General features: G+C 43.1%; 64 protein-coding genes and 1 tRNA gene (2 of these 65 cut by a window edge). 36 read left to right on the top strand and 29 right to left on the bottom strand.

The features are described 5' to 3' along the window. A protein-coding gene (locus NHB35_RS03370) for an HD domain-containing phosphohydrolase (protein WP_353432993.1) crosses the window boundary here: on the top strand, window positions 1-1,074 show its 3' portion. It extends 102 nt beyond the left edge of the window; the window shows 1,074 of its 1,176 coding nt (coding positions 103-1,176); the start codon falls outside the window, past its left edge; the stop codon is at window positions 1,072-1,074. Window positions 1,075-1,130: 56 nt separating this feature from the next. Here NHB35_RS03370 and NHB35_RS03375 read toward each other — a convergent pair whose 3' ends face one another. The 4 genes from NHB35_RS03375 to NHB35_RS03390 all read right to left on the bottom strand — a co-directional run bounded on the left by NHB35_RS03375 (window position 1,131) and on the right by NHB35_RS03390 (window position 4,496). Further along, window positions 1,131-1,520 carry a 4-oxalocrotonate tautomerase gene (locus tag NHB35_RS03375; protein WP_353432994.1) on the bottom strand — a complete coding sequence of 130 codons (390 nt, stop codon included), beginning with the start codon at window positions 1,518-1,520 and terminating at the stop codon, window positions 1,131-1,133. 67 nt (window positions 1,521-1,587) lie between these two features. After that, window positions 1,588-2,004, bottom strand: a complete 417-nt coding sequence (locus NHB35_RS03380; RefSeq protein WP_353432995.1) for a MarR family transcriptional regulator — start codon at window positions 2,002-2,004, stop codon at window positions 1,588-1,590. A 401-nt stretch (window positions 2,005-2,405) separates the two neighbouring features. Beyond that, window positions 2,406-3,053, bottom strand: a complete 648-nt coding sequence (locus tag NHB35_RS03385; RefSeq protein WP_353432996.1) for a response regulator — start codon at window positions 3,051-3,053, stop codon at window positions 2,406-2,408. Window positions 3,054-3,056: 3 nt separating this feature from the next. Further along, the gene (locus NHB35_RS03390; RefSeq protein WP_353432997.1) at window positions 3,057-4,496 is read right to left on the bottom strand and encodes a HAMP domain-containing sensor histidine kinase; all 1,440 of its coding nucleotides are present in this window, start codon (window positions 4,494-4,496) and stop codon (window positions 3,057-3,059) included. A 230-nt stretch (window positions 4,497-4,726) separates the two neighbouring features. Between NHB35_RS03390 and NHB35_RS03395 the strand changes: the two genes are divergently transcribed. From NHB35_RS03395 to NHB35_RS03405, 3 genes are all read left to right on the top strand, one after another. Further along, the gene (locus NHB35_RS03395; protein ID WP_353432998.1) at window positions 4,727-6,181 is read left to right on the top strand and encodes an autotransporter outer membrane beta-barrel domain-containing protein; all 1,455 of its coding nucleotides are present in this window, start codon (window positions 4,727-4,729) and stop codon (window positions 6,179-6,181) included. Window positions 6,182-6,716: 535 nt separating this feature from the next. Continuing rightward, window positions 6,717-7,265 carry a hypothetical protein gene (locus tag NHB35_RS03400; RefSeq protein ID WP_353432999.1) on the top strand — a complete coding sequence of 183 codons (549 nt, stop codon included), beginning with the start codon at window positions 6,717-6,719 and terminating at the stop codon, window positions 7,263-7,265. Beyond that, window positions 7,262-7,603, top strand: coding sequence for a hypothetical protein (locus NHB35_RS03405; protein ID WP_353433000.1), 342 nt, complete (start codon window positions 7,262-7,264; stop codon window positions 7,601-7,603). Before NHB35_RS03400 ends, NHB35_RS03405 begins: the two co-directional genes overlap by 4 nt. Window positions 7,604-7,654: 51 nt before the next feature. On the opposite strand, the gene NHB35_RS03410 is transcribed toward NHB35_RS03405, so the two are convergent. After that, window positions 7,655-7,921 carry a hypothetical protein gene (locus tag NHB35_RS03410; protein WP_353433001.1) on the bottom strand — a complete coding sequence of 89 codons (267 nt, stop codon included), beginning with the start codon at window positions 7,919-7,921 and terminating at the stop codon, window positions 7,655-7,657. Window positions 7,922-8,007: 86 nt separating this feature from the next. After that, window positions 8,008-8,205, bottom strand: coding sequence for a hypothetical protein (locus NHB35_RS03415; RefSeq protein ID WP_353433002.1), 198 nt, complete (start codon window positions 8,203-8,205; stop codon window positions 8,008-8,010). A gap of 176 nt (window positions 8,206-8,381) precedes the next feature. On the opposite strand from NHB35_RS03415, the gene NHB35_RS03420 reads away from it, so the two are divergent. Beyond that, a complete protein-coding gene (locus tag NHB35_RS03420) occupies window positions 8,382-9,203 on the top strand; it encodes a cation diffusion facilitator family transporter (RefSeq protein ID WP_353433003.1) in 822 nt (273 codons plus the stop codon). A 577-nt stretch (window positions 9,204-9,780) separates the two neighbouring features. Here NHB35_RS03420 and NHB35_RS03425 read toward each other — a convergent pair. The 4 genes from NHB35_RS03425 to NHB35_RS03440 all read right to left on the bottom strand — a co-directional run bounded on the left by NHB35_RS03425 (window position 9,781) and on the right by NHB35_RS03440 (window position 11,883). Continuing rightward, the gene (locus NHB35_RS03425; protein WP_353433004.1) at window positions 9,781-10,188 is read right to left on the bottom strand and encodes a GFA family protein; all 408 of its coding nucleotides are present in this window, start codon (window positions 10,186-10,188) and stop codon (window positions 9,781-9,783) included. 591 nt (window positions 10,189-10,779) lie between these two features. Next, a complete protein-coding gene (locus NHB35_RS03430; RefSeq protein ID WP_353433005.1) occupies window positions 10,780-11,031 on the bottom strand; it encodes a hypothetical protein in 252 nt (83 codons plus the stop codon). A gap of 175 nt (window positions 11,032-11,206) precedes the next feature. Further along, window positions 11,207-11,497, bottom strand: coding sequence for a hypothetical protein (locus NHB35_RS03435; RefSeq protein ID WP_353433006.1), 291 nt, complete (start codon window positions 11,495-11,497; stop codon window positions 11,207-11,209). Window positions 11,498-11,505: 8 nt separating this feature from the next. Then, on the bottom strand, window positions 11,506-11,883 hold the full coding sequence (locus tag NHB35_RS03440) for a Rap1a/Tai family immunity protein (protein ID WP_353433007.1): 378 nt from the start codon (window positions 11,881-11,883) through the stop codon (window positions 11,506-11,508). 234 nt (window positions 11,884-12,117) lie between these two features. Here NHB35_RS03440 and NHB35_RS03445 point away from each other — a divergent pair, with 234 nt between their 5' ends. Next, the gene (locus tag NHB35_RS03445; protein WP_353433009.1) at window positions 12,118-12,528 is read left to right on the top strand and encodes a carboxypeptidase regulatory-like domain-containing protein; all 411 of its coding nucleotides are present in this window, start codon (window positions 12,118-12,120) and stop codon (window positions 12,526-12,528) included. Between the two features lie 43 nt (window positions 12,529-12,571). Here NHB35_RS03445 and NHB35_RS03450 read toward each other — a convergent pair whose 3' ends face one another. Beyond that, on the bottom strand, window positions 12,572-13,168 hold the full coding sequence (locus tag NHB35_RS03450; RefSeq protein ID WP_353433010.1) for an AAA family ATPase: 597 nt from the start codon (window positions 13,166-13,168) through the stop codon (window positions 12,572-12,574). 134 nt (window positions 13,169-13,302) lie between these two features. On the opposite strand from NHB35_RS03450, the gene NHB35_RS03455 reads away from it, so the two are divergent. Beyond that, on the top strand, window positions 13,303-14,109 hold the full coding sequence (locus NHB35_RS03455; protein ID WP_353433011.1) for a Crp/Fnr family transcriptional regulator: 807 nt from the start codon (window positions 13,303-13,305) through the stop codon (window positions 14,107-14,109). A gap of 29 nt (window positions 14,110-14,138) precedes the next feature. On the opposite strand, the gene NHB35_RS03460 is transcribed toward NHB35_RS03455, so the two are convergent. After that, complete coding sequence (locus NHB35_RS03460; protein ID WP_353433012.1) at window positions 14,139-14,315, bottom strand: hypothetical protein; 177 nt, start codon at window positions 14,313-14,315, stop codon at window positions 14,139-14,141. 438 nt (window positions 14,316-14,753) lie between these two features. Here NHB35_RS03460 and NHB35_RS03465 point away from each other — a divergent pair, with 438 nt between their 5' ends. The 3 genes from NHB35_RS03465 to NHB35_RS03475 all read left to right on the top strand — a co-directional run bounded on the left by NHB35_RS03465 (window position 14,754) and on the right by NHB35_RS03475 (window position 16,064). Continuing rightward, window positions 14,754-15,206 (top strand): universal stress protein, encoded by a 453-nt coding sequence (locus tag NHB35_RS03465; RefSeq protein WP_353433013.1) that lies wholly within the window; start codon window positions 14,754-14,756, stop codon window positions 15,204-15,206. A 175-nt stretch (window positions 15,207-15,381) separates the two neighbouring features. Then, entirely contained in the window at window positions 15,382-15,609 is a 228-nt protein-coding gene (locus tag NHB35_RS03470) for a hypothetical protein (protein WP_353433014.1), read from the top strand. An 11-nt stretch (window positions 15,610-15,620) separates the two neighbouring features. Then, window positions 15,621-16,064: a hypothetical protein gene (locus NHB35_RS03475; protein WP_353433015.1), complete on the top strand. Its 444-nt coding sequence runs from the start codon at window positions 15,621-15,623 to the stop codon at window positions 16,062-16,064. Here NHB35_RS03475 and NHB35_RS03480 read toward each other — a convergent pair. The 7 genes from NHB35_RS03480 to NHB35_RS03510 form a co-directional block, all read right to left on the bottom strand. Continuing rightward, window positions 16,061-16,336, bottom strand: coding sequence for a SemiSWEET transporter (locus NHB35_RS03480; protein WP_353433016.1), 276 nt, complete (start codon window positions 16,334-16,336; stop codon window positions 16,061-16,063). The genes NHB35_RS03475 and NHB35_RS03480 overlap by 4 nt on opposite strands. 23 nt (window positions 16,337-16,359) lie before the next feature. Beyond that, complete coding sequence (gene trxC / locus NHB35_RS03485; RefSeq protein ID WP_353433017.1) at window positions 16,360-16,782, bottom strand: thioredoxin TrxC; 423 nt, start codon at window positions 16,780-16,782, stop codon at window positions 16,360-16,362. A 19-nt stretch (window positions 16,783-16,801) separates the two neighbouring features. Next, window positions 16,802-17,230, bottom strand: coding sequence for an organic hydroperoxide resistance protein (locus tag NHB35_RS03490; RefSeq protein WP_353433018.1), 429 nt, complete (start codon window positions 17,228-17,230; stop codon window positions 16,802-16,804). Between the two features lie 34 nt (window positions 17,231-17,264). Beyond that, window positions 17,265-17,495, bottom strand: a complete 231-nt coding sequence (locus NHB35_RS03495; protein ID WP_353433019.1) for a DUF2789 domain-containing protein — start codon at window positions 17,493-17,495, stop codon at window positions 17,265-17,267. 65 nt (window positions 17,496-17,560) lie between these two features. Then, window positions 17,561-17,767, bottom strand: a complete 207-nt coding sequence (locus NHB35_RS03500; protein ID WP_353433020.1) for a hypothetical protein — start codon at window positions 17,765-17,767, stop codon at window positions 17,561-17,563. 53 nt (window positions 17,768-17,820) lie between these two features. Further along, entirely contained in the window at window positions 17,821-18,342 is a 522-nt protein-coding gene (locus NHB35_RS03505) for a YceI family protein (RefSeq protein WP_353433021.1), read from the bottom strand. Window positions 18,343-18,370: 28 nt separating this feature from the next. Beyond that, the gene (locus NHB35_RS03510) at window positions 18,371-18,589 is read right to left on the bottom strand and encodes a hypothetical protein (protein WP_353433022.1); all 219 of its coding nucleotides are present in this window, start codon (window positions 18,587-18,589) and stop codon (window positions 18,371-18,373) included. A gap of 239 nt (window positions 18,590-18,828) precedes the next feature. Here NHB35_RS03510 and NHB35_RS03515 point away from each other — a divergent pair, with 239 nt between their 5' ends. From NHB35_RS03515 to NHB35_RS03560, 10 genes are all read left to right on the top strand, one after another. Next, window positions 18,829-19,185: a hypothetical protein gene (locus NHB35_RS03515; RefSeq protein ID WP_353433023.1), complete on the top strand. Its 357-nt coding sequence runs from the start codon at window positions 18,829-18,831 to the stop codon at window positions 19,183-19,185. A 4-nt stretch (window positions 19,186-19,189) separates the two neighbouring features. Continuing rightward, on the top strand, window positions 19,190-19,591 hold the full coding sequence (locus NHB35_RS03520; RefSeq protein WP_353433025.1) for a hypothetical protein: 402 nt from the start codon (window positions 19,190-19,192) through the stop codon (window positions 19,589-19,591). 52 nt (window positions 19,592-19,643) lie between these two features. Continuing rightward, window positions 19,644-20,222: a Fe-Mn family superoxide dismutase gene (locus NHB35_RS03525; RefSeq protein ID WP_353433026.1), complete on the top strand. Its 579-nt coding sequence runs from the start codon at window positions 19,644-19,646 to the stop codon at window positions 20,220-20,222. A gap of 26 nt (window positions 20,223-20,248) precedes the next feature. Next, complete coding sequence (locus NHB35_RS03530) at window positions 20,249-21,586, top strand: erythromycin esterase family protein (RefSeq protein ID WP_353433027.1); 1,338 nt, start codon at window positions 20,249-20,251, stop codon at window positions 21,584-21,586. A gap of 21 nt (window positions 21,587-21,607) precedes the next feature. Then, window positions 21,608-23,152, top strand: a complete 1,545-nt coding sequence (locus tag NHB35_RS03535) for a thymidine phosphorylase family protein (RefSeq protein ID WP_353433028.1) — start codon at window positions 21,608-21,610, stop codon at window positions 23,150-23,152. Beyond that, window positions 23,152-24,042 (top strand): ribose-phosphate diphosphokinase, encoded by an 891-nt coding sequence (locus NHB35_RS03540; protein ID WP_353433029.1) that lies wholly within the window; start codon window positions 23,152-23,154, stop codon window positions 24,040-24,042. Before NHB35_RS03535 ends, NHB35_RS03540 begins: the two co-directional genes overlap by 1 nt. 30 nt (window positions 24,043-24,072) lie before the next feature. After that, on the top strand, window positions 24,073-24,654 hold the full coding sequence (locus tag NHB35_RS03545) for a phosphoribosyltransferase family protein (protein WP_353433030.1): 582 nt from the start codon (window positions 24,073-24,075) through the stop codon (window positions 24,652-24,654). Further along, window positions 24,651-25,289: a phosphoribosyltransferase family protein gene (locus NHB35_RS03550; RefSeq protein WP_353433031.1), complete on the top strand. Its 639-nt coding sequence runs from the start codon at window positions 24,651-24,653 to the stop codon at window positions 25,287-25,289. The genes NHB35_RS03545 and NHB35_RS03550 overlap by 4 nt, the downstream gene beginning before the upstream one ends. A 95-nt stretch (window positions 25,290-25,384) precedes the next feature. Then, on the top strand, window positions 25,385-26,146 hold the full coding sequence (locus NHB35_RS03555) for a L,D-transpeptidase (RefSeq protein ID WP_353433032.1): 762 nt from the start codon (window positions 25,385-25,387) through the stop codon (window positions 26,144-26,146). 147 nt (window positions 26,147-26,293) lie between these two features. Then, a complete protein-coding gene (locus NHB35_RS03560) occupies window positions 26,294-26,548 on the top strand; it encodes a hypothetical protein (protein WP_353433033.1) in 255 nt (84 codons plus the stop codon). 5 nt (window positions 26,549-26,553) lie between these two features. Here NHB35_RS03560 and NHB35_RS03565 read toward each other — a convergent pair whose 3' ends face one another. Then, on the bottom strand, window positions 26,554-26,793 hold the full coding sequence (locus NHB35_RS03565) for a DUF2789 family protein (RefSeq protein ID WP_353433034.1): 240 nt from the start codon (window positions 26,791-26,793) through the stop codon (window positions 26,554-26,556). Between the two features lie 93 nt (window positions 26,794-26,886). Between NHB35_RS03565 and fumC the strand changes: the two genes are divergently transcribed. The 8 genes from fumC (at window position 26,887) to NHB35_RS03605 (ending at window position 35,460) form a co-directional block, all read left to right on the top strand. Beyond that, window positions 26,887-28,275 (top strand): class II fumarate hydratase, encoded by a 1,389-nt coding sequence (gene fumC / locus NHB35_RS03570; protein ID WP_353433381.1) that lies wholly within the window; start codon window positions 26,887-26,889, stop codon window positions 28,273-28,275. An 81-nt stretch (window positions 28,276-28,356) separates the two neighbouring features. Next, window positions 28,357-28,842, top strand: coding sequence for a ferritin-like domain-containing protein (locus NHB35_RS03575; RefSeq protein ID WP_353433035.1), 486 nt, complete (start codon window positions 28,357-28,359; stop codon window positions 28,840-28,842). Window positions 28,843-28,853: 11 nt separating this feature from the next. Continuing rightward, entirely contained in the window at window positions 28,854-29,408 is a 555-nt protein-coding gene (locus NHB35_RS03580; protein WP_353433036.1) for an NAD(P)H-dependent oxidoreductase, read from the top strand. A gap of 11 nt (window positions 29,409-29,419) precedes the next feature. Continuing rightward, a complete protein-coding gene (locus tag NHB35_RS03585) occupies window positions 29,420-30,907 on the top strand; it encodes an RNB domain-containing ribonuclease (protein ID WP_353433037.1) in 1,488 nt (495 codons plus the stop codon). A 5-nt stretch (window positions 30,908-30,912) separates the two neighbouring features. Beyond that, window positions 30,913-32,103, top strand: coding sequence for an MFS transporter (locus NHB35_RS03590; protein WP_353433038.1), 1,191 nt, complete (start codon window positions 30,913-30,915; stop codon window positions 32,101-32,103). A 27-nt stretch (window positions 32,104-32,130) separates the two neighbouring features. Then, the gene (locus tag NHB35_RS03595; protein WP_353433039.1) at window positions 32,131-32,571 is read left to right on the top strand and encodes a universal stress protein; all 441 of its coding nucleotides are present in this window, start codon (window positions 32,131-32,133) and stop codon (window positions 32,569-32,571) included. Between the two features lie 44 nt (window positions 32,572-32,615). Continuing rightward, complete coding sequence (locus tag NHB35_RS03600) at window positions 32,616-34,103, top strand: diguanylate cyclase (RefSeq protein ID WP_353433040.1); 1,488 nt, start codon at window positions 32,616-32,618, stop codon at window positions 34,101-34,103. Window positions 34,104-34,143: 40 nt separating this feature from the next. Further along, entirely contained in the window at window positions 34,144-35,460 is a 1,317-nt protein-coding gene (locus NHB35_RS03605) for an HD domain-containing phosphohydrolase (protein WP_353433041.1), read from the top strand. 380 nt (window positions 35,461-35,840) lie between these two features. Here NHB35_RS03605 and NHB35_RS03610 read toward each other — a convergent pair. The 3 genes from NHB35_RS03610 to tsaE all read right to left on the bottom strand — a co-directional run bounded on the left by NHB35_RS03610 (window position 35,841) and on the right by tsaE (window position 37,885). Beyond that, window positions 35,841-35,916: transfer RNA gene (locus tag NHB35_RS03610), tRNA-Lys, on the bottom strand. A gap of 87 nt (window positions 35,917-36,003) precedes the next feature. Beyond that, window positions 36,004-37,356, bottom strand: a complete 1,353-nt coding sequence (locus tag NHB35_RS03615) for an N-acetylmuramoyl-L-alanine amidase (protein WP_353433042.1) — start codon at window positions 37,354-37,356, stop codon at window positions 36,004-36,006. 7 nt (window positions 37,357-37,363) lie between these two features. Then, window positions 37,364-37,885 carry a tRNA (adenosine(37)-N6)-threonylcarbamoyltransferase complex ATPase subunit type 1 TsaE gene (tsaE, locus tag NHB35_RS03620; protein WP_353433043.1) on the bottom strand — a complete coding sequence of 174 codons (522 nt, stop codon included), beginning with the start codon at window positions 37,883-37,885 and terminating at the stop codon, window positions 37,364-37,366. 42 nt (window positions 37,886-37,927) lie between these two features. Between tsaE and queG the strand changes: the two genes are divergently transcribed. Genes queG through NHB35_RS03635 form a run of 3 tightly spaced genes read left to right on the top strand, consistent with a single transcriptional unit; the run spans window position 37,928 to window position 40,189 of the window. Next, window positions 37,928-39,058 carry a tRNA epoxyqueuosine(34) reductase QueG gene (gene queG / locus NHB35_RS03625; RefSeq protein ID WP_353433044.1) on the top strand — a complete coding sequence of 377 codons (1,131 nt, stop codon included), beginning with the start codon at window positions 37,928-37,930 and terminating at the stop codon, window positions 39,056-39,058. Between the two features lie 22 nt (window positions 39,059-39,080). Next, window positions 39,081-39,830: an AzlC family ABC transporter permease gene (locus NHB35_RS03630; protein ID WP_353433045.1), complete on the top strand. Its 750-nt coding sequence runs from the start codon at window positions 39,081-39,083 to the stop codon at window positions 39,828-39,830. Next, complete coding sequence (locus NHB35_RS03635) at window positions 39,830-40,189, top strand: AzlD domain-containing protein (protein WP_353433046.1); 360 nt, start codon at window positions 39,830-39,832, stop codon at window positions 40,187-40,189. The genes NHB35_RS03630 and NHB35_RS03635 overlap by 1 nt, the downstream gene beginning before the upstream one ends. A 15-nt stretch (window positions 40,190-40,204) precedes the next feature. Here NHB35_RS03635 and NHB35_RS03640 read toward each other — a convergent pair whose 3' ends face one another. Then, entirely contained in the window at window positions 40,205-43,270 is a 3,066-nt protein-coding gene (locus NHB35_RS03640; RefSeq protein WP_353433047.1) for an FAD-linked oxidase C-terminal domain-containing protein, read from the bottom strand. Beyond that, entirely contained in the window at window positions 43,267-43,968 is a 702-nt protein-coding gene (locus NHB35_RS03645; protein ID WP_353433048.1) for a GntR family transcriptional regulator, read from the bottom strand. Before NHB35_RS03645 ends, NHB35_RS03640 begins: the two co-directional genes overlap by 4 nt. 193 nt (window positions 43,969-44,161) lie before the next feature. Between NHB35_RS03645 and NHB35_RS03650 the strand changes: the two genes are divergently transcribed. The 3 genes from NHB35_RS03650 (at window position 44,162) to NHB35_RS03660 (ending at window position 47,308) form a co-directional block, all read left to right on the top strand. Beyond that, window positions 44,162-45,346, top strand: coding sequence for an aminotransferase class V-fold PLP-dependent enzyme (locus tag NHB35_RS03650; RefSeq protein ID WP_353433049.1), 1,185 nt, complete (start codon window positions 44,162-44,164; stop codon window positions 45,344-45,346). 147 nt (window positions 45,347-45,493) lie between these two features. After that, a complete protein-coding gene (locus NHB35_RS03655) occupies window positions 45,494-45,898 on the top strand; it encodes a heme-binding protein (protein ID WP_353433382.1) in 405 nt (134 codons plus the stop codon). Window positions 45,899-45,904: 6 nt separating this feature from the next. After that, window positions 45,905-47,308 carry a DEAD/DEAH box helicase gene (locus tag NHB35_RS03660; RefSeq protein WP_353433050.1) on the top strand — a complete coding sequence of 468 codons (1,404 nt, stop codon included), beginning with the start codon at window positions 45,905-45,907 and terminating at the stop codon, window positions 47,306-47,308. A 14-nt stretch (window positions 47,309-47,322) separates the two neighbouring features. Here the strand turns inward: NHB35_RS03660 and gluQRS are convergent, their stop codons facing one another. Continuing rightward, complete coding sequence (gluQRS, locus tag NHB35_RS03665; RefSeq protein ID WP_353433051.1) at window positions 47,323-48,285, bottom strand: tRNA glutamyl-Q(34) synthetase GluQRS; 963 nt, start codon at window positions 48,283-48,285, stop codon at window positions 47,323-47,325. A gap of 15 nt (window positions 48,286-48,300) precedes the next feature. On the opposite strand from gluQRS, the gene dnaE reads away from it, so the two are divergent. After that, a complete protein-coding gene (gene dnaE, locus NHB35_RS03670; protein ID WP_353433052.1) occupies window positions 48,301-51,918 on the top strand; it encodes a DNA polymerase III subunit alpha in 3,618 nt (1,205 codons plus the stop codon). Window positions 51,919-51,943: 25 nt separating this feature from the next. Here dnaE and NHB35_RS03675 read toward each other — a convergent pair whose 3' ends face one another. The 3 genes from NHB35_RS03675 to NHB35_RS03685 are packed head-to-tail and all read right to left on the bottom strand — an operon-like array spanning window position 51,944 to window position 54,638. Further along, entirely contained in the window at window positions 51,944-53,089 is a 1,146-nt protein-coding gene (locus tag NHB35_RS03675) for a glycosyltransferase family 9 protein (RefSeq protein WP_353433053.1), read from the bottom strand. An 11-nt stretch (window positions 53,090-53,100) separates the two neighbouring features. Next, complete coding sequence (locus NHB35_RS03680; RefSeq protein ID WP_353433054.1) at window positions 53,101-53,880, bottom strand: glycosyltransferase family 2 protein; 780 nt, start codon at window positions 53,878-53,880, stop codon at window positions 53,101-53,103. After that, a complete protein-coding gene (locus NHB35_RS03685; protein WP_353433055.1) occupies window positions 53,877-54,638 on the bottom strand; it encodes a glycosyltransferase family 2 protein in 762 nt (253 codons plus the stop codon). Before NHB35_RS03685 ends, NHB35_RS03680 begins: the two co-directional genes overlap by 4 nt. 10 nt (window positions 54,639-54,648) lie before the next feature. Here NHB35_RS03685 and msbA point away from each other — a divergent pair, with 10 nt between their 5' ends. Continuing rightward, window positions 54,649-55,953, top strand: partial view of a lipid A export permease/ATP-binding protein MsbA gene (msbA, locus tag NHB35_RS03690; RefSeq protein WP_353433056.1) — the 5' portion only. Its footprint extends 459 nt past the window's final position; 1,305 of the gene's 1,764 nt are visible here — the first part of the coding sequence; the start codon lies at window positions 54,649-54,651; its stop codon lies beyond the right edge, outside the window.

The raw sequence follows: 55,953 nt of genomic DNA on the forward strand, positions 1-55,953 counted from the left end.
GGTGTTTGTGAAGGAATTACGAATCAATTTCCTTACGTAGTTTCTTGGGTAGGATTGATTAAGGAAAATCACACTAAGGATCTACTAGTAGCAGGTGTATCGGGTTCTGCAAGCGCTTACTCTGATGGAATTATGGTGAGCTGGGATGAGAATATGCCCAGTGGTAGAGGTCCTTTGGGTGCCGCAATCCGAACTCAAAAACCGTCTATAGTTGATGATTGTGATATTGACCCAAATTTTTTGCCGTGGAGAGATCGAGCACAAAAATTTGGAATTAAAAGCTGTGTTGCTGTGCCGTTACATGGAGGGGAAAAGGTTATAGGTGGCTTAATAGTCTATGCAAGCATTGCTAATGCATTTTCGTTGCCTGAAATCCATTTATTTGAAGGTCTTGCTGATGAAATTGCTTTTGGTATAGAGGGTTTGCAAAATCAAGCAATCATAGAACAAGATAAGTTACGCCAAGAAGAGTCTCAAAAACTACTGATTAAATCATTAGAGTCAATGGTTAGTGCAATGTCTACAACTATGGAATTGCGCGACCCATATACTGCAGGACATCAATATCGTGTAGCCGTTATTTCAGAAGCTATTGCCAAGGAGATGGGTTGCAGTCCAGATCAAATTCATGGACTGAAATTAGCCGCTTTAGTTCATGACATCGGAAAAATATCTATTCCTGCAGAAATATTGATGAAGCCCGTTGCGCTGACTGACCATGAACATGCAATTTTAAGAGACCATGTCAATAATGGATATAAGGTGCTTAAGGAAGTTCCTTTTGTATGGCCAATCGCCGAGATAGTCAGGCAGCATCATGAGAGGATTGATGGCTCTGGTTACCCGCTGGGGCTAAAAGGCGATCAAATATTACTAGAGTCAAAGATACTGGCTGTTGCTGACACGCTAGAATCAATGTCGACATTTAGACCATATCGCCCTGCATTGGGTATTGATAAAGCAATGGAATTGGTACTAGGTGAGTCGGGCAATCAATTAGACCCATTACCAGTTCAGGCGGCAAAAAAGTTGTATGACCAAGGGGCTCTTAATATGCTTAATAGTCGCAAGTAGTTTGTCGGGTTACCCGACAAACTATGCGCCAAAGTGCCTCGAAACGCGACACTTGTTTAGTGGTGATAGCGATACTCCTGAGTCTTTCCGCCATAGCCATAGCTAGCAGCCCTAACATCTTGAACGTAGATATAGCTTTCCTCATGAAGGTTGCCTAAGATGCGCTCAAAACCCTCAAATGCTTCTTTAATGTACTGAGCTTTTTCATCTTTGGTGTTGGTTTCATCGGTAATCTTGATGTCAAAGTAAAAGCTATTCTTGCCTTGTTCGCTTAATAGCTTGCCGCCTACCATCCAGCACTCTGGATCAGCATAATCAATCGATATAGCAGTTACTTCCTTTTTCTTACCCAGAATACGATGGGTGAGGTCTAGCAATAGTTCATGAATAGCCTTGGTAGTGGCAATATTCTTTTGTCCGCTGACTTTGACGTTCAAGATTGGCATGTAATTCTCCTTAGTTAATTGATAAAATAAGTTAGCTATGCAACTATTTTTGAAATAAAAAAGATCCCTACTTCAGGGCAGAGCTAATAACTCGAAGTTGTCCGACAACATCCTCAAAGTGGTTGGTGCCAAGTACTTTTTTCAGACGCTTGGTTATGGCGCCGCTGGCTGCGTTAATGGCATCCTTCATATCAACAGCCCTCTTAGTGGGATGGATCTCCTGTTCGCGACCATCTTTCTCAGAAGTAAGGCGCTTAATTAGTCCCAATTTCTCTAACCCATCCAATCCTCTAGTAGCAGTAGGGCGACTGATATTCATCTCTAACGCCAGCTCACTTTGTAATAGTGGAGCTTTATCTAAAACTACTCTGAGCATGAAGGCTTGTGATGGGGTGAGGCCAAAAGGCTTAAATGCGTTAGTCCATTCACGCTCTAGCTGGCGAGCTAGGCTGGTGGTATTGAAATAGAGGCATTGTTCAAACATGGGGATAGTGTAATCGATATTAATTAGCTATGCAACTATATTGAAATGAAAAAGCCCCTAGATTTCTCAAGGGGCTTTGTATAACTGGTGGGTCTGGCGAGATTCGAACTCGCGACCAACGGATTAAAAGAAGTCGTGGCTCTTCAAAAACCTATACAGCATAGGGCTTTGAGCGACCAAATATGACCGTGCGATTGACTGTGCGATTGCATTTTGGTGCAAAGTTCGAATCTGCGGGGCGGATTTTGAACTTTTGAGGGTTACTTTAAGTAGCTCTGAGGCTTATTTGATCTCGCTCGGAGTAGTAATAGATCGTACTAATACTTGCCCCAAGTAATGCATGGGTCTATAGTGAATCTAAGTAAGTGTGTAACAGAGTGTCGTTTAAAACGACAAATAGCTTAATTTATATCCTTGGCTAACTTGGTGATTGCACTTTCATATTGCTGACAATACTTGATTAGTTCTCCAAGAGTATTAAGTTCTAGTTTATCTCTCAAATTTGCTCGATACATCTTTACCGTTCTCTGTGAAATGCCCAATACTTGTGCCACCTCAGACTGTTGCTGACCGCTTCCAAGAAGCAGCAGAACTTCAGCCTCACGTTTAGTAATGGGAATATGGATATGCTCCCTGGTATCTGAAAATGTTTGCTTTGAGATTGATTGAGAAAGAGTGTTAAATTGTTTTTCTAGTACATCCCTCACTTGATCTGGAGTGAAGGGCTTAAGGATAAAGTCAACAGCACCGCCTCGCCATGCATCAATAATGTCAGATTGCTGGGCATTACCACTCATAAAAACAATGGGAAATTGAGCATTCATTGATTTGAGATTTTTCTGTAGCTCAACACCATTCATTCCAGGCATCTGAAAATCAAGCAGAATGCAGGTTGGTACGCCATCCTCAAATTCGAATTGCTTGTAGGCCTCCAAGAATGATTGCGCAGAATCAAAAGCGATAATTTTGTAGTTACGTGACAACCAATTCTCCAGTCCAGCGCGAACAATGGGTTCATCATCAACAATAATTACCTTGGCGTTCATCATGAATTAATTATCCTCCTGCAATTCTTCTGCTAACGGAAGATGGATTTCGAATATTGCCCCGCCTGTTGGAAGATTTAAGGCGGTAATACTGCCATGATGTTTATCGATAATCGTTTTACAAAGCCACAATCCAATACCAAGACCTTCTGGTTTTGTGCTCTGATAAAGCTCGAACATGTTTGAGGCAATATTGTCAGATATGCCGCTGCCAGTATCTTTTATGGCAATGACTGCAGAGGATTCAGTTTGAAAAATGCTCAAATCAATTTCTTGGCGCTGCGTTTTGGCATTTTCAATAGCATCTATTGCGTTATTAAAAATATTAATAAGCACTTGTTGTATTTGAATTGGGTTGCCAACAATGATTGGGCTGCCTGTATAAGAAACCTTAAGAGTAATGTTTTTTGATTGAAGTGTTGGTTTGATTATCTCCAACACCTCATTGCAGGCGCCCTGAATGTTAAATCTTTTAAATTCAGGTTCTTTAGCGCCAAATAGCTTTCGTAGATTGGTAACTAGGCCAGATACCTTACCAAGTTGCTCCGTTACGGTGTTCAGAATTTGGACTGACTTTTCTTGATCACCTTGATCGATCAGATCACGTTTTACAGATTCAGTTTGCAAGAGGATCCCGGTGATGGGTTGACTTAATTGGTGCGCCAATGAATTTGCTAGGGCGCTGATTCCTAGAGCTCTATTTGAGGATATTAAGCCTTGCAAGAACTGCTCTTTTTCATTGGTCAATTTGACTAAATTCTGATTTAAAGGGTTGTCATTGCTAGTTCTAGGATCTACCCAACTGACTCTTAAAGCAAGATAGGAAAAGTATCGAACTAGGTTAATGGAGAACCAAATGGAGAAAAATATTATTGCCAATGGCACGGGATTAAATGGCGTCATCGGAGCGCCCGTGAAAAAACTGGAAAAGCGCAATACATGAACAACGGTTAGGCCTAATTCTGCATAGAGGATCCACTTGATAAAAAGATTGGATTCAAGCCCATTGCTATTGGTTCGTTTGCAGGCGATGTAGGTAATTGAGGTAACGCAGATTGAAAAAGATGAGAAAAAGAGCAATGGGAATCGAGGTCCGAAAGCTCCACGAAAATATTCAATAAACCCACAATAAGCGGTTACAAAAATAATCCAATAAATAAATTCCCGAATCTGAATCTTTTTAGTTAGGGCTTTGATGCTCAGTAATATCGCTATCTCGGAGAGGAGGGTGACGACCGACAGAACGAAGAAAGATGGATGACTTATAAGGTTGGGTAGAACATTGAGCACAATAACGATTAACAATGCCAGCAGCCAAAGAAATTCTGATAGCAAGAAATAGCGCCCTGATGTATCTACTCTGCCTTTAAATGAGAAATACAGCGTGCTTGCTGACACGATCGTGAGCATGGCAGGAATAACCAAGACTAAAACAAAAGTATTCATGAGTGATCGCTATTGCTGTTAGTGAATGCTTTTATTTTATGGTGATCTAGGCCCTAGATTGCGTTTTAACCATTCAAACAACGCAAATAATCTAGAATTGTCCAAAAGGACACTGTACTTTAGGGCATAGCCATTATGGGCAGTGTCTTACAGGGCGTATTTTTAACTTAACAAATTAGGGAGAATCCATGCATCACATTTAACCAGCAGTTTATGCAGAGAGTTATCAAATGAAAGTATTGAACATTAAAAAAATTGCATTTGCTTCGGCTTTAGTTGCGAGCAGTTTATTTTCCGTTAATGCTAATGCTCAAACAAACCTAATCAATGGCTTCACCATTATTTATACTGGATCCAATACTGGGCTAGATGTTAATTCAGGTACAAGTGGATCATTGCCACCAACCAATGAAATTAGCTTTAAAACAAATATTTTTTCTATTGCCTCAGGGCATGATTACTCTCTGAGCTTTACTTTAAGCAGTGCGATATCTACAGCCCCTCCAGCTGGTCAAAATATTTTGCTAAAGATAGGTGGGGGTACTACTTTAACGATTTTGAGTGGTGCTTCTACAAGTAGCCTTACATCAGGAAATCATGTGTACAGTCTGAGCGCATCGACATTGGCAAGTTATACTGGAAATCGATATATACAGATCGGTTTTAGCAATGATAGCGCCCCATTCATGCTGACTAATCTCTCGTTTGTGGATGGCAGCACTCCTACCCCAACACCAACCCCATCTGTGTCCACGGCCGATACTCAAGCATCCCTTCAAAACACTGCTGGCGCATTGCATGGTATTTACACCCTCCAAAATTCTGTATTAGCCAATAGCTTTACCTATGACTGCGCTGTATTTGATAAGAATGGTGTTTGCGTTTCTGCTGGTGGTCGTAATACGGCGGTATCAGCTGCTAATGGTTTAAATAACACCAGCGGTCTATTGATTGGTGGTTACCGAATTAATGGCAACTATCGTGTTGGCGCTTATGTTGACCAGAACTTATCTGTAAACAATGCGGGTTCAACGGTTAACCTTGGCAACAACACGCCTTTGATTGGTTTGTTTGGTGCTTGGAACGAGCGTCAAGACGGCGCAGGCACTGAAGTCAAAGTATCTGTCGCTTATGGTCAAAAGAACACCACGATTACTCGTGCTGTAGTAGGCACCAGTGAAGCTGGCTCGGGCGGTTCACAGTTAAACAGTCAAGGTGCACAAGCAGTAGCTAAGTATGGTTTTGGTGTAGCCAAAGATGTGATCGTGTCACCATATGCTGGTATTCGTTACACCCAAAACAATATGGGTGGCTATACAGAAGCTGCAACCGGTACTGTAACTGCACCATTAACTTATTCTGCTCTTAATACCAACGCTACTACAGTATTAGCTGGCGTTGGTGCTTCCTACAAGTTTGTGCCACAAGCTGCTGTATTTGCTAGCGCTGGCGTAGAGAGTGATACGAATACAAGTAATGGGGCATTAAGTGCTACTGGTGTTTCTAACTTAACCCCAGTGAACTTCAATAGCAATCCAGTGAAAACCAGAGCGACTGCTACTGTTGGAGCTTACTATGATGTTGAGAAAAATCAACGTATTGGTGTAACTGGAATCTACCGCCAAGAGCCATATCAAGCTGTTTCAACAGCGACTGTAATGGCGACATACACAGTTGGTTTGTAAATTATCTACGTATTAAACAATCAACCCGCTTCGGCGGGTTTTTTGTTGCCCATAATTACGTTTGTCGGGTTAACCGACAAACCATGTTCAAAGTGTCTCGAAACACGACACTTTCTAACCAAATCTTCCAATAGTCGCCTAGTCTCAATCAAGCGTAGCCCATCCCCACCTATTAACGTCTACAAGATCCCATATTGAGTCCACACAGTAACAACATATTCCATTTAAGTGAAAGAAAAGGGACCACATTACTGTGATCCCTTCGTATAACTGGTGGGTCGGGCGAGATTCGAACTCGCGACCAACGGATTAAAAGAAGTCGTGGGTCTTCAAAACCCTATATAGCATAAGGCTATGAGCGACCAAAAAGTCACTGTGCGATTGACTGTGCGATTGCATTTTGGTGCAAAGTTCGAATCTGTAGACCGGATTTTGAACTTTTCAGGCCCAAATATATCTAGGTCGATTCCACACCGGGCCCAATTGTTGGGCCAATTTAATTTCTATTGTTGATCCTTGGTGTTAAAAAGCGGTTATGAATACCGTTATCCAAAACTTCAAATTATTAATAGTACTTACTTTTGGGTATGGCATCTTTTACTTTGCCAATAACCTTTGTACTGATTTCTTGTATTTGACCCCCGGGGCACATTTAGTTCATCTGCCAAGCGGCATCAAAATACTGATGACCCTCATTGCTGGACCGATTGGAGCATTAGCCATCTTTATTGTTTCCAACGTTTGGGGTGTGATGTATCCCTTTCCAGGTCAATTTGGCTTGGTGTTTATTTTATCTATCGGAAGCGCTGGAGTGCCTTGGCTTGTTTGTAAGATCTGTTCGGACAAGCTTGAATTAGATGGTGAGTTATCAAACTTAACCTTATCCGCATTAGTGGCCATTTCTCTGAGCTATGCGACATTAAACAGCTTAGTCACGCAATCTATTCTTTACTTGGCTGGTAATTCTCAAGATTTGTGGAGTGGGGTTGGCGTGATGTTCTTGGGAGATATCACGGGGATTCTGTTAGTTGTTTCAATAGCAAGATGGATCGCTGGTATGCGCAGGATTAAACTAGAGGGATGAGTAATTTATATATTCGCTTTTTAAATACGATTGATGTTTTAGAAAGATCAAATCCTGGCAGGCTTTTAGATTCAACCGAAATCCAGTTGCTTGAATACATGCTCTTGGCAACAGATAAAGGTCAAACTTTATTAGTGGGCGATTTGATTCATTTGAGCCAATTTGGTTCTCAAGCTACTCTACATGGCAGAGTTAAAAACCTTGCTGTGCTCGGTTATGTCAAGTTGGTTGCTGATAAGGCAGACGGGCGTAAAAAGTCTGTAGTTCCCACAAAACTAGCCCACAAATATGTGCAATTCTTATCTGAATGTATTGAAGCAAGTCTGAAGAAGTCTTAGATTGAAGCAAGCAGCTCGTTTTTTAGTAGAGCAAATTTATTCAGCGTCTAGTTATTGGACGGTTAAAGATTTTTCAATAATTTCTAAAGCTTGAGCTGCTGTCTTGGCAGGCTTCCCGTTTCCAGACTTTCCAATTACAAAATGCTTATCTTTATGCACATAGATATGAAGATATTGCTCATTTTTATGAGTGCCAATCACCACTTGTAACACGGGTTCATGACTTGCTCTATCAAAAGATTCAGTAAAGCTGGTGTAATCGAGCTCGTTTGGATGGCTTTGAGCTATTTCACGAATAAGATTGCTAATACTTTCCACAAGTTTGCAGTATTCCCAGTGAAATTTGGATCAGAATGCCTAAGCTCTTCAATCGCAATCGCGTGTAGCGCGCTATTAGCCATCGTCTATTTCAAGATCTCTATATGAACATGGGCATCTAAATCCTCAAGGGCGCCACGACCATCAATGCCTGCAAGAGTCAAAGCCTCCTCTTTAAAGTCTTCAAGACTAGGATGTGTGCCATCGCCACCTAGGCTGACGATGTAAGTCCAAATCACTTGACCTCGTTGGTCTTTACGGTAGATATCGACAATGCGCCTCATAGTCCACCTCCTCTAAATTGACTATACGCCCAGATTGCCTAAATAGTTATAGTTTTTAATAGTGCAGCGCCGCAATTTAGTGTAGATGGAGCGTATTGAATCCTCTTTTCTAAACGGCATAATTTCGAGGGGGCATCTAGTTGCTAGGTGCCGTAATTCAGCTACAGTATTGAGGTATGAGTTCTGATCAGATCTTTGCCGTTACCGAAACTACTTTTTTAGTACCGGCGATGGATTGCCCATCTGAGGAGCAAATGATTCGTATGGCATTAAGCTCATTGGTAATCTACTCAATGAGTTTTGACATTCCTAATCGCAAAGTAGTTATTTGCCATTCAGAAGATCCTAATCAAGTTTTAGAAAAGCTTTTGCCTTTAAATTTTGGCGCAAGTATTCAGAGCAATAGATCCATTGATTCGGTGCCTACTCAAGTTCAAGATAAAGAAAAGATGGCTAGAGAGCGCTCAGTTTTAATTTGGCTATTGGTACTTAATGGTGCTATGTTCTTTGTAGAGATCATTACTGGTTGGCTGGCGCAATCTGCTGGATTAATTGCTGATGCTCTTGATATGTTTGCTGATGCAGCAGTCTATGGCGTTGCTTTATATGCTGTTGGAAATGTCGCCCATAATAAATTAAAAGCCGCGAAATTAGCAGGCGTTGTTGAGTTATTTTTAGCTGTAGGTACTATTTGGCGAGCCAGCTATCAAATTTATACTGGGGCGCAGCCCGAAGCCAATATGATGATTTGGATTTCTGTGTTGGCGTTAGCAGTAAATGTGATCTGCTTGTTCTTAATCTCTAAACGCAAGAACGACGGGGTTCATATGCGGGCAAGTTATATCTTTTCTGCAAACGATGTGCTTGCTAATATCGGCGTTATTGTTGCCGGCATATTGGTAGCTTGGTTTAACAGCCCAATTCCTGATTGGTTTATTGGCCTAGCAATTGGATTCTTAGTGTTGAGTGGGGCAATTCGGATATTGAGATTGAAGTAGGTGGAATGTGTGTCGGGTAACCCGAAAAACCATGTGCCAAAGTGTCTGAAATCGCGACACTTACAAGTCTTTTTAGATGCTTATAAGGCAGTCAAATTACTGCTGGTTATGCGCTTATTTTTAATGAGTGAGGCTAATGAAGTGATATTGCATAGCAGCATTCCTGTCCTGGTGCTTAATTAAGGCGATTAGCCCTAACTTTACCCATCAGCAAAGTTTTGTTTGATATAGTCAGACTCATAACAAGTCCAACCCAATGTTTTCGGGAGTTGGGGGAGACGCTAAGCCACCTTCGGGTGGTTTTTCTATGGCAGGCACCAAATGTTTAATTCAGTATTTACAGGCTACGCAGATACCATCAAATTGCTAAGGCAGTTTGAAAGACCGATTTTGCTCCGGTTATTGAAGTAGGGTTTGGATCAAGAACTTTCTTAGATCCACTTCTAAAAGATGGATTTTTAAACCTAACTGCCGTTGATAATTCACAAAAAGCACTGGCAGCAGCTAAAGAGCAATACCCTGGTTATGAGCCCCTCTTTCGGTGGCCTGCAAGATCTGAACTTGCTGCTAACAGAATTTAAGATTGTTTTTCGATTTTAGGTAGATCTTTAAGCTCGTGTAACCATGGCATAGCAGAGCGGTGCCAGATCTGTTTTGTCGGGGTAAGTTGCGCTCTTTGCTTAAGAGTACCAACACGAAGACCAAATATTTCTTGGTCAAACTCGCTAGTGGCGTAAATAGGAGAGCTGCAATCAGGGCAAAATGCTTGAATGCGACGATTACCGCTATCAGATATTTTCAAGTAAGTTTTAGGCTGGCCTTGTAGTAATCTGAAATGCTCTTTAAGAGCTGGAACTACAACCCTAAATGGTGCGCCGGCCATTGCTTGGCAATCCGTACAATGACAGATAACGACTTTGGCTGGATCAATTTCTGCCTCAAACTTAATTTTTTCACAGTGACAAGCCCCATCAACATGCATCATACGATTTCCTTTGTTTGAATGTAGTCAATTTAGCACGGCCAATGTTCATTTGCTTAATTAAATGATTATTTATGAAATCCACTTATGAAAGGTGGCTATTGGCAATTAACTTTCGGCTAGCCAAATATGAAATGTCGGGTAACCCGACAAACCATGTGCCATAAGTATCCAAAATCGCGACACCTGTCTTGTGGTGACATCGATATTCTTGAGCCTTTCTGCCATATCCATAGCTAGTAGCCCTCATCAGAAATGATGATGTTTTTAATTAAGTGCTGGAAAGTGTGCGATTGTACTTTGACGAAAAGTTTGAATCTGTAGGTAGGATTTCGAACGTTTCAACCCTCGATAGAGCTAATCTGATCCCGCCCTAGGATGCCAGAATAGTAAACCCTCATCAGCAATGGTGGGGTTTTTGTCTTTTGGGTGTTGCCAAAGCAACGGTTAGGTTTTCCTGTTTGATGCTCTGAGTGCCAATAGATGACGCTAATATTTCTATGGGCTATATAAGGTTGTAAGGCCGATTTAAGTGGTATTTAAAGCGAGAGTAAGTGAATTGTTATGCCCCATCGATTGATGGGGCAAATTTAATTAGTACTTATTCTTTCTACGGTCTCCCTTGTTGCCTTCGCCACCACCTTGTAATGGCATAACGCCGTCTTTATTTTGTTGTCCAGGTGCAAATTGTTTTGCAGATTGACCTGAGCCTTTCTCTTGTCCTGGTGCAAATTGTTTTGCAGATTGACCAGATGCTTTTTCCTTGCCGGGCGCATAACTACTATTGCCCTGAGCAAAGGCGATAAAAGGAAGCGTTAGAAGAATAGCTATTAATATACGTTTCATTTAAATCTCCTTATGGAATATTTTATTTCAATGTCTAAAAAGCTGTCTGATTTCGATTGCGTGAATTTAATACTCACTTGATATTAGGATATTGTTATATTGACACTGCAAGAAGAAAAACATAAGCTGGCAGAGAGCGATTAAGCAATATAGACCTCTGCCGGTAATAGTCTTTCTAATTCGCAGAAGTCGATCCACCTGACGAGGTTCCTTTTCCTGGCTTAGTTCCGCCACTAGCTTGAGGCTTCTTGTGCGATTGGTCTATTGCATAGCCAGCTATAGCTCCAACTGCTGCGCCGCCAACAGCGCCCCAAATAGGATTTCCATTAAAGATAAGTGCTCCAGCAGTTCCTGCCGCAGCGCCAATAGCTCCGCCCGATAGTGTACTCTGTTGGCTACTATTCATATTTGAACAAGCCGTAATGCTGGCAGTGATTAGCAAAGTAGCAATTAATTTATTGTTCATGTTATCTCCTATCTTTTTACGCTTTTCTTGCAAGGGAAACGTTCAGAAAAGAAGCGCAAAATATTGCCTGCAGCTGGTTCCATTGCGTATTCCGGATGCTTGTCTGACCATTTGGTAAGGTCTGCAATAACCTCATCTCTAGTAGAGGCAGGCTGATTCATGCAGATAAGGGATTCAACCTTTTTTGGCTTGCGTGAAACCATGTATGAGTCGTAGACCGCAGTCACATACCCGATACAAAAACTTCTCGATTCAGGGCTTGAGGGCGTTTTACAAGTACTTATAACTTCTTGAGTGCTTGGTACCCGTATTTTTTCCTGCGCTACTGCTTGCGCAGTTGCCATCACGTAAAGGCTAGATGCCAAAATATATAAACGATATTTCATTTAATCCTCCTATTTCATTGCCCTAAATTCACTCTTAACAATATGCGTTAAAAATTAAAGCCAGGACACATGTCCAGTTAACTCCGTAAATATATGCACGGCAAGTAGGCGATAGAGATTTATAAGCAATAAATTGATTTATCTCAAAATAAGAGAAAAATAATTTAATAGACTCAAATCATCAAATCAACAAGGTAAAGAATGAAATTGTGAAACTTTTAAGGGAGCTGGATCATGAAGCTAGTAAAGTTTGTAGCATGCATATTGGTAGCGCTCTGCAGTAGCACACCATATGCGCAAATTCCTAAAGCGCAATATTCAGATGAGATCCCCTATATATCCGGAGGGATAGGTAGTGGTGAGTCTGAAGCAATTGAAGGGCAAGCAAAGCAGTGGCCCCTTATGCTGCAATTTTCACAAATCGATGCAAAGGGATGGGGAAGTTGGATTTCAGGGGTCAAGGTACGAATTTTGAGTAACCAAAAAAACGAAATCTTCTCTTGCACGTGTGAAGGGCCGCTTTTATTGATCGACCTCAAATCTGGAGAGTACATGGTAGAGGCTTCATATAGCGGGGTATCTCAACAAAAGACTCTATTGGTTAAGAAGGGGCAGCCTGAAAAAGTATCCATTTACTGGAAATAGACTGAATCTTTTTGCTAATTTACTCCATTGGTAATTTGATGGATTAGTTTGTAAGGCAGTCAACCAGTCGTTCAAATTTCTTGGTATCAAAATTTAGATTGTCAAATCTAAATAGAGACGGATTTTCTGGGGGCTCGGTTCTACGTACCCTATATTGCTCCCAATGAGCAAGTTTCCATTCATCACGTGCATTAGCGCGATTTTCTATTCTGCGTTTTGCTTCATTCTCAATCAGGTCTATCCATGCTAAACGAATAATTGTGTTCGTTGGTATACCTAAAGCAGCTGGACTAAACATTTTGCCGCTTTTGATTTCGGATGAAAATGGAGCATCTAAGATGATGTTGACTCCAAGCATAAGATTTTCTCGAGCAATATCGACAATTCCAGAGTATTCCCAGTCTCGTAAGTTCTTCAGAAAATAAGGGCTATCTCGATCATTTGGATTATTGGTTGTTAATTCCATGACATGAGCGCTATAAGCTCCAAAAACAGTATCTTTGTCGAGGAGGAAAAAAGCTTCGCCCGTTTTCTCAATAATTAAGGGTAAGGCTTTTTTGGCTAAAGTAGACTTGCCCGTACCTGAATGACCAGCAAAAACAATTAGGCGCGGCGCTGATGGAGATAAATTGCAGCCCATTTCATATCAGTCTGGCATACATTCAAATAAATGACCAGTTAAAAACGTAATTAGATACAAATATATTTTTATTGCTATTCCGCTTTTTAAGACTTATAAAGAAATATGTAATTTCGCATTTATCGATTGACAATATGCATACCAAGGGTCGTACAGCAATACACTCAGACTCTAGCGCGCCATGTTCAACTTGTGCGCAACGCACTAGATGTGTCATTAATAAGATATCCACAAAAGAAGTAGGGATTCTTTCATCTTCTTATATATCTCGAAAATCACTTCAGGAGGGGCAGTACGTTTATAGAAGAGATGGTTTATTTACAAATGCCTATTCACTAAGGTTTGGCGCTGTGAAAAGTGAACTAGTTTTTCGTGATGGAATACCTCAGGTAACTCATTTTTCAGTGCCCGGTGAAGTGCTTGGATTAGATGGCCTTAGTAGCGGAAAATATCAGCTAGATGCGATCTGTTTGGGCTCCGTGGAGGTTTGTTCTATTCCCATAGCAGACGTCAAGGCTATGATCCAAAGCTATCCAGAGTTTATGAGTGAGCTGGCAAATGCACTTAGTGACTTGCTCAATATTTCATATGCTCACAATTACGATTTAATGAACTTGAGTTCATTGGAGAGGGTTGCCGACTTTCTAATTAATTACTCCAACAGGTTGAGCACGGTTGGGTATGATCGCGATCACTTTATATTGCCCATGTCACGACCTGACTTGGCTAATTATTTGGGTATTACTGTTGAAACCTTAAGCAGATCTCTATCGCATTTAGAGAAAATAAATGTCATTAAATCCAAAAATCGCGAAATTACGTTTATATCTAGATCGCCAATCTTTGAAATGCCAAACTCAATAACACTAAGAGAGCGCCATGAGCTGACAAAAAGTGGAGCTCATTCATATCCCCCCATAAAAGAGAGAAGAAAGCCATGAGGAATTAGTGTGCCTGGTGTCTTTGTGGGCTAGTCCGCTGTATCGGTAGTATCTTTATGACGCTCATAGCTTTGCAATATCTTCTCTCTAAAAGTTAGATCTTCAAAAATTAGCTTTTCTAGTTCCTCGGCATGTCTTTTTGATGTTTCACCAGGCTGTTCAGTAAGCCAATCATATATGTCGATAATTTTTTTCATATTAAACATGTGATAAATCTCCTAACTTACTCCGAACATCGCCATTAATAGAACGATGGGTGAGAGGATTTGAACCCCTATGACACTCCTATTGAGATTGCCGTTCTACCATTGAACTACACCCACCTTAAAGGGCATGGCCTAGATATTGTTACCGCGCTAGTAAAAGATTTCGATCTATTCCCTTTGTCATAAATCGAACTACATATCACCGTCCACAGCTACTTTATAAGTCAGCTAGTGATTTAAATTTTGATCCGCATCAAATTTTCTTCAATTTTTCAAGTTGTCTAGAGTGTATCGATAGGCTGAAGAAATTGGCAAAGATCCAATGTTCAATATTTAGAAATATTTTAAATATTTTGATTTATATCAAACATGACGGTATTGATGGATATAAATTGAAGACGTCTAAACAAATATATGAATGAATAAGGACGCACTTGTATGTATAAAAAAATTCTAGTAGCAGTTGATGGTAGTGACACCAGTAAATTAGCTCTTAAAGAGGCAATGAATCTGGCTGGAGATTGTGGATCAATATTGCGGATTGTTTATGTAGTTGATATCTACAACATGTATGCAGAAGCTGAGTATATGAATTACAAGGAAGTACAAAAATCCCTAGAGCGCGAAGGAGAAATGGTTTTGGAGAGAGCAAAGCGTAGCTTGAAGCAGTCGGGTATTTCATTTAGCCAGCATCTGATAAAGACCAGCTCGAGGAAGCCAAGAGTTGCCGAGACAATTGTGGCTGATGCAGATAAATGGAAGGCCGACCTGATAGTCGTTGGTACGCACGGTAGGCGTGGATTTAGTCGCTTTTTACTGGGAAGTGTTGCTGAGTCTATTGCGAGAGTGGCTACTAAGCCAGTGTTATTAATTCGCGGCAAGGGCAATTAGAGATCTCGTCAAGTAGGTTGTTATGAATCAAATGATGGATGGTTTTATGTTGAGTGGGATGGGCATCATTGGAATTCTTGTAGTAGTGGCGCTGATTCTGTCGGTGGCGGCATTGTGTAAATACCTGTTTTCGAATGAGAAGTAGGTGGATGCGGATTTAATTAAGAACTATTGTATGAAAACAATTAATTTAAATGTACAAGGCATATCTTCAGCAGCATCAATCAAGATTATTGAGCAAGCATTAAAAGCAATCGAAGACATATCTAGCATTCATGTTGATTGGGAGTCTGGCAGGATTCAGATTCAACGCGAGATGTCACAATCGGATGACATTATTCATGCCTTAAATGTCGCAGGTTGTCTAGCAAGTCTAGACCTTGATGAACAGGACTCTACTTAGGAGAGTACAAAATGAAAACGATGTTACATGCTAGCGCAGGAATATTTGCGATATTTTGTTTATTGGCATTTTTATCAGCAATTCTTGTCTCTGAGATTTACTATGCGCCACAGGATGTAATAGCCGTTCAGAAGACAATTTTGCAGGCTATGTGGGCTTATATACCTCTAATCTTATTTGCTGGAGCAATTGGTTATGAATTGGGTAATGAAAGAAAAGGCAATATTGTTCAAGCCAAAAAGAGGCGAATGACTGCAATTTGTCTAATCAGCATCTTTCTTTTATTTCCAAGCGTATTTGTATTAGCAACTCAGTCCGCTGACGATATTAGAAATACGGTGTTTTATGGATTGGAAGCTTTTGAGCTAGTTCTCATGGCTTTTGTGGTTATCTTACTAGCCTTGAATGCCCGAGATGGAAGTAGGCTAACTGCCGATAGACCAACGCAACCCTAACGATTGGATTCGGATCGAATTTTTAACGTCAAGATGCTACCAGCTAAAAGTAGACTCAAGGAGTTGGATAAGATGAGCGGCCATTTATGAATCAATATCCCGTATAAAAGCCATGTTGCAGCGCCGGCTGTAAAGAGTGAGTACACAAAGATTGAAATGCAATGAAAGTTTTGGCTTTTCCAAATCTGGTGGGCTTGCGGAATGAGGGCGACACCGGTAATCGCTGCCGCGAGAAAGCCTATATATTCAATGATCTGCGCTGAATCTAGCATGTCATTCCATCAATAACTTGCTACTATCCCATCGCTTGGTCGATAAATTGATTCAATTGAGTAGATTGAAGGGCGCCGCTAACTCTATTGATCTCTTTACCATTCTTAAATAGCGCAAGAGTGGGAATGGAGCGAATGTTAAATTTCGCACCTATTGCAGGGTATTTTTCAGTATCAATTTTTACGTGAGCTATCTTATTGGAGCGTGCGGCGGCGCTTGCTTCAAATGTGGGCGCAAACATCTTGCAGGGGCCACACCAAGGAGCCCAAAAATCAACAATGACAGGCAGGCTAGAGTCCTTCATTAGCTCCTCAAAGGCTAGTTCATCGGGGGAGATTGGAAGAGCTAGAAGATCTTTTTTGCACGCACCACATGTAGGTGCGCTAGCAATTTTTTCAATTGGGAAACGATTTCCTTTGCTGCAGTGTGGGCATGAAACAATCATTTTTTCACTCCTTAGGTGATCAAAGCAAAATAAGCTCAACAGGAATATTCCCCCTGGTGGCATTTGAATAAGGACAAACCTTATGGGCCTCATCAATGATTTTCTGTGCGAGACTTCTTTCAACCCCAGGCAAAGAGATGCTTAATTTCACAGCAATTCCAAAGCCTAAAGGAGTTGGCCCAATATCAACACTCGCGTCGATGAAGGTATCGCTAGGTACATTCACTTCCATCGGGCCCGCCACAAACCGCATTGCGCCAAGAAAGCATGCAGAATAGCCAACAGCAAATAGTTGCTCTGGGTTGGTGCCAGTACCAGAGCCACCCATTTCCTTGGGTGGCGTAAGCACTACATCTACATGCCCATCATCTGTGCGTGAGTGACCGTCTCTACCCCCGGTGGTGTGAGCATGAGCGGTATAAACAACTTTATCTAGTTTGGTAAGCATATAAGCTCCTTTATTGACCCTGTGGGTAAATGTCTTATCTCAGTAGGCTATTTAAAAGATCTACCGTCTCAGCCCAGTCAGCATTTTTCGAGCATTCATCACGTAGAAAAGCAGCTTGACTTGGTTTCCAGAAGGGTGCATTAGATAGCAAAATCCCATTACCCAGAGGAGAGTGAGTTTTAATAAATTCGTTAATTGAGTTTGAATCAGAAGCTAATCCTAGTTGATTAAATAATTCTTTAAGAGGATGGTTTGGCGATTCCATAAGTTTTTCTCCTTAGTGAGAATTTATATTTCAGACTATTTGTTGTTTTACCAGGCCCACAAGGACTATTCCCTTACTTTGGCAATCAAATTTTCTTTGTATCCACAACCATCTTCAATTGCCAAACGAAGTGCTTCAAGTTCAAAAGCGCTTGCATCTACCTCATTTTGATTTAACTGCATCGAATTAGTATTGCCTTCTAGATTAATGATGTAAGTCCAGACAACTTCAGGAGACCAGTCCCTAGTGAAAATATCGACAATTCGTTTCATGATTTAGCCCTTGTTGATTTATCGGATAAATATTGGATTCCGCAACAACACACTTATTCGCCTTTGGACGCCTCAATTGCTACTTTGATGACAACTTCATCGCTAATCTGTGGCGAATATTTACCCATGTTGAAGTCTGATCTTTGGATTACCGCTACGGCATTTGCGCCAAAGTGCTCTTTTCCAGTAATTGGGTGCTTTCCGTATTCAAAATGGATTACTTCCAGTGTGACGTGTTCGCAGATATCTTTTATTGTTAAGACACCATGAACTGCCGTGACCTTTGAGCCCTCGAATTCAACTTTATCCGAGACAAATGTGGCCTTCGGATACTCTGAGGTATTGAGAAACTCAATGCCCTGAATATGGGAGTTGAATAATTCAGAGCCAGTATTGACGGATCTTGTGTCAATCTCAATATTCACAGACCCGTTTTGTGATTTCAAATTGAGCTTGATAACCCCGCTAAGCTTGTCAAATCGGCTAATTTGCCTTGAGAAGCCAAAATGGCAATACTCGAAATAAGCAAAGGTGTGGCCAGGATCTAATACAAATAGTTGATTAGTTTTTGTCATATATGACTCCTTAATAATTGATGCAAAATTAAATTGCGGTAACTACTAGTACGCCTAAGGTAATTTTTTCCTCAAACTGTTCACGTTTAAGGTAAGCGGCCTCACCGGTTGATTTAAGGATCGAAAGGCCAGTGCTTGAATCAAAACTGGCTTCATAGTCGCCCGGTGCAATGGGTGAGAATCCAATATCAGTGCCATCAAAAGCATGTCTACGTCCTAAAAATCCTTGATTTACATGTACTTGCATAGTGAGGCTCCTTCAGGGTCAATAAAGCGGTTAATTTCTTTTATTTGACATTCATTACCAATTCTTTAAGTCAATGATCTCGTTGGCTTCAAAAAATTTCTTGATATGTATCAAAAATATTCGAGAGATTCTTTGAATTAATTGATACGTATCAAAATAATTTTTTCCTTGAGTTTTATCTTGGTTCATACACCAATTGGTGTTTATGAAAATTCATATAGGTAAACGAGGAGATGTAAATGAACAAAATTATTCAAAAAATCATGGTGGCTACTTTTGGGGTTGCATTGACTTCGGGTGTCTATGCGGCTGATATGGGGAGGATTACGATTTTGTCGCCCAAAAATGATGCAATCGTAAATGCTCGATCCGTTGTAAAACTTTCTTATAAGGTGGCCTTAGGCCCCGAAGGAAACCACCTTCACGTCTATGTTGATGATCAAAAGCCAATTGTTGATCGCAATGTGAGTGGCTGCCCATGCACTGTTGATTTGCCAGCACTATCACCTGGTATGCATGTGGTGGTTGTAAAAGAGGCACGCGCCGATCATAGTTTGACTGGCGTTGAGGCATCAACCATTGTTACTGCTAAATAAAGATATGCAATCGCTACTCTACGCCCTTATTCAGGCAATTCATAACATTGGCGCTGTAGTCATTGTCGGAGTAGGGGCGTATGGTTTATTTTTTGCGATAGGCGAATATAGGCGTTTATTGGCTGGGGTGCAAGCATTTGCCTGGGTTATACAAGGAATTACTGGCGGAGCATTTGGTCTAACCACCTTTCATTATTACCACCAGCTACCGGACATCCATGGCACAGCTATTGCGGTGCTGCTAATCAAAATTGCTTGCGTGATATTGGGTTTCATATTCTCCGCAACATATGTGATTTATTGCACTCGCTTTTCAAAAACGATTGAAAAGATTTATTGGTGGCCTATGTTTATGTTTGGTGTTCTAGCACTTATTTCTGCTGCATTTTTGAGATGGTTTTCATAAGTTCAAAGCAAATTATTGCACTTGGTTACTTGGATATTTAAAAGGAATTCACATGGAACATAAATTACCGGTCTTACCATACGGGCTTGATGCGTTAGAACCATATATCTCCAAGGAGACTATGGAATATCACTATGGCAAGCATCACCAGGCTTATGTCAACAATCTCAATGCCCTAATTGTGGGAACAGGATTTGAAAATTTAAGCCTCGAAGAAATTATTAAAAATGCATCTGGCCCCATTTTTAATAATGCCGCTCAAGTTTGGAATCATACGTTTTATTGGATGTGCATGGAGCCCTCTACCCCGGAAGTTCCCTTTGGAAAGCTAGGCAAAGCAATCAATGCAAAGTGGGGCTCATATGACGCATTTGTTGAAGAATTTTCCAAAATTGCAGTTGGAACTTTTGGTTCTGGCTGGGCATGGTTGGTTAAGAAAGCTGATGGATCATTAGAGATTGAATCAACCAGTAATGCTGGTACGCCACTTACCTCGGGATCAAAGCCATTATTGGTCTGCGATGTCTGGGAGCATGCATATTACATCGACTATAGAAATGCGCGACCTCATTATTTGCATAGTTTTTGGCGGTTAGTGAACTGGGAATTTGTTGAGAAGAATTTTGAATAAAAAGAATTGATATCGAGGTGCTGCAAATGGTTGATCTAACTGTAATTGATGCATCAGCCAAGATTTTGGATGGTAAAGACGGGGATTATGACGCCCTAATGAAGCAAATCGGGGGCTCCAGAATCGTGTTGTTAGGCGAGGCATCGCATGGGACTGCTGAGTTTTATCGCGAAAGAATTCGAATTACACAAAGATTGATTGTCGAAAAAGGCTTTACAGCTGTTGTTATAGAAGGGGATTGGCCTGACGCATATAGAGTAAATCGATACGTTCGCAGCCAAAGCAACGATAGTTCTGCAGATGAAGCTTTATCAGGATTTAAGAGATTTCCTACATGGATGTGGCGAAATACTGAAGTTCTGAGATTTGTGGAGTGGCTACATAGACATAATGACTCAGTAATTTTTGATCGAGATAAAGTTGGCTTTTTCGGAATTGATCTTTATAGCTTATTCACATCCATTGATGAGGTGCTTAAGTACTTAGATAAAGTTGATCCACCTGCTGCAATCGCTGCTAGAGAGCGGTATGCCTGCTTTGACCACTTTGATAGAAGCAGTGAGCTGTATGGGTATTCTCAAAGTGTTAAAGGTGCCGCCGCTTCATGCGAGCCTCAAGTGGTGGCTCAATTGGTCGAACTTTATAGAAAAAGTGATCAATATCTTGCTCATAAAGGTGCAGAAGAAACAGATGCTCTGTTCTATGCTCAGCAAAATGCAAGGTTGATCAAAAATGCGGAAGAGTATTACCGCAATATGTTTAATCGTAGTGTTTCATCGTGGAATATGCGTGACCAACATATGGCTGAGATCTTAGTAAATCTAGATAGGCACATCACAGATATACGAAGTGAACCATCCAAAATCATAGTGTGGGCACATAACTCACATCTTGGCGATGCGCGTGCTACAGAGATGGGTGAGCGCGGTGAATTAAACGTCGGTCAGCTAATGCGCCAGACTTATGGGCGGGAAGTCTATTCGGTTGGCTTTACAACTTACCATGGAACTGTGACGGCGGCATCAGATTGGGGTGCTCCAGTCCAGAGGAAAAGGGTTCGCCAAGCACTTCATGCGAGTTATGAAAATTATTTCCACCAGGTAGGCATCAATACGTTCTATTTGCCTATTAAAAATAACTACCTACTGCATGAAACACTTTCGTATGAGGCTCACCTAGAAAGGGCTATTGGGGTGATTTACTCTCCAAATACTGAGCGCCATAGTCACTATTTTCATGCAAACCTATCCAAGCAATTTGATTCAATCATTCACATAGATGAGTCACATGCTTTAAAGCCTCTGGAGTTAACAAGCCACTGGATAAATGGTGAATCTCCAGAAACATATCCAAGGGGTTTATAGAACAGAGCATAAAGAACTGATATGAGTAATACACACCTAACTCTTCGCTCTGTGGCAATTGATACCTATCGGGAAAACGTCGCTTATTTGCATCGTGATTGCTGTGTTTATCACGCAGAAGGGTTTCAGGCTCTATCTAAGATTGCTGTAAAGGCTGGTGAAAGTCAAATACTGGCGACCTTAAACGTCGTTGATGATCTTTCAATTGTTGGAGATACCGAAATTGGATTATCTGAGGATGCATTCAAGCAATTAGGCGTTGAAAGTGGACACGCAGTTTCGGTTTCGCAAGCGGAGCCACCCGCATCAATGGGATCTTTATTTCGAAAAATAAATGGCGAACGCCTTGATGCAGGGAGTTTCTTGCAGATAGTTAAGGACATTTCAAGACGGCTGTATTCCAAGATTGAGCTTACGGCATTTGTAGTGGCCACCAATCGCGGGGAGATGGATCGTGAGGAGGCTTACTTTTTAACTAAAGCGATGATTGAGTGTGGGCGTCGCCTATCTTGGAATCAGCAGATTGTGGTTGATAAGCACTGCATCGGAGGCATTCCCGGCAATCGGACATCTATGTTGGTCATACCCATCTTAGCAGCTCATGGAATGCTGTGCCCAAAAACATCATCGCGAGCTATTACTTCGCCGGCTGGTACTGCCGACACCATGGAAGTCTTAGCCAAGGTAGACCTTTCCTATGAAAAAGTCTTGGAGATTGCTTTAAAAAATCATGCCTGCCTAGTCTGGGGAGGTGCCTCTGATCTATCGCCGGCTGATGATGTATTGATTTCTGTAGAGCGGCCATTGGCTCTTGATTCTCCTGGTCAAATGGTTGCCTCGATTCTTTCTAAAAAAATCGCAGCAGGTTCAACTTACCTGCTGTTAGATATTCCGCTTGGGCCTACCGCCAAAGTGAGCTTGATGCAGGAAGCTCAAAACTTAAGGCGTCTATTTGAATATGTCGCTTCTCGGCTGAATCTCTCATTAGACGTGGTTATTACTGATGGTCGTCAGCCAATTGGTTTTGGTGTAGGCCCAGCTCTAGAGGCAAGAGATGTCATGCGGGTTCTGGAAAACGATCCAAAGGCACCAAATGATTTGCGCCAGAAAGCCCTGAGGTTGGCCGGTCGACTCTTAGAGCAAGATCCCGATATAAGGGGAGGAGATGGTTTTGCCGTAGCAAGAGATATTTTGGATTCTGGTAGGGCATTAGCAAAGATGAATGCCATCATTGAGGCACAGGGCTCAAATCATTTTGATTATAAAAATCCTCCTTTAGGAAAGCTGACATTTGAAGTCCTCTCTCCAGATTCTGGCGTTATTGCCTCGATAGACAACTTGCAAATATCACGTATTGCAAGATTAGCTGGAGCCCCAAAAATACAAGGAGCAGGCGTCGATCTGATTTACAAATTGGGTGATAAGGTCAATAAGGGGGATGCTTTGTATCGTATTCATTCTGGAATTGAGGCTGATCTTGTATTTGCGAAAGCACTATGTAGTAAATCAATTGGTTACAAAATTGGCCTCGCAGAAGAAATTTCTCATGTATTTGTGGAATTCTGATGAATAGTGCTGATCTAATTTACTTCCAAAGCCAAACAATGTCTGCATTATTTTTGGCTAAATTAATGCATCTTGAGTCAGGTCCTATTTTGCGACATGATTTTCTAGATGGTGAGTTTAAATTGCAACTGCCAGAAAACTTATCAAGTAGTGTTTACATTTACTACACCCTGGATCATCCAAGTGATAAGTTTCTTGAATTATTATTTGCCGCCCGAACTGCTAGGCATATGGGCGTTCAGAACCTAACCCTAATTGCCCCATATTTGTCTTATATGCGGCAAGATGCTGCATTTCATCCTGGTGAGGTTATTAGTCAGCGAATCATTGGGGACTTATTGGCATCATTATTTGATGTTGTCATTACTGTAGATCCTCACTTACATCGAATTACAAAATTGGAGGAGGCTATACCAGTAGAGCATGCCCTTGTAGTAAGTGCTGCACCTCTATTAGGTCAATTCGCAGCACTAAAGAGGGCTAATCCATTATTAATAGGCCCTGACTCTGAGTCTATTCAATGGATAGAGCAGGCGGCTTTAGCAAATCAACTAGATTATGCGGTAGCCAAAAAGATTCGACACAGCGATGAAAAGGTGGAGATCAAGCTCCCTAAAACTAAAGTGAAAGATCGCCATGTTGTTTTGCTAGATGATATTGCTAGTAGTGGGCATACCTTAGCGAGTGCTGTCGATCTCATATTGAGAAAAGGGGCTAAAACAGTAGATGTTGCTGTGACTCATGCCTTAATCAATGCCGATACCTATGATCTCTTAAAACTCTCTGGCATAGAAAACATCTGGAGTACAGATTCAGTAATTCACTCAACCAATGTAGTGAGCATCCTGCCTGATATTGCCAGAGCATTAATGAGTCTCAATAAAGATTAGTTCATATGTATTCAATATCAGGAGATGAACATGAATAGCTTACCAGTTGGAAATCGCACTTGTTTATACGAAACTCATCAAATGGTTGAGGTCATTGATCGTATGTCATCAAAAGCAGCTGCTCTGGTTCGTAACACTAAAAGATTAGCTGTTATAGGAGTGCTTCGCCGTGGAGCCCCGTTGGCAGATATGCTTACAGAGCGCCTGATAAATGATTATCAAATGCCAGCGCCCCTCAGATTTGATTTATTAGTAAAGCGTTATGGAGATGATTTAACGCTCATCCATGCTGAGACGCATTTGCAGTCTAATGAGACTTTGGAATCAACAGACTTAACTGACTGCACATTGCTCATCGTTGATGATGTTCTTTATACCGGACATTCATTGCTAAGGGTGGTTGATTATTTGATGAAGAAAACCCCCGCAAGAATTCTGATTGCCTGCCTTGTCGATAGAAAAGTAAATGTATTGCCAATCAAGGCCGAGATTGTAGGTGTTGATATTCAAATTGCGGCTGGTGATGTTGTTGAATGCCATGTGCCGCCGTATGAGCCTACATTTGGCATCCAGCTATTACAGCTTAAATCTAAAAATAATGAAAGTTTATGATGAACTTCAAGAATAGAGTGCAAGCCGCTCATCTGCTTGCACGAAGCCTATCTCAATACATAGGATTTAATCCACTAGTGCTCGCGATTCCACGTGGAGGCGTACCACTAGGAAGAGTTATTGCTGATATTTTGGGTGGCGAACTGGATGTTTTGATGGTTCGAAAACTGGGTGCGCCAATGGATTCAGAATTGGCTATTGGCGCTGTTACTGAAGAGGGTGAAGTTTTTGTTTCATCTTTGGCTGAAAAGGTTGGTGCTACCGATGAATACATAGAGTCCGAAGTTTGTCGGCAGATTTATTTGATGCACCGTCGAAGGGCTTTATATACGCCAGTGAGAGCTCCAATTAGCCCCCGAGACCGGATTGTTATTGTGGTGGATGATGGACTTGCAACTGGTGCAACAATGGCAGCAGGACTTAGGGAACTCAGAAACCAGATGCCGCGAAGATTAATTTGCGCTGTTCCAGTAGCAGCTGAAAACTCTATTGAGCTGGTTAGAACTTATTGTGATGAATTTATATGTTTGCTACAAGAAATTAGATTTACTGGTGTTGGCGCCTACTACGAGGATTTTTCACAAGTAGAAGATAGTGAGGTGATAGCGCTTTTAGCTGGTGCTCAAGAGATCTAAAAATGCCAGTACTGCGCAAATCAATCAAAAATTTATTATTAACTTGCTTACTAATAATTGGGGGGACGCCGTTTATTGCGATAGCTGATAAGGGGTTGAGTGACTCGTCAGCAATAACGCAGCAAGAACTATCAAAAGAATTTTCAGTTTTAGTGACGCCGTATTTGGATACCCCTGAGTCAGTCTCGGCTGAATATGCGGCTCATTTAGAGAGGGCGCTCAAAGGCGCCAATATTTGGCTTGAACATCAGCAATTTGTAATTCTAGTTGACCGAAATCCTAATATTCAGGCTGCATTTCTTTACCTGGGATCTGAAAAGGAGGGCTGGTCGCTTTTGGGGGTTGCGCCCATTTCCTCTGGCTTGCCAGGCAAATTTGAGCACTTTTTAACGCCTATTGGTGTATTTGAGCATTCATTAGATAACCCTGACTTTCGTGCATTAGGTACAAAGAATGAGCTGGGCTTTCGGGGTTATGGTGAAAAGGGGATGCGCGTATATGACTTTGGTTGGATTGCCGCACAAAGAACCTGGGGTAAAAAAGAGATAGGTGTGTTGAGGTTGCAGATGCATGCAACCGATCCGGAGTTGGCTGAGAATCTACTTGGAACACCCCGCTCAGAAGGTTGTATTCGTATACCAGCCACATTGAATCAATATATTGATCATTATGGCGTGCTTGATGCTCAATATGATAAGGCAGCATCTCAGGGCTCTCGTTTTTGGGTGTTGGCTAAAAATCGCACCGTCACTCCATTTTCAGGAAAGTATTTGGTGGTGATTGATACAAATCAAAATAGCAAGCCCGAATGGTCTAAACCACTAAAAAAGAAAGCAAATCATCAATTCATCCGCTGAAATTACATAAATCTTCCAGGGATACAGCAATTTATTCAATATTTTGATTTGCATCAAAAATTAAACTCCTCGCCTAAATAAGATGAATAAAGGAGCTTAAAGATTTGAATTTTTCAAATATTGACTGGCTCATTTGCGGAGGAGTAAGTGAGTAAAACATCAAGAAAGCATTTGGCAATTGAGGAAATTCCATCAGCTGACCAATTTGTTGATGCAATTCATCATGTGGATGATGATTTTTCTGGCAGTGATTTGCTTCAATCTACGCCAAAAGGACTTATTTACAGTCTTCTAGAGACATTGGGTTCAATTGCGGGTGACCCAGATCTACCAAGTCATCTTAGATCGGGATATGAGGGTGCAATAGAACTGGCTCGAGATGTAGAGGCAAGGATTGAGTAGATCGGCTAGGGCAATTGTCTAACCAGATTATTTAATAAATCAATAGGCTCAGCCCAATCTGCATCTTTTAATAATTCATCTCTTAAAAAATCTTTTTGAACAGGACTCCACCATTGTGCATCAGCCAAAAGAATCGATTTATCTAGCGGAGCATGAGACTTTATGAATAGTTCAATGTCGGAGCATTTATTAGGTAGGCCTAACTGCATGAAAAGATCTTGCAGTGATTCAAATGGTTTATTCATGGCATCTCCTTCTCAATGCCTTAGTTATACGCCTTTAAAAAATAATTCACAAGAGCGTGAAGTAGTGCTCATAAATGAAATAAGAAGGTCATGATGGATACCAGAATTGAGCATGATTCTATGGGGGATATAGAGGTCTCTAATGAGAACTTATGGGGATCTCAAACCCAGCGCGCCTTAATGCATTTTGATATTTCAACTGAAAAGATACCACTAGAATTTCTTTGGGCGTTAGCGCAAGTGAAGCGTGCCTGCATCTTGGCAAATATTAAGCTTGGTTTGTTTTCAATGCGCAAAGGTGAGCCATTGTTACTCGCCGTTGAAGAGGTACTTATGAAGTTACATTGGGCAGACTTTCCGCTGTCTTTGTGGCAAACAGGGTCGGCCACTCAAACTAATATGAATATGAATGAGGTTATAGCCAATCTTGCCTCTAGGTTCATGGGTGGTGAGATGGGCGCGAAACGTCTCATTCATCCAAATGATGATGTAAATGCAGGCCAATCTTCAAATGATGTCATTCCAACAGCAATACATGTTGCAGGTGTCTGGGCGATTAAAAAGAATCTACTGCCCATATTGGGCGATTTGATTGCAACCTTTTCAAGAAAGGCAAAGGATTTTTCTGAAATTACGAAAGTTGGTAGAACGCATCTTCAAGATGCGGTGCCATTGACATTGGGGCAGGAATTCTCTGGTTACGTTACCCAGTTAGAGATGGCTCGCTGGGCCATTCAGCTTGAGCTACAAGGACTATCTGAACTAGCAATAGGTGGCACTGCAGTAGGCACTGGAATTAATTCATCGCAGCAATTTGCCAAATTAGTAGTAGAGAATTTGACTCTAGGAACAGAGATTTCATTTACTGAAGCAACAAATAAGTTTGCTGCATTAGCAGGTAGCGATTCGGTCGTGCTGATGCATGGTGCCCTTAAAGCTCTTGCAACGGCATTAATGAAGATATCTACGGACATCAGGTGGATGGCTTCGGGTCCTAGGGCGGGATTGGGAGAAATTAGGATTCCAGAAAATGAACCTGGTAGCTCAATCATGCCTGGAAAAGTAAACCCAACTCAGTGCGAGATGTTAGCCATGGTTTGCTATCAAGTCATGGGAAATGATGTGACCATTGCTATGGGTGCCGCATCCGGAAATTTTGAGCTTAATGCATTTAGGCCACTCATACTACATAACTTTTTACAAAGCATTCGAATTCTTTCTGACGGCATGAATTCATTTAATCAATACTGCGCCAAAGGGGTAGAGCCAAATCTTGAGCGTATCAACGATTTAATGAATTCCTCGTTGATGCTGGCTACAGCATTGTCTCCCCATATAGGCTATGACAAAGCGTCAACTATTGCTAAAACCGCTCATGAGAAAGGAGTCGGCTTAAGAGATGCTGCGATTGCAAGTGGACTTGTATCAGAGTCGAATTTCGATAGATGGGTTGTACCCGAAAAGTTAACCAAAAGTAATTAGAGGTGAGTGAGGTAATAGTTATCTTTTCAAGGACATGTTGAAAGGTAAGTATTTTTATTGATGTGATTTAAGGAGATAAGCATGGATAACATGAACAATCAAATTGCAGTGGATTCATTAAATAGAATCATGGAGCTAGAGCTAGCTGGGGTGGTTAAATATACTCACTACTCTTTAATGGTCTACGGGTACAACCGAATTCCAATTGTGGAATGGCTCAAGGGTAACGCAACTGAGAGTCTAGATCATGCCCATAGAGCGGGGGAGCTTGTAACTTTATTGGGCGGTCACCCATCATTAAAAATTGGCCCCTTGCTAGAGACAGAAAAGCATGACATTGGCGATATTTTGCGTGAGAGTTTGGAGCATGAAACGATTGCTCTGGCTGCCTACTATGACTTATTAAAAATTGCCACACGCACGCATCCAGAAACTAGTGGAGTGCAATCAGTATTGCTCGATGAGTATGCAAGAGAGCTAATTGTCCAGGAGGAAATGCATCTAGATGAAGTCAATAAGATGCTTAGAAAGCCAGGAGAAATTAATTCCTTTTGCCATAAAACTTAAGGAGGGGTGAAATGAAAACCCTGCAAATTGCCATCATTGTTGGAAGTCTACGAAAAGAGTCTATTAATCGCCAACTGGCTAATGCCATTGTATGTATGGCAACCACTAACGTTAGTTTTCATTTTGTTGAAATTGGGGATCTACCCCTTTACAACCAGGATGAGGATGATCATCAATCTAATTCAGTATTGCGAATGAAATCAGAAATTGAGAATAGCGATGGCGTTTTATTTGTAACGCCAGAGTACAACCGATCAATACCAGGTGTACTTAAAAATGCACTAGATCATGGTTCACGTCCATATGGTCAGAATTCCTGGGATAAAAAGCCTGCCGCCATTATTGGTATTTCACCAAGCCCTGTAGGCACAGCGCTTGCCCAGCAACATTTACGCGGAGTGCTTGCAACCTTAAATATGCCGACTTTATGTCAGCCTGAAATGTTTATACAAATGAAGGAGGGCTTTTTTGATAAGTCTGGAAATATCTCCGAAGCAAGCGAGAAATTTATCGAACGCTGGATTGCCGTAATGCTTGAGTGGATGTCCCTTAATCAGCACCCCTAAAGATTGTTTTCATGAAATTCAACATTGAACTAAAGGATTCTCAAAACAATCGTGAAGAGCTTATTCGGATTGCTATTGGGGTCATGATTGTTCGCGGCCTAGAGCCAGAGTTCTCAGTTGATGCCTTGAAGGAATTGGAGGAAATAGATGGTCCATTTGATAAGTTTGGAGACGCTTTTCGAGATTTGAGAGATCTTTTATGGTGCTCTATAGATAACGATGATTCACGTGATTTAGACCAGTTAACAGTAGCTGAGAGGCTTGATGATGGGTCTATCAAACTGCTAGTTGCAATTGCTGATGTGGATTCCATTGTGAAAAGAAATAGCTCAATTGATAGTCATGCATATATCAATACTCGTTCGGTCTATACGTCGGCTCGAATTTTTCCAATGTTGCCTTTAAGGTTATCAAATGATCTAACGTCATTAAATCCAGGCCAAGATCGCCCTGCAATGATCTGTGAAATGCATTTTTCTCAAGAGGGAGAGTTGCTCAGGGATTCGATTTATCTAGCGCAGGTTAGAAATAAAGCCCAGCTTGCTTACGATTCAGTTTCGGCATGGCTCGATAGTAAAGATCATATGCCTAGAACGATCAAGGCTGTGAAGGGCCTAGATGAGCAGCTTCGCATACAGGATGAGCTTGCACAAAAGCTAAGAATCAAAAGACACGACAAAGGTTCGCTTGAATTTGACATCTTTCAACCAAGGGCCACCTTTATTGATGACAAAATTTCAGAGATTTCGCAGCAAGCTCATAATCGTGCTCGCCAACTGATAGAAGAATTCATGATCGCAACAAATGGGTGCACTTCGCGCTTTCTTGCGGATGCAGGCATCTTCTCGATGAGGCGGGTAGTCAGATCTCCTGAGAGGTGGTTGCGAATTGTGCAAGTTGCAGCAGATCTTGGTTATAAGCTTCCAAATGAGGCTGATTCACAAGCCCTAGAAGAATTCTTGGCCAAGCAGCATCACAAGGATCCAATACGTTTTCCAGACTTATCTTTAGTTATTGTGAAGTTGATGGGTTCTGGCGAATATATTGTTGAAAAGCCCAGCGGTAAGGCGGTTGGCCATTTTGGCTTGGCTGTAACTGACTATATGCACTCAACAGCGCCTAATCGGCGTTACCCCGATTTAATTACTTTACGACTTATTAAATCGGTGCTCGCCAGTATAAAGCCTCCTTATTCAATTGATGAATTAAAGGAATTGGCGCTACATTGCACATTGCAAGAAGATATCAGTAAGCGGGTAGAGCGCCAAGTTAGAAAGTCGGAGGCCGCTTTGCTGCTCAGTTCTCGTATTGGCCAATACTTTGATGGCATTGTTTCTGGAGTGAATGATAAAGGGGTTTGGGTGCGGATATTTAATCCTCCAGTGGAGGGGAAGATTGTGAGTAGCCCAGGTGAATTTAAGGTTGGCCACCTCATGAGGGTCAAGCTTATCTCAACTAATGTTGAGCGAGGCTTCATTGATTTTGTAGTTACTGGCTAGTTGACATGTTCCAATTTCTAGCGGCTATTCGTGATTTGCCAAAAACAGTTTGGTTAATTGGTCTAATTAGTCTTGTAAATGATTCAGCTAGCGAGATGCTTTATCCATTACTGCCGCTTTACTTAACCTCTGTATTGATGGCTGGGCCAAAAGTACTGGGTTTGATAGAAGGAATTGCGGAATCTACCTCCAGCCTGCTTAAGCTTGTTTCTGGGGTTGTTGTTGATAAAACCAAAAAAACTAAACCTTGGATAGTTGTCGGTTATTTTTTGGCGGGAGTTGGTCGGCCGTTAATTGCTTTTATTAATTCCTGGGAGTGGTTACTCCTCATTCGATTTACTGATCGAATTGGTAAGGGTTTACGTAGTTCACCCAGAGATGCTCTATTGGCTGAAAGTGCAGCTAAAGATCAAAGGGGTCTGGTTTTTGGCTTTCATAGGTCTATGGATAATGCCGGCGCTGTTTTTGGGCCGCTGATTGCAGCATATCTCTTATATCTACAAGTACCCCTGCGAGACATATTCCTTTGGGCAATCATTCCAGCATTGGTAACGCTTGGTTTAGCTCTATCTTTGAATGAGCCGCGCAAAAGAGAGCAAATTCAAACCCCTGTATTTCAGTGGAGTCTAGAGGGCCTCCCGACTGAATTCAAGCGCTACCTATTGGTGGCTGGAATATTTACCCTGGGTAATTCGTCTGATATGTTTTTACTTTTAAGAGCTCGCGAGATTGGCGTTCCTCAGGCGCAAATACCATTGCTATGGGCTGGCGTTTCGTTGGTCATCACATTATTTGGTGCTCCATTGTCGGCAATATCTGATCGATATGGACGAAAGCGATTCATATTGATTTCATGGGCAAGTTTTGTCGTTTTTTATTTTGGTATGGGCCTTCCATCGCTATCAGTCTTCAGTCTTTATGCGCTATTTGGACTATATGGATTATTCAAGGCAGCTTCAGAGGGCGTAGAGAAGGCATTAGTAGCAGATTTGGCGCCTATTGGTAGGGCGGGTGCAGCATTTGGTTGGTTCAATTTAGTCAATGGCGTGATGGTTCTCCCGGCATCGCTAATTTTTGGTGAAATATATGAATCGATTAGTGCAAGTTATGCATTTATTTTTTCAGGTACATGTGCAGTTATATCAATTGGACTATTGAAAGTTTGGGTATTCAAGAGCAAGATGAACAGAGAGTAAAGAAATAGGCACTTAAAAGGAGTGATCATGTTTAAAAATCTATTGGTTCCTGTAAGCCCAGAGTCAATCACCAAAAAAGAACTAAAAGCGGCTATTAAATTAGCCAAGGCGGATGATGCCAAGATTAGTTTGGTTTATGTTACGGATCCCGTTATTCCTTACTCCTCATCCGAAGTTCAGTCGGCACTCTCACTATCGTCAATTGAATATAAAAAGGTGAGCGCAGAATTTGCTAAACGAGTGTTAGCTAAAGCAAAGGCAGCCATTGGTTCCGACATTAGGGTGGGCGAGTTTCATATTTATCACCCTAATATCTCGGATGGAATTATTGAGGCCGCTAAAAAAGCTAAAGCTGATGTAATTGTGATGGCTTCGCATAAAAGAACTGGGTTGCGTGGAATATTTATGAGAAGCGAAGCTCAAGAAGTTATCTTGCATAGCAAAATTCCCGTTCTTGTATTGGGTTAACAGGGCTACAAGATAACGTACCGCCCGTCAATTAATAAAAAATTATGCATAAGTCACAATATCAGAGCATCAAATTCAAAATAAAAACTGGATTTTGTTTTGCAATTCTGATTATTTTCAGCGCAACGGCTTATCAGATTTATTTGATGTGGCAGGACAACTTGAGACTTGCATCGTTAGAAATTTCTCATACTGTAAAGATGGCTAATGTCCTTATTGAAGATGCTCTTATTGACGGCACCAAGCTATTAGATATTGCCAAGTTGGATTTGATGGCTAGCAAAGGAAAAGAAAAATATAGTAGTCAATATATTGAGGAGTCTCTTAAAAAATCTGTAGCAAAATTTCAAGTAAGTAGCTGGTTTAATGTCTATGGAAATTTATTGTTTGTAGATGCCGACGGAAATGTCTTGGCACAAACTGATGGACCACTCAAGAAAGATATCAATGTAGCGGATCGCTATTACTTCCAGACTTTGAAGGATAAGCGTCAGGAATCAATTGCCATCAGTCCTGAGGTTACCGGTAAATCAAATGGGAAAAGAGTCTTTCATCTGGCCAGCTCCATTGTTGATGAGAAGGGAGTTTTTACAGGGCTATTGGTAATACAGGTTGATGCACAAAGATTTAAGGATGACTTGGTTGTTGCTTTGGGTGATGGCTATGAGTCTATGGGACTCTATCTTGCAAATGGGAAACCAATATTCTCTCTTAGCGAGCAGGGAGCCGGCATATCTGAATCCATAATTCGCAGGATTGAATCTGATAAAACTCATGGCCAATCTATGTTGCTCTCTAGTAAGCAAGCTCTAGGTTTGGGGGAAATTATTGCCAACTCAGAGCTTTCTAAGCTTGGTGCATATACAATTGCCGAAACCTCAACCAGAGCGGTATGGGTGCAGACTATTAGCTCAGGCTTAAGATTTTTAACATTGGTTCTAATTAGCTGTTTGCTAGTGGGGTATTTTGTATACCACCTACTTAAATCTATCTCAAAAATTGAAGCTGAAAATCATCTTGCCATTCATGATGCTTTGACGCATTTGCCAAATCGGCGCTATTTTGATGAGATGTTCCCCAAAATTCAAGGCGACTGCAGAAGATCACATAAGCCGCTTAGTGTACTTTTTATTGATATTGATAAATTCAAAGAATTTAACGATGTTTATGGTCATGAGTGCGGTGATAAGGTATTAAAAGTGGTTGCTCGTTCAATTATGAGTATTAAGAAAAGACCATTAGATTTCTTTTGTCGCTATGGTGGTGAGGAGTTTTTATTTGTTTTGCCAGATACCGACGAACAAGGATCAGTCCATTATGCCCAGGAAATTCTAGATGTCATTAGATGTCAGGATATAACAGTTAAAAATAGTGATGTGGTTAATGTCACTGTGAGCATTGGTATTGCAACAGATCCAGATGGCACAAATAATTTAAGTGATGATCTTATAAAGAGTGCTGATATTGCTATGTATGTTGCAAAGCAATCGGGCAGAGATAGATATGAAATATTTCGAAATGAATTTGTGTAACAGGAGGGATGAGCCAATATAGACCATTGACCCTATTAAAATGAATTTAACAGTTGAGCCGCTTTATTTGATTTCCATCATCGTTAATTTAACGGTGGGGATATTTGTAATATATCTATTTAGAGGTCAGGACGATAGATCAGCCCGGTACTGGTTTTTAGGTGCTTTTACCCTATCTCTAGGCGTTGCATTAATTCTGTTTCGCTCATACCTGCCGGCAGTACTCAGCTATTCAGCAGCCCATTTTCTCTCAACATCCTCTTCGATTCTATTTGGGTTTAGTTTAATTCTGATTGGCAATCGAAAGGCTAAGTTTCCAGCTATATCTTTGCTTATATGCCTGGGTTATAGTGCGCTGCTTTTCTATTTGGTGCAATCTGGTAGAAGTGATGCAGTTCCAATGATTATTGCTGGAGCCTGGAGTATTTCGCTGGTTGTAGCGGGCTTAATGTCTTTTATGGCAAATAAAGAATTAAAGAACACCTATATAGATTTGATGACATGGTTATTTGCTGTGTCGGCAATTCTTTGGTTGATTCGGATCCCCCCCTTGGTTGCTGGTTTTACTGTCAATCTTGCTGACCCAGGCCTAATAAACAGCGTAACCCTCGTGGCAATTATTGTTTTGGGAATATTACGTGAAATGGTCTATATGGGAATTAGGTTATCAGAGGCATTTAAAGGGTCCCTTAGAAGCGAGATTATTAAAACTGGGGAAACTGAGGAGGCATTGCTTACCAGCTTAATAGCTTTAGCCTCAAAGAGAGATAATGAAACCGGCAATCATATTGTTCGTACTGCAAATTATGTAAAGATCATTGCATTAAGACTTAGAGCTATGGGCCACTATGTAGATTTTTTAACCGATTCCCGAATACAGGATTTTTATCGAGCAGCGCCATTGCATGATATTGGTAAAGTTGGTATTCCTGACTCTATTTTGAAAAATCCAGGCAGTTTGAATGCTGATGAGCGCGAAATTATGAAGACTCATGCCTCAATTGGCGAATCAATTTTGTTAACTGTTAAAGAAAAGTTTTCCCACTCCCCAGGATTCCTTGATCATGCTATCGAAATTTCTGGCGGGCATCATGAGAGATGGGATGGCAAAGGATACCCAAGGGGTTTGCGTGGCTCTGATATACCCCTAGCTGCCCGCATCATGACTGTGGCCGATGTTTATGACGCCTTAGTGAGTCGTCGAATCTACAAAGAACCTTGGGCCCACTTTGACGCCTGTGAGGAGATTGCGAAATTGAGTGGCACTAAGTTTGAGCCAATAATTGTTGAGGCTTTAATGCAAGAAAAGGAGGCGCTAGATCGAATTCAGGCTACTTATCAAGATGGGTTGATGTAAACATTGCCTATAAACACTTGGCTTTCAGTAACACCACACTTTACTTTTTAATGTATGCATTTATTAGGATCAAACCATCAAGCCTAGTTGCTGAGCATTGCTAAGGGTAACTTTTATCGCCTGAGTTCACTGCTCGCAAACTGTAAACTCCTTTCTTAGGGATCGCTATTCTGACCTGCTGCTCTAATAATCCATTGGTCTCAGGTTTTATTCTAAGTGGGCCCACCAGAAAACAAACCTTTATTGGCAACAGTAGATTTTTATTAAATATTGAAAAGTGTGCGATTGAATCGCCAACAGCAAACCCTTGTGTAGTAAGGGTCGTAATTTTTGAGATTTTGTTGAGCTGAGGCGAATCGCCCGCAAATTCTTATTCTATATGGTGGGTCGGGCGAGATTCGAACTCGCGACCAACGGATTAAAAGTCCGCTGCTCTACCGACTGAGCTACCGACCCAGTTAAGCCATAAATTATAGCAAGAAGTTCTTGGCTCTTCCTCGGTCTTGGGGTGTCTGCCCTTGAGCCCTTGTGGTTACAAGATCGCTATGCGTTGCTACGTCTAGCAACGGGTGGATTCTTCGCAAAATAGTCCTTAATTCCCTTCAAAATGGCATCCGCAATTCGGTCTTGGTAGCCATCATCATTTAATTTGGATTCTTCTTGAGGATTGCTGATAAACGCAGTCTCCACGAGGATGGATGGCACGTCTGGTGCTTTCAGAACAGCAAAACCAGCTTGTTCAACCTTACCTTTATGTAAGGGTGCAAATCCACCTATTTGTTTTAAAACAGAATTGCCTACTTGCAATGAATCTTTAATTTGAGCGGTAGTGGACATATCTAATAGTAGGTTAGCCACTTGTCGATCTTGGACTTTGATATTGATACCACCAATCAAATCTGAGGCATTTTCTTTATTAGCCATCCAGCGCGCCATGGTGCTACTAGCTCCCATCTGCGAGAGAGCAAAAACCGATGCGCCTTTTGCATGCGGCTGAATAAATGCATCTGCATGTATTGATACAAATAAGTCAGCTTCAACTCTTCTGGCTTTCTGCACACGAGTATGAAGAGGCACAAAGTAATCGCCATCTCGAGTTAAGAAGGGGCGCATATAAGATTCGTTTTCAATCTTGTCGCGTAAACGCTTTGCAATCGATAAAACGACATGCTTCTCTTTAGATCCTAAAGAGCCAATAGCCCCAGGATCTTCGCCGCCATGACCAGGGTCGATAGCAATCGTAATTAAACGCTTGTATTTGGGAGCCGCTGGCGCTTCTTTAGTCTCTGGGATGGCTTGCACAACTGGACCTGATAGCCCCTTAGCAACTTCTTTATCTTTCTTGGTAGCAAATTGCGCAATCAAATCGACTTCTTCATTCGATTTGGCTAAAGCAGTTTCCTTGCGAGCGCTATTTTTAACCAACTCCATCAGTGGATCGAGCGGGGTGCTTGGGTATAAGTCAAACACCATACGGTAGTTGTATTCACCAACGGGATCCAATGTAAAGAGCTGTGGCTTGATAGGTTCTTTTAAGTCAAATACCAAACGTACAATGCCCGGCTGAAATTGACCAACTCGGATTTGCGAGACATAGGGATCGTTTGGTTTGACTTTAGCAACGAGATCTTTGAGTGTGGGGTTGAGTTCCAAACCTTGTACGTCTACTACCAAGCGATCAGGATTAGTCAGAATCTGCTGCGTGATGGGTAGGGGGGTATCAGACTCAAGCGTAATACGCGTGTAGTCTTCAGAAGGCCAAACCCGTACCCCTAGAATCTTGGCTCCCCAAGCAAGATCAAGTTCGCCAAGTAGAAGCACAAAGCCCAGCGCTTTCAGAGAGGACTTAAGGTGACGCCTTCTAGCAATACTTGTTTGTGTCTTTGGCTTATTCATGGATTAATTAGGCAATACTCTTCAAGATACTGACACCTTGCTTTGATAAAGCGCTAATCTTGATGGATCGCTCATTCTCATTTGCGCCAGCCTCAAGCGCAATCTCAATATCAAATGGGGGCAAGCTACCTTCTGCTTTCTCTGGCCACTCAATTAAGCAAAACCCGGGTGCATCAAAGTATTCTACAAACCCTGCTTCTTGCCACTCAAGTGGATCGCGCATGCGATAGAGATCAAAGTGATGTGCAGAATATTGGGTGGCGTCAGCTTGAAGTGAGTAGGGCTCGCATAGGGTGTAGGTGGGACTCTTTACTTTGCCTAGATAACCTAAACCCTGAATGAGATATCGAGCAAAGGTAGTTTTGCCTGCCCCTAAGTCTCCTTCAAGAGCAATATTGAGATGGCTTTTGGGGTTTTGCTCAAGCCCTTTACGAATGCTGGTGGCAAATCGCTGGGCAAGCTGAGCGGTATCCGCTTCCTGCCTACAATAATGTGTAATGAAGTCCAGTGGTTCTGGTATTTTGGCCATTGTTCTAGTTTATTCAATTATTCGGCTACATTCTTTATTTATATGTCTTTATCTGCCCCTTCTTCGGACCAAGCTTCAGGTAAAGATGCGGCTACACTGCGCGCTTGGCTGGGAGTAAAGGCGACAGAGTTGGGCTTTGATGATCTGCGGATTACCGATACCGTATTGGGTGATGCCAGCCAAAAGCTCCAAGAGTGGTTGGCAGAAGGGCGCCATGGACACATGGACTACATGCAGCGTCATGCGAATATACGAGCAAATACTGGACTGCTAGTACCAGGAGCCCTCAGAGTAATCTGCGTTTCCATGAACTACCTTTCGCCTGACATCGATCTCGATGCAGAGTGGCAAGGCATAAAGACCCCAACAAAAGCTTCCGTCTCGATCTATGCTCGGGGCCGCGATTATCACAAGGTCTTGCGCAATCGTTTGCAGGAGTTTGCAAAAGCTATCGAAGAAAAGATTGGGCCATTTGGTTATCGCGTGTTTACAGATTCAGCGCCGTTGATGGAGGTGGAGCTTGCGCGCAAAGCTGGACTTGGTTGGCGCGGTAAGCACACGCTATTACTTAATCGAGAATCAGGATCCACCTTTTTCTTGGGCGAGATCTTAGTCGACATTCCCTTGCCGGTGGATGAACCTCAGGAAGCGCATTGCGGTACTTGTCAATCCTGTATCGATATCTGCCCAACACAAGCGATTACCGCGCCATATCAGTTAGATGCGCGACGGTGTATTTCTTATTTGACGATTGAAAACCCTGAGGCGATTCCAATAGAGTTTCGCAGGGCGATGGGTAATCGTGTCTACGGTTGTGATGATTGTCAGCTCATTTGCCCATGGAATAAATTTGCGAAACGTTCTCAGCTTCCTGATTTTGCACAGCGTCATGGTTTGGGTCAAGCTAGCTTACTAGAGCTCTGGTCATGGACTGAAACAGAATTTAATCAACGCCACGAAGGCAGCGCGATTCGTCGCATTGGCTACTCTCGTTGGCGCCGTAATCTTGCTGTTGGCTTGGGTAATGCCTTGGCTAGCCCACAAGTAAGCGATGAGGATAGGCAATCTATACAACAAGCTTTGAGAAATGCAATTGCTAGTGCAGATGCTTTGGTAGCTGAGCATATTAATTGGGCTCTTTCTATAAATGCAAGTGTAGACAGCAAAGATTGAGCCTAGCTTTTACAATCACGTCATGTCCTCCAACGAAACTTCTATAGTGCAACGCTTTCAAAATCGTAGCGATGCATTTTGGTCGGGCATACGTGATGCAGCTGGTGCCCCAGCAATGGTTCTATTTGCAGGCATGGTGGGTTTTGGTGCGATGGGCAAGACCAACGGTTTTGATGTTTGGTTTACCACTTTCACGACATTTTTTATGTTTGCCTTGCCAGGTCAAGTTGTTCTTCTAGAGATGGCTATTACTGGCTCCTCAGTTTTAGCAATTGCCTTAGCAGTTACGTTAACCTCAACTCGTTTTGTCACGATGACGGTGACACTCTTTCCTCAGTTTCATCAAAAAGATCGTAATCGTAATTTATATGCTTCAGTGCACTTATTGGCGATGACCGCATGGGCCATCTCCATGAAGGAGTTTCATTCGATTGAGGCGAAACATCGCTTAAGTTATTTTGTAGGTCTAGGATTGCTTTGCTGGTTGATTTCAATTCCAGGTACGATTCTGGGTTTTTATTTGGCAGGCATGGTTCCACCAGCAGTAACTTTGGGTTTAGTGTTTATCAACCCGCTGTTCTTCTTACTAACCTTTACTGAAGTCAAGCCCTGGATTAATCGTATTGCCATTTTGATGGGATGCATCTTAGGGCCTATCTTTTTTATTATTGACCGTGATACCAGTCTATTAACAGCTGGCGTCATTGGCGGCACTTTGGCTTACTTCATCGACCGCAAGTTCTTGCGTAAGAGAGCAGGGGTGATCGGCTAATGAATGTAATACATAACATGGCTGATGCTCTCTCGGGATGGGGTCTCTGGATCGCCCTAGTAGGCGCCTGTCTTGGTACTTACTTCTGTAGAGCAATTGGAGTCTTACTCTCTAATAGCATCAACCAAGATAGCGAAATCTTTCGTTGGCTCTCTGCAGTGACTTATGCGATGGTTGCCGCTTTAACCATTCGATTGATCGTGATGCCCTTGGGATTGATGGCTACAGTACCTTTATGGATACGTATACTCATTTGCGCTCTGAGTATTGGCGTGATGGTATCCAAACCCACTAAGCGCTTAGTACCAGCTTTATTGACTGGCACGCTGCTCATGGTGGGTTACGGAGTAATGCACTAAGCTTACTGAAGGTTTTTACTGCAGATGTGCTGCCAATATTTTGGCGATATGCACTGCTTCTCTATTGGTGCCATCTGCAATCTGATGGCGACAACTGGTGCCGTCGGCAACCACCCAGCTATCTGGTGATTTACGAATATTAGGCAATAAGCTAGCTTCAGCCATTTGCTTAGATACCTCAATATGTTCGGCTTCATAACCAAAGCTGCCTGCCATACCGCAACATGATGATTCAATCAGTTTGGGCTGCGCATTAGGAATGAGTTTGAGTAATTCCAATGCGGGCGTCACTGCTGCAAACGACTTTTGATGACAGTGCCCATGAAAGAGTACTTCTTGCTTTGCTGCTTTTAGGTTTAGTTTGAGATTTCCGGCTTTGGCCTCATTTGCTAAAAATTCTTCTAGTAGTTGCGCTTGTTTAGATACATTTACCGCTAACTCACCAAGACCCATGACGAGTGCTTCATCTTTTAAGGTGAAAAGACAAGAGGGCTCTAGGCCAATAATCGGAATGTTTTGCTCTGCGTAGGGTGCCAAGTGATCAACTAACTCGCCCAATGTCGCTTTTGCTTGATCAACCATGCCTGCAGCTAAATACGTTCTGCCACAGCAAAATTCTTTAGAACAAGTGTTTTGAGTTGTTGGGTTGTTTTTACTTTTACAGGGAATATGTACTCTGTAGCCACCCGCCTCCAGAACTTTGATGGCTGCCTGAAGATTTTCATCCTCAAAGTAGGTATTAAAGGTGTCTGCTAGCAATACAACCCCTTTACCTCCATTACTCTGGCTAGCTAATTGCGCTGGGGTGTATTGGTAAGCATGTGCAGTCTTCTGTTTCCAAAAATGATTGCTCTTCCATATAGGCAAACTGCGCTGTGCGGAGATGCCCATTACCCATTCTTGTAGCTTAGCGATAGGCGTAATGCGATTGCGCAGGTTGAGTAATGATGGCAGCAAAGGAATGCTGCTAATTGTGGATGCATATTTGGGTAGATAAGCCACAGCTAAATCACGCAATGAGTGACCTACCCGTTTTTTGTAGGCTGACAAGAACTCAATTTTCATCTTCGCCATATCAACCCCAGTAGGGCATTCACGGCGACAGGCTTTACAACTAACGCAAAGCTCCATGACCTCTTTAATAGCGTCACTGCCTAAAGGTGAGCTCTCATCTTGCAGATCGAGTTGATTGGATAGCGCTAAACGTAAGGTATTAGCTCTTCCTCGTGTCAGGTGTTTCTCATCACGAGTCACGCGATAACTAGGGCACATCACCTCTGCATCGAACTTGCGGCAATGGCCATTGTTATTGCACATCTCAACTGCTTTGGCTAAACCTTGCGCAGGGTCGCCACCCGTACCGGGTGCGGTGGTTTCTTCTGTGACGGGATTATTTTGAACATTCCAGGCAGACCAATCTAAAGCGGGCTGCAACGGAATAACCCTATAACTTGGTGGAAAGCGGAAGTTGCTTGCATCATCCATCTTAGGTGGATCAACGATCTTGCCGGGATTAAATAATCCCTTTGGATCGAAAGCCTGTTTGATTTGCGCAAGTGCTTCGGTAATCTTCGGTCCAAATTGCCAATAGATCCATTCACCACGACAGAGTCCATCACCATGCTCACCGCTGTATGCACCTTTATATTTGCGCACCAAGGCTGAAGCTTCTTCCGCAATCGCGCGCATCTTCTGTGCGCCATCACGACGCATATCCAAAATAGGGCGCACATGTAGCGTGCCAACAGATGCATGGGCATACCAAGTGCCGCGCGATCCATATTTAGAGAAGACATCTGTTAAAGTCTGGGTATATTCAGCTAAGCTCTCTAGGGGAACGGCGCAGTCTTCAATAAAGCTCACGGGTTTGCCGTCACCTTTCAGACTCATCATGATGTTGAGACCAGCCTTACGTACTTCCCAGAGATTTTTTTGCAAACTGGCATCTGGCATGGCAACAACAGAGCCAGGCAAACCTAAGTCACCCATGAGCTCTTGAAGGGCTTTGAGTTTCTCAAGTAAGGGGGCGTGGGCTTCGCCAGAAAACTCTACCAAGAGAATGGCTTCAGGAGTTGGCGCAGCAGGATCAATGAGTGCAGTCTCAATCGTCTTCTTAAAGCTAGGATTGCTGCGTGCCAAATCAATCATCGTGCGATCGACAAGCTCAACTGCAGTTGGTCCGAGTTTGACGATATGCTGGGCACTATCCATCGCTTTATAAAAGCTGGCAAAGTTCACGATGCCAAGCACTTTGTGCTTTGGTAATGGCGCTAGCTTGAGCTTTAAGGATTTGAAATACGCTAATGTACCTTCGCTACCCACTAAGAGATGTGCGAGATTGACGCTGCCATCTTGAGTGTAGGGAAGTTCACTTTGTGGGTGGAAGATATCGAGGTTGTAACCAGCAACTCGTCTGAGTACTTTAGGGAAGTGGGTCTCGATTTCAGGTTGTAGAGTATGGGCAAGACCTTTGACAAAATCACCCAGTTGCTTAGCTGCACCAGAACTATTGGCATAGTTGCCAAATTGCGCAACTTGACCATCTGCTAACCAAGCATCAATACCTAATACGTTATGCACCATATTGCCGTAGGCAATTGAACGACTGCCGCAAGAGTTATTGCCAGCCATACCCCCAATAGTTGCTTGCGCAGCAGTAGAGACATCCACTGGATACCAAAGACCATATTGCTTCAGTGAAGCATTTAAATGGTCAAGCACTATGCCAGGCTCTATTTCTACATAGCCTTTATCAATATTAAGATTGAGAACATTGCGAAAGTACTTGGTGTTATCAATCACCAATGAAGCGCCAGTAGTTTGGCCACATTGACTAGTACCACCACCGCGAGGCAGCACGGGTACTTTCATTTCTGCTGCAATTTGTATTGCGCTAGCGATATCTTCTGCGGTCTTTGGTATGAAAACCGCAATTGGCATGGCTTGATATATAGACGCATCGGTCGCATAACGACCACGACTTGCGCTATCGGTCATGACTTCGCCAGAGGTCTCCTGGCGCAAGCGCTTAGCCAACAGAGCAGTATCCATCAGGAGTTCTTTATGGAGGGGTTTATTCATGATTTGATTGCCTCGATTGACTCGCTTGCCTCTGTATGCATTTCTGATTTGAGTAATTGCACAACAACGTCGCGCTTGTTGTGAACGTGTTGCATCATGATCTTACGCATACGCTTACTATCTCTAGCCTTGAGTGCATCTAACATCTCTTGATGCTCTTCAACGGCTTTCTCCCACTTCACTCCATCTTGATTTGAGCGAAAACGTAAAGCCTCAATGCGGGCATTGACTTGGGTAAATAAGCGAGAGAGGACTGGATTATTCGCCGCTTGATTGATCAGATGATGAATGCGCAGATTGAGCTGGTAGTAGCTTGATAAATCTCTACGAGCATAGGAAGCCATCATTTCATATTGGAGGGCTTCTAATTCAGAGAGGGTGGCATCACTAATATTGTTGGCTGCCAATTCTCCAGAGAATCCTTCAAGATCGGCAATGACATCAAAGGTATGAATAACGTCTTCAAGAGAGAGTTGCACAGCAATGGCGCCACGATTGGCAATGAGCTCCACTAAACCATCTGCTGCTAGGCGACGAATTGCTTCCCGAATCGGTGTCCGAGAAACATTCAGACTTTCAGCCAATTCCCGTTCATTGAGTTTGCTGCCGGGCGCGATCTTGCCTTCCACTAATAAAGAGCGGAGCTTCTGGAAGGTGGCTTCGTGAAGATTCTGGGAATTTAGCGTGTCGTTTGCCATGATTCTGGAATCCTAAATTTGTATACAAAATAGTCAATAAGCTATAATAAAGCATAAATAAGGCATATTTACGCATTTAAATTAAAATGTTTTGTATACAAAATGGAAAATTCCTAAAAATTGGCATACACTAGCGTCAAAGTTCCCTTTTAAGTTCTTAAACCCATAAAACTGATCAATAGCGAGACAAACCATGTTGAAACTTGATAACCATGCATCAGGGCGCCATTTTTTACATATTCCTGGGCCAAGCCCTGTTCCATCCCGTGTACTGCGTTCCATTAGCTACCAAACCATCGACCATCGTGGCCCTGAATTTGGCGCATTTGGTTTGCAGGTGCTAGAAGGCATCAAGAAAATTTTTAAAACTGAGCAACCCGTCATTATTTATTCCGCATCCGGAACTGGTTCATGGGAAGGTGCTTTAGTAAACGTTCTTAATCCTGGTGACAAGGTTCTTTTCTACGAGACTGGCCAATTTGCAAACCTATGGCGTGCATTAGCAAAACGTCTCGGCTTAGATGTTGAGGTAGTTGGTAAGCCAGGGCAAGATACTTGGCGTTGGGGTGTTGATGCTTCAGTGATCGAAGAGCGTTTACGTAAAGATACGCAACACGAGATTAAGGCCGTTTGCGTAGTACATAACGAAACCTCTACTGGTGTTACTTCTAATATTGCTGCTGTTCGCAAAGCGATTGATTCCGCTAAGCATCCTGCTCTATTGTTAGTGGATAGCGTGTCTGGCTTGGGTTCAGCAGATTATGAGCACGACAAGTGGGGCGCTGATGTGACGGTATCTGGATCTCAGAAGGGTTTGATGTTGCCGCCTGGCATTGGCTTTAACGCATTATCACCAAAGGCAATTGAGGCAAGTAAGCGCAACACTTTTCCAAAGTCCTATTGGGCTTGGGATGAAATTCTAGAGTCCAATAAAAATGGTTATTGGCCAACTACTCCAAGCACCAATTTGATGTATGGCTTACATGAAGCCATGGACATGATGATGGCTGAAGGCTTAGATAATATCTTTGCACGTCATCAACGCTTAGCTGCTGCATGTCGTGCAGCGGTAAATGCTTGGGGACTAGAAATTCAGTGTCAAGATAAAGATTGTTATTCACCTGTATTAACTTGTATTGCTGTACCTGAAGGCATGGATGCGGATGTCTTACGTAAACATGCGCTTGAGAAATTCAATCTCTCTTTGGGTACCGGTCTTGGCAAGATTAAAGGCAAAGCATTCCGTATTGGACACTTGGGTGATTGCAATGAGTTGAGCTTAATGGCCGCATTGAGTGGTGTGGAAATGAGCTTGGGCGCAATGGGCTACAAACCTAAGGCTAGTGGCGTAGTTGCTGCCCAGGAGTTCCTGAAGTAATCCATTTCAGGCTTGGGAATGGGGTGTAGCGGGGCTTGTAGATTTGAGTCTGGCTACACCCTTTATAATTCAAGCACTTGTAAAGATGATATTTTCATCAAATAAAACATATTCGAGACAAACGTATTTAAAAAAGGATTTAACATGTTGGCAACTAAACCTTACCTCACACAAGCAGATGTTCAAAAAATCTTGGACGCTGCGAATAAGCATGCAGCTGCGAATAACTGGGCAGTGACAATTGCGGTTTGTGATGATGGTGGCCATATGTTGGGCTTAATTCGTCGAGATGGATGTGCTCCTGTTTCTGCATATATTGCGCAAGAAAAAGCGCGTACAGCCGCAATGGGTAAGCGCGAAAGCCGTGTTTACGAAGAAATCATTAACAATGGTCGTACTTCCTTCTTATCTGCACCGCATATTGCTGGCATGTTAGAGGGTGGGGTCAATATCGAGGTAAATGGGTTTACCATCGGCGCAGTCGGCGTTTCCGGCGTTAAATCGTCCGAAGATGCTGAGACTGCTAAGGCGGGCATCGCGGCCATTCTGTAAGTTACCTTGACAAATACTACTACTGATATCAATTCATCAACAGGGTCTGGCGCAGCAACTGCTGCCAGCCCTACAGCAACAATCACTTTTGCTGATTTTGGTTTAGATCCGCTGATTCAAAAAGCGGTAGCCGAACAGGGTTATAACAACCCAACACCGATTCAAGCGCAATCAATTCCCCACGTACTAGCGGGAAGTGATTTGATGGGCGCAGCTCAGACGGGAACGGGTAAGACAGCCGCCTTTGTATTGCCGATTATTCAAAAGATTTTGCGTCATGCGAGCAATAGTGCATCACCAGCACGTCACCCCATTCGCGCATTAGTGCTAACACCAACACGTGAGTTGGCTGTTCAGGTGGCAGATAACGCTGCAAGTTATTCCAAACATACGGATTTACGCACTGCCGTGGTCTATGGCGGCGTGGATATGAAAGATCAAGTGCAAGTCTTGCGTAATGGCGTAGAAATTTTGATCGCTACGCCAGGTCGCTTGCTAGATCACATCGGCTCCAAGGTGGCGAATTTGTCACAGGTAGAGTTATTGGTGCTAGATGAAGCAGATCGCATGCTCGACATGGGCTTCTTGCCTGACTTGCAGCGCATCATTAATTTGATTCCGGCGCAACGCCAAACTTTATTGTTTTCTGCAACCTTCTCACCAGAGATTAAGAAGTTGGCGCAAAGCTATTTGCGTTCACCCGTAACAGTAGAAGTGGCAAGACAAAACGCCGCAGCAGATACGGTGAAGCAGGTAGTACATTTAGTGTCTTCAATGGATAAGCAGCGTGCGATTGTGAAGGTTTTGGAGAATCGCACACGACAAGGCTTATCGCGTCAATGCATCATCTTTACTAATAGCCGTCTAGGTTGCGCTAAATTAGCACGTGCCCTAGAGCGTGATGGCATCAAGGCTGGCGCGATTCATGGTGATAAGAGTCAGGGTGAACGCACCTTAACTCTAGAGGCGTTTAAGTCGGGCGCAATTGAAGCTCTGGTAGCAACAGACGTTGCAGCACGTGGCTTGGATATTCCAGATATGCCATGCGTGATTAATCATGAGCTGCCATTTAATGCTGAAGATTTTATTCATCGCATTGGTCGTACCGGTCGTGCTGGCAGTAAAGGTGATGCCATTGCTTTAGTGGATGACAGCGAGAAGCGTTTACTCGATGACATCGAGAAATTAATGAAACGCAAACTGGAAGTAGCGCCACTGCCTGATGTGAAATCCACCCCGGGCCAAATCACCGACCCATTCTTCTACAAGCCTTATGAACCCGGCGGTGCACCAAAATCTGCGAATGTAGATTCAGTACAAGCAGCTCAGTTGCCCGAAGCCAAAAGAGCAGGCATCACTCCTGCCAAGCCTGCGGTAGGCGCCTTGCTTGGCGGCTTTAAGAAAAAGTAACCCAGCCTTAAGACCTAGTCTTTAGGCTGCGTGTTCGCTGTTACATCCCTCCAAGCTTTTGTAGCCGCTAACAACCACTCTGCAATAGTGGTACCCCCATCAGGCAAGTCGCGCAAGCCAAGGTGTTCTCCGGCTTTGCGAAGTTCGGCAAGGACACTTTGATCGCTTTCAGTATTGATTGAACTGGCTAGCGTTTGTTTACTGAGCTTTTCACCATTTGCATCTAGCGCCAATGGAAGGTGGCGATAGCTTGGGGTTGGGTAGCCTAATTGATTTTGTAAATAAATCTGCCTAGCGGTGTTGTTTAGTAAGTCTTGGCCACGAACAATATGGGTAATGCCTTGCTGCGCATCATCAACAACTACGGCAAGTTGATAGGTAAATAATCCATCGTTTCTGCGCAAAACAAAATCACCCACTTCCTGACAGAGGTCTTGGCCTTGTATGCCGAGGGAAAGATCTTCAAACTGAATCTGGCAATTTTCAGGAAGGGCGATGCGCCATGCTTTTTTGGTTTCGCCTAAAAATTCATCTGAATTGGGTTTCATCTGAGATGGTCTACAGGTTCTTGGATAAACCATTTCTTGATTGCGTGGTGTATGAACACCTGCCGCTGCTAAGGTATTTGCAATCATTTGCCTTGAGCAGGAGCATGAATAAAGGCAGCCTAATGTATTAAGGCGTCTAAAAGCCGCTTGATAGTGTTCTTGTCGTCTAGATTGATAACTTGCTTCCTCATCCCAAAAAAGACCACAGGCATGCAATTGGGCTTGTATTTGCAAGTCAGCGCCTGGAACGCATCTTGGAGTGTCGATGTCTTCGATTCTGAGGAGCCATTGACCCCCATTTGCACGGGCATCTAACCAACTTCCTAAAGCCGCAACTAAGGATCCAGCGTGGAGTGGCCCTGTCGGCGATGGGGCAAATCGCCCGCGATAGCCGTCGGCTGGGGATGGGGGGTTTTTGAGCTTGGACACAGCTAAAATCATCTCATGGCTTCACCCCGTTTTGTACATCTTCGCGTCCATTCTGAATTTTCCATTACGGATGGGACGGTGCGCATCGACGATGCGGTGGCTGCGGCGGTTAAAGATGAGATGGGCGCTCTGGCGATTACCGATCTGAGCAATCTATTTGGTTTGGTGCGTTTCTATACCGCTGCGCGTTCCGGAGGTATTAAGCCCATCGCAGGTGCGGATGTATGGGTCAGTAATCCACAAGATCCAGATCAGCCTCATCGACTCCTTTTGCTGGTGCAAAATCATTCGGGATACTTAAATCTTTGTCAGCTTCTATCTCGAGCTTCTTTAGATAATCAAAATCGCGGTCGCGCTGAAGTTGATTTGTCATGGTTTAGTGAGCCTGCCGCAAAAGCAGAGGATAAGACTGCGAAAAGAACACTTGCTTATGGATTGATCGCGCTTTCAGGTGCGCGCATGGGTGAAGTGGGTACGGCTTTATTGGCGGGTCAACAGGAGCAGGCTAAAAAAGCCATTAAGCGCTTTGAAAAAATCTTCCCCAGTGCTTTTTATCTTGAGGTGCAACGTGGTGGACACCCACAAGATGAAAGACAGTTGCAGTTAGCATGCCAGTTAGCGAGTCAGTTGGATTTACCAGTCGTGGCGACGCACCCCGTGCAATTTATGCAAAAGAGTGATTTCATTGCGCATGAGGCTCGTGTCTGCATTGCTGAAGGCGAGTTACTCGGTAATCCACGGCGTCAAAAAAAATTTAATGAAGAGCAGTATTTCTTGACGCAGGAAGAGATGGAAAAACGTTTCGCGGATTTGCCGGTAGCGCTGGCAAATTCTGTTGAGATTGCGAAGCGTTGTAACTTATCGCTGGTTTTGGGTCAGCCACGATTGCCAGATTTTCCAACGCCTTCAGGTATTACCCTTGATGAATATCTTTTGGCGCAATCTGAGGCTGGTCTTGAGCGTCATATGGAGCGTAACTTCCCCGATCCAGAAGAACGTGCTAAAGAGATGCCGCGCTATCGCGAGCGCCTGATATTTGAAGCGAAGACCATTTCGCAAATGGGATTCCCTGGCTACTTCTTGATTGTGGCCGACTTCATTAACTGGGCAAAAAATAACGGGGTACCAGTAGGTCCTGGTCGCGGTTCAGGCGCAGGATCTTTGGTGGCCTACTCATTGGGTATTACTGATCTAGACCCCTTGCGTTACAACTTGCTCTTTGAGCGCTTTCTTAATCCTGAGCGCGTATCCATGCCTGACTTTGATATCGACTTCTGTCAGCATGGGCGCGATCGCGTGATTCAGTACGTCAAAGATAAATACGGTAAAGATGCGGTAAGTCAGATTGCTACCTTCGGCACCATGGCTGCGCGTGCGGCGATTCGAGATGTGGGTCGAGTGTTAGAGCAGGGCTATAACTTCGTGGATGGTATTGCCAAGTTAGTGCCTAACAAGCCTGGTCAATACATGACGATTGACATGGCGAAGAAGGAAGAGAAGCAGCTGGCCGAGCGCGAAAAGAATGAAGATGAAGTGCGTCAGTTGCTTTCATTGGCGGAGCAATTAGAGGGTATGACCCGTAACGTCGGTATGCATGCAGGTGGTGTGTTGATTGCGCCTGGCCGCTTAACCGATTTTTGTCCACTCTATACACAAGAAACTAAAGATCAAGACAGTAGCTCCGTCATCAGTCAGTTTGATAAAGATGATGTTGAAGCTATTGGCTTGGTGAAGTTTGATTTCTTGGGATTAACCACGCTGACCATCTTGGCAGCAGCAGAGCGTTGGATTAAAGCCTTACATGCCGATCGTAAAGATTGGAGCATCAGCGATATTCCGCTTGATGATGAGAAGGCTTTTGAGGTTTTAAAGAAAGCGAATACCGTCGCTGTGTTCCAGCTTGAAAGTCGCGGCATGCAAGGCATGCTTCGTGAAGCTAAGCCAGACCGCTTTGAGGACATCATTGCTTTGGTGGCTTTATATCGTCCAGGCCCAATGGATTTGATCCCAGACTTTATTGAGCGTAAGCACGGTCGTCAAAAGGTAGAGTATCCAGATCCCCGTATTGAGCCTGTTTTGCGTGAGACCTACGGCATTATGGTTTACCAAGAGCAGGTCATGCAGATGGCGCAGATGATTGGTGGCTACTCTCTTGGCGGCGCCGATATGTTGCGCCGTGCGATGGGTAAGAAAAAGCCAGAAGAGATGGCCCAACATCGCAAAATCTTCAGTGAAGGTGCAAAAGCAGGTGGTATCTCTGAAGCTAAAGCCAATGAGATTTATGATTTGATGGAGCGTTTTGCAGGATATGGATTTAACAAGTCTCACGCCGCTGCTTATGCCTTACTGGCCTACCAAACTGCTTGGTTAAAAGCTTACTATCCCGCTGAATTTATGGCGGCCAACTTATCACTCGCAATGGATGACACCGATAAGGTGAAGATTCTGTATGACGATTGCTTGGCAAATCAAATTCGGGTCTTCTCGCCAGACATCAATACTGGCGTTTATGAGTTCACCCCATTGCGTGCGCCAGATGCGGCACCAGATTCCCCAATTAGCCATATCCGATATGGCTTAGGGGCGGTGAGAGGTACGGGTGAAGCAGCCATTGAAGTGATTGTGAAGGCTCGTGAAGCTGGCGGCCCATTTAAGGATTTATTTGATTTTTGTGCCCGTGTAGATCGCAGACAAGTAAACCGTAGAGCGATTGAGGCTCTGATGCGTGCAGGTGCTTTTGATAGCCTCTATCGCGATCAGGTGCCTGCTGGCGGTAATCTCTATGACATCCGATCAACGCTATTGGCCTCCTTGGCTAGAGCAATTGAGGCGGCCGAGCAAGCGGAAGCGTCGATTCATCAGGTGAGCTTGTTTGAGGTAGCTGGCGAAGATCATCGCCATCTTCCAGAGCTAGTGCGCGAACCTATTTGGTCTGAAAAGAAGCGACTGCAAGAAGAAAAAACCGCTTTAGGACTTTGTCTTACCGGCCATATGTTTGATGCCTATCGTGAAGAAACGTCCCATTTCATTCGTCAGCCATTGGCAAAAATTACCGAAGGTAAAGATCAGTTGATTGCAGGAATCATTACTTCTGCACGCATGCTCACTGGTCAGCGTGGCCGCATGATGATCGCAACCATTGATGATGGAACGGCCGCCTCAGAGATCACCTTGTATAGCGAAGTCTATGAACCGAATCGCTCTTGGCTTAAAGAAGATGAGTTATTGATTGCCAAAGTGAACGTCACGCCAGATAAGTTCTCGGGTGGTATGCGTATTGTTTCGGAAGCAGTGATGGATATCACTGGTGCACGTATGCGATTTGCTCGCAATATTCATGTCAATCTTGACCCTGCGGTTGATGTTCGTATGCTGCGCAATCAAATTGGCCCGTACTTGATGTCTAACCGCACGCGTGATCCAAAATTAGGCGCTCCGGGAGTCGCCAGTCCAAGTGCCAATGATGGTGTCAAAGGTCTGGTGTTAACTGCTGCGGTGACGACGAGTGGGGGTGCTTGCTTGGTGCAATTTCCGGAAGAGATGCGTATCTATCCTGATGACGCCTGCTTGCATAGCCTCAATCAACTATTGGGCGTCAAACAAAAAGACCCTGTTCAGGTTCAGTATCACTGAGTCAAAATCACTAGGCTGAATTACTTTAACCTAAGATTTTTTCTACTGCGGCAATCACTTGATTGGGCTCTAGCAAGTCAAGACACTCACTATTGCTGTCAGCGCGATCTAAGCAACCTGCTTTACGACATGGAACGCATTCCCCGGGGCCTTGCAAGATCGTAATATTGCCAACCGTTTGGGTGCGGGCACGTAATTGATAGGGTTGTTTGCCAATAAAGCCATTGGGCCAAGGGCCAAAGTTGGTGGGCGGTGTAGCCCCAAATAAGGTAATTGTGGGGATATTGCAAGCTGCAGCTAAATGGGTAATGGATGTATCAACCCCAATAAATAACACTGCATTTCTGAGTAGGGAGCCAGCTTGTGGGATGGAGAGCTTACCTGCGGTATCAATTACCTGAGTACGTACGTCATCGTTCAGCAAAGACAGAATATCGTGGTTGAGTTGTAAATCTTGTTTAGCAGGGGATGCACTAAGAACCACTTGAAGTCCACGCTGAACTAAATGAGTGATGAGTGCTTGCCAATGCGCCAGTGGCCAACGTTTATAGGCTGTCAGTGGGCCGGGATGCAAAACTACATAGGATTGTGTGAGTTGACTGGTAATGACGGGGGTTAATGCTTCACCAACGGGTGGAGTGACATTAATGGGCTTTGAAAATAATTGAGATGGCTCCTTAACGAATGCTTCAAGCAAACGTAATTTTTCAGTAATGACATGTTGATTGAAATAATCGACATTAATCGTATGCATTGAAATAAATTTCTTCCAGGCATTTTGTTGCTGGACTCTATCTCCAGATGCACTTTGCTTACCCTGAGGATGCCCTCCAAGGACGCCAACCCTACGAAAGGCTGCAACTAAGCCATATAGATAGGCTCTATCGCTAGGTTGAGTAACAAATGCGAGGTCATAGCGTTGAAAAAGGCGATTAAATAATGAGAGATATTCGGCAAAGCCAGGGCGATCCGATGTCTCAATGATTTGCCCAATATCTGGATTGCCTTTAAGCATATCCATCTTGCCCTTGTAGCCCAGAAAATGAAACTCTGCCTCAGGCCAGAGCTCTCGTGCTTTGCTAATTAATGGGGTCGTGACAAGTACGTCACCAATTTGCCGAGTGGCAATAAATAATACTTTTTTCGGTTTGAAGTTAGAAAAGGACTTCATAGCGTTTGTATTCAGAGGGCCTTAGCAAGAATTTTTTCACGAACTCGACGGGCATTCTCAGCAGCATTACTTTGATCATGTATTTTGTGGAAGAGATGAAGCACTTCTGTTGCCCATGATCCCGATTTTCTTTTGATATGGTTATGCTGCAAGCGGAAAACAAAGTCTGCGTCCTCATGACCCCAACCAGTCATGGTTTCATCAAAGCCGCCAATTGCCTGAGCATCAGCTTTCCAACAAGCCATATTGCAACCCTTAATACGTCGCCACACAAATTTTTTATAGATGCGCCAATGACCATCACCCAGTTTAATTTTGAGCGGCCAGTATTTATTGATCTGACCAGCAAAGCGATATCGCAAAAGATGGGATTGGAATGCTTTGTAATTCCAGCTATCAGAATCTGTTAGCTCGCGCGTTAATTGCTCATTCAACAAAACCCGACTGCCGGTTACGAGAAATCCCTTTTGCGAAAGAGCGCGATGTTGCGCCACAAAGTCCGGTTGAACAATGCAGTCGCCATCCAAAAATACTAAGTAATCTCCCTTGGCATTTTCAATTGCTTGATTTAGGATTTTGGCTTTACGAAAACCCTGATCTTCTTGCCACAAATGGGTGATCGGAAGACTCGATTGCGCCTTAAAGGTATCGATAAGATCTTTGGTGCTACTGGTAGAGCCATCATCAGCAATGATGATTTCAAAATCTCGATCTGTTTGAGTTTCTAGGGATTGGAGGCAAAGCTTTAGCGCTTGTGGCCAGTTGTAAGTGGCCAACAAAATCGAAATCATTTACGCGCTTCCTGATTGAGGTGCCACAGCTTGATATAGCGGTAGTAGGTGCCTTGGCTATTAGAGATAGCTAGTGCAAATCCCTGGCTACCATCTAAGAATCCAGCGCGAATAAAGTAAGTGCGTATAAAAGCCCAAACACCATGCAATACCGCTTTTAAGGGGCTGCTAGTTTTGCCTTTGGCAAATGCTTGTTCGGCTGAGGCCGTTGAGTAACGATCCAGCTTTTGTAGTACTTGAGAGTAATTCATAAAGCTGTAATGCAGCATGGGGTTTTCTAATTTGGCAACTGAGCCATTCGGAATCAGTCTCTCATGGACTAAATCATCGGAAAAGCGAGCAGTCCCCCGTTTGAATAAACGGTCAACATAATCTGGCGACCACCCCGAGTGGCGTATAAATCGGCCACAATACCAGGATAGTCTAGGGATGGCAAAGCAATCCACATGGGCGCTATGGTGAATAGCGGTCAAGATCTCCGATCTCAAGGCTGGCGTTAGGCGCTCATCGGCATCTAGTGAGAGAATCCAGTCGCCCGTGGCTAAATCTAAGGCTCGGTTCTTTTGAGGACCAAAACCAGGCCAATCTGGGGGTTGGGCGATGGTAGCGCCGTGTTTTTGGGCGATTTCCAGGGTGCGGTCGGTGCTATTGGTGTCAAGCACCACGATCTGCTGGGCAATCCCATCCAGGGAGGCTAGACAGTCCTCTAAATTGGCCTCTTCGTTGCGGGTGATGAGTATGGCGGATAAGGTGGGCATAATTCATTATATGAATGCTCAAGACCGTACCGCACTAAATCGCTTAATTACCTACCTAAAACCCCATATTGGGCTGATTGTGGGTTCTTTACTGGCTATGGCGGTGGTTGCTGCTGCCGAGACATCTATACCCGCTCTGATGAAGCCCTTATTAGACCGTGGCTTCACTGGTCAGCTCAACAGCAAGCTCTGGCAAGTGCCAGTGTTTTTGGTTGGATTGGCTTTGGTACGAAGTTTGGCGCAATTCTTATCAAACTATTTGCTGACCCGCGTGATCAATGCGGTTCTCCTCAAACTCCGTGAACAAATGTTCCAGACATTGCTGCATGCCAGCACAACATTCTTTCAGAAAAATTCTGCATCGAGCTTAATCAATGCAGTAGTGTTTGAAGTCAATAATGTGCTGTCAATTATGGGTGGCATGTTAATTAGTTTGGTACGAGACTCATTAACAGTGGTTGGTTTGATGGGATATCTGATTTATCTGAACTGGAAGTTAACACTTGTTGTCTTATTTATCTTCCCAGTCATTGCTTTCATTATGAGCAAGATTAATCGACGCTTGAGATCGCTCAACCGAGAGCAACAAAACTTAACAAGCGAGTTGGCATACATCGTAGAAGAGTCTGCTGCTGGTTACAAAATTGTGAAGGTTCATGGTGCGCATGAATATGAAATGAATCGCTTTATGCAAAAGGCTGAGCGTTTACGTCAATTTGCTTTAAAGTCTGCAGTCGCAGGGGGTTTAAACCAGCCAATTACCCAGTTAATTGCCTCAATGGCCTTATCAATCGTTTTGGTGATCGCATTGATGCAGTCTGCCACAGAAGGGACTACCGTTGGTGGGTTCGCTGCCTTTATTACGGCGATGATGTTGGTGATTTCTCCTTTAAAGCATTTGGCAGATATCAATCAGCCATTGCAACGCGGGCTTACCGCAGCTGAGATGATTTTTGGTTTAATGGATCAGCCATTTGAAGAGGCGGAAGAGCGTCGCCTGAATATGCGTTCTTTAGATAAAGCTAAAGGCGCAATCCGATTTGAAAATGTAGGCTTCTCTTATCAACAAGAGCAAGGCCGCAAGGATGCCCTCAGTAACATTAATCTCGACATCAAGCCCGGTGAAATCGTCGCCTTTGTTGGACCCTCGGGTGGAGGCAAGTCAACCTTAGTCAATTTATTGCCACGCTTCTTTAAGCCCACTAGCGGGCATATTTATTTGGATGATCATCCTTTGGAAGATATCGTCCTTGCTGATGTCAGAAAACAAATGGCATTTGTAAGTCAGGATGTGATTTTGTTTAATGACACGATT

Origin of the sequence: Polynucleobacter sp. MWH-UH23A, assembly GCF_040409805.1 — a bacterium.
Lineage (GTDB): Bacteria > Pseudomonadota > Gammaproteobacteria > Burkholderiales > Burkholderiaceae > Polynucleobacter.

Coding starts and splice junctions, on each gene's coding strand:
- NHB35_RS03375 (WP_353432994.1), bottom strand. CDS start 1,520: ATGCCAATCTTGAACGTCAAAGTCAGCGGACAAAAGAATATTGCCACT.
- NHB35_RS03380 (WP_353432995.1), bottom strand. CDS start 2,004: ATGTTTGAACAATGCCTCTATTTCAATACCACCAGCCTAGCTCGCCAG.
- NHB35_RS03385 (WP_353432996.1), bottom strand. CDS start 3,053: ATGATGAACGCCAAGGTAATTATTGTTGATGATGAACCCATTGTTCGC.
- NHB35_RS03390 (WP_353432997.1), bottom strand. CDS start 4,496: ATGAATACTTTTGTTTTAGTCTTGGTTATTCCTGCCATGCTCACGATC.
- NHB35_RS03395 (WP_353432998.1), top strand. CDS start 4,727: ATGAAAGTATTGAACATTAAAAAAATTGCATTTGCTTCGGCTTTAGTT.
- NHB35_RS03400 (WP_353432999.1), top strand. CDS start 6,717: ATGAATACCGTTATCCAAAACTTCAAATTATTAATAGTACTTACTTTT.
- NHB35_RS03405 (WP_353433000.1), top strand. CDS start 7,262: ATGAGTAATTTATATATTCGCTTTTTAAATACGATTGATGTTTTAGAA.
- NHB35_RS03415 (WP_353433002.1), bottom strand. CDS start 8,205: ATGAGGCGCATTGTCGATATCTACCGTAAAGACCAACGAGGTCAAGTG.
- NHB35_RS03420 (WP_353433003.1), top strand. CDS start 8,382: ATGAGTTCTGATCAGATCTTTGCCGTTACCGAAACTACTTTTTTAGTA.
- NHB35_RS03425 (WP_353433004.1), bottom strand. CDS start 10,188: ATGATGCATGTTGATGGGGCTTGTCACTGTGAAAAAATTAAGTTTGAG.
- NHB35_RS03430 (WP_353433005.1), bottom strand. CDS start 11,031: ATGAAACGTATATTAATAGCTATTCTTCTAACGCTTCCTTTTATCGCC.
- NHB35_RS03435 (WP_353433006.1), bottom strand. CDS start 11,497: ATGAACAATAAATTAATTGCTACTTTGCTAATCACTGCCAGCATTACG.
- NHB35_RS03440 (WP_353433007.1), bottom strand. CDS start 11,883: ATGAAATATCGTTTATATATTTTGGCATCTAGCCTTTACGTGATGGCA.
- NHB35_RS03445 (WP_353433009.1), top strand. CDS start 12,118: ATGAAGCTAGTAAAGTTTGTAGCATGCATATTGGTAGCGCTCTGCAGT.
- NHB35_RS03450 (WP_353433010.1), bottom strand. CDS start 13,168: ATGGGCTGCAATTTATCTCCATCAGCGCCGCGCCTAATTGTTTTTGCT.
- NHB35_RS03455 (WP_353433011.1), top strand. CDS start 13,303: ATGCATACCAAGGGTCGTACAGCAATACACTCAGACTCTAGCGCGCCA.
- NHB35_RS03460 (WP_353433012.1), bottom strand. CDS start 14,315: ATGTTTAATATGAAAAAAATTATCGACATATATGATTGGCTTACTGAA.
- NHB35_RS03465 (WP_353433013.1), top strand. CDS start 14,754: ATGTATAAAAAAATTCTAGTAGCAGTTGATGGTAGTGACACCAGTAAA.
- NHB35_RS03470 (WP_353433014.1), top strand. CDS start 15,382: ATGAAAACAATTAATTTAAATGTACAAGGCATATCTTCAGCAGCATCA.
- NHB35_RS03475 (WP_353433015.1), top strand. CDS start 15,621: ATGAAAACGATGTTACATGCTAGCGCAGGAATATTTGCGATATTTTGT.
- NHB35_RS03480 (WP_353433016.1), bottom strand. CDS start 16,336: ATGCTAGATTCAGCGCAGATCATTGAATATATAGGCTTTCTCGCGGCA.
- trxC (WP_353433017.1), bottom strand. CDS start 16,782: ATGATTGTTTCATGCCCACACTGCAGCAAAGGAAATCGTTTCCCAATT.
- NHB35_RS03490 (WP_353433018.1), bottom strand. CDS start 17,230: ATGCTTACCAAACTAGATAAAGTTGTTTATACCGCTCATGCTCACACC.
- NHB35_RS03495 (WP_353433019.1), bottom strand. CDS start 17,495: ATGGAATCGCCAAACCATCCTCTTAAAGAATTATTTAATCAACTAGGA.
- NHB35_RS03500 (WP_353433020.1), bottom strand. CDS start 17,767: ATGAAACGAATTGTCGATATTTTCACTAGGGACTGGTCTCCTGAAGTT.
- NHB35_RS03505 (WP_353433021.1), bottom strand. CDS start 18,342: ATGACAAAAACTAATCAACTATTTGTATTAGATCCTGGCCACACCTTT.
- NHB35_RS03510 (WP_353433022.1), bottom strand. CDS start 18,589: ATGCAAGTACATGTAAATCAAGGATTTTTAGGACGTAGACATGCTTTT.
- NHB35_RS03515 (WP_353433023.1), top strand. CDS start 18,829: ATGAACAAAATTATTCAAAAAATCATGGTGGCTACTTTTGGGGTTGCA.
- NHB35_RS03520 (WP_353433025.1), top strand. CDS start 19,190: ATGCAATCGCTACTCTACGCCCTTATTCAGGCAATTCATAACATTGGC.
- NHB35_RS03525 (WP_353433026.1), top strand. CDS start 19,644: ATGGAACATAAATTACCGGTCTTACCATACGGGCTTGATGCGTTAGAA.
- NHB35_RS03530 (WP_353433027.1), top strand. CDS start 20,249: ATGGTTGATCTAACTGTAATTGATGCATCAGCCAAGATTTTGGATGGT.
- NHB35_RS03535 (WP_353433028.1), top strand. CDS start 21,608: ATGAGTAATACACACCTAACTCTTCGCTCTGTGGCAATTGATACCTAT.
- NHB35_RS03540 (WP_353433029.1), top strand. CDS start 23,152: ATGAATAGTGCTGATCTAATTTACTTCCAAAGCCAAACAATGTCTGCA.
- NHB35_RS03545 (WP_353433030.1), top strand. CDS start 24,073: ATGAATAGCTTACCAGTTGGAAATCGCACTTGTTTATACGAAACTCAT.
- NHB35_RS03550 (WP_353433031.1), top strand. CDS start 24,651: ATGATGAACTTCAAGAATAGAGTGCAAGCCGCTCATCTGCTTGCACGA.
- NHB35_RS03565 (WP_353433034.1), bottom strand. CDS start 26,793: ATGAATAAACCATTTGAATCACTGCAAGATCTTTTCATGCAGTTAGGC.
- fumC (WP_353433381.1), top strand. CDS start 26,887: ATGGATACCAGAATTGAGCATGATTCTATGGGGGATATAGAGGTCTCT.
- NHB35_RS03575 (WP_353433035.1), top strand. CDS start 28,357: ATGGATAACATGAACAATCAAATTGCAGTGGATTCATTAAATAGAATC.
- NHB35_RS03580 (WP_353433036.1), top strand. CDS start 28,854: ATGAAAACCCTGCAAATTGCCATCATTGTTGGAAGTCTACGAAAAGAG.
- NHB35_RS03585 (WP_353433037.1), top strand. CDS start 29,420: ATGAAATTCAACATTGAACTAAAGGATTCTCAAAACAATCGTGAAGAG.
- NHB35_RS03590 (WP_353433038.1), top strand. CDS start 30,913: ATGTTCCAATTTCTAGCGGCTATTCGTGATTTGCCAAAAACAGTTTGG.
- NHB35_RS03595 (WP_353433039.1), top strand. CDS start 32,131: ATGTTTAAAAATCTATTGGTTCCTGTAAGCCCAGAGTCAATCACCAAA.
- NHB35_RS03600 (WP_353433040.1), top strand. CDS start 32,616: ATGCATAAGTCACAATATCAGAGCATCAAATTCAAAATAAAAACTGGA.
- NHB35_RS03605 (WP_353433041.1), top strand. CDS start 34,144: ATGAATTTAACAGTTGAGCCGCTTTATTTGATTTCCATCATCGTTAAT.
- NHB35_RS03615 (WP_353433042.1), bottom strand. CDS start 37,356: ATGAATAAGCCAAAGACACAAACAAGTATTGCTAGAAGGCGTCACCTT.
- tsaE (WP_353433043.1), bottom strand. CDS start 37,885: ATGGCCAAAATACCAGAACCACTGGACTTCATTACACATTATTGTAGG.
- queG (WP_353433044.1), top strand. CDS start 37,928: ATGTCTTTATCTGCCCCTTCTTCGGACCAAGCTTCAGGTAAAGATGCG.
- NHB35_RS03630 (WP_353433045.1), top strand. CDS start 39,081: ATGTCCTCCAACGAAACTTCTATAGTGCAACGCTTTCAAAATCGTAGC.
- NHB35_RS03635 (WP_353433046.1), top strand. CDS start 39,830: ATGAATGTAATACATAACATGGCTGATGCTCTCTCGGGATGGGGTCTC.
- NHB35_RS03640 (WP_353433047.1), bottom strand. CDS start 43,270: ATGAATAAACCCCTCCATAAAGAACTCCTGATGGATACTGCTCTGTTG.
- NHB35_RS03645 (WP_353433048.1), bottom strand. CDS start 43,968: ATGGCAAACGACACGCTAAATTCCCAGAATCTTCACGAAGCCACCTTC.
- NHB35_RS03650 (WP_353433049.1), top strand. CDS start 44,162: ATGTTGAAACTTGATAACCATGCATCAGGGCGCCATTTTTTACATATT.
- dnaE (WP_353433052.1), top strand. CDS start 48,301: ATGGCTTCACCCCGTTTTGTACATCTTCGCGTCCATTCTGAATTTTCC.
- NHB35_RS03675 (WP_353433053.1), bottom strand. CDS start 53,089: ATGAAGTCCTTTTCTAACTTCAAACCGAAAAAAGTATTATTTATTGCC.
- NHB35_RS03680 (WP_353433054.1), bottom strand. CDS start 53,880: ATGATTTCGATTTTGTTGGCCACTTACAACTGGCCACAAGCGCTAAAG.
- NHB35_RS03685 (WP_353433055.1), bottom strand. CDS start 54,638: ATGCCCACCTTATCCGCCATACTCATCACCCGCAACGAAGAGGCCAAT.